This is a genomic window from Clavibacter capsici, assembly GCF_001280205.1.
Classification (GTDB): domain Bacteria; phylum Actinomycetota; class Actinomycetes; order Actinomycetales; family Microbacteriaceae; genus Clavibacter; species Clavibacter capsici.
The window spans coordinates 2,606,308-2,663,978 of record NZ_CP012573.1; the positions used below are offsets into that span (position 1 = coordinate 2,606,308).

Genomic DNA, 57,671 nt, shown 5'->3' on the forward strand with positions numbered 1-57,671 from the left:
CGGGCTCGCTGGTCGCGGTGCCCGTCGGGCCCTCGGCCGGCTTCGCCGTCACGACGACGGTGATCGACTTGCCCGAGGCCGACGGCGAGACCCGGTAGGTCGCGCGCGTCTGGCCGGGGAGCGCCTTGCCGTCCGCGTACCACTGGTACGAGAACGTGAGGCCCTCCTGGTCCCACGTGCCGGGCGTCGCCGTGAGCGTCTGGCCGGCGACGGGGGTGCCGGTGACCACGGGCGGCGCGGTCGCGACCGGGGCGGGGATCGCCCCGGACTCGACGCGGACGTACGTGGTGAAGGGGGATCCCGAGTACGCGACGCGACCGAGGTACGCGGTCTCGGGAGCGAGGTCGCTCCACGACGCCGTGTAGGTGGCCGGCCGGCTCTGCACCGCGTCGATCGGGTTCGGGGACACCGTGAAGGCGCCCTCGTCCGTCGTCGTGGACAGGTCGAACTGCGTGACCGTGTAGTCGGCGGTCGTCGAGCCCGTCGGGATCGAGAACACGTCGACCTTCACCACGTAGGCGCCGGCCTCCGGCGTCTCGATGGTGACCGACTCGTCGGCGGACGCGGTGGCCGACGTGTACGTCGCGACGACCTTCCCGTCGACGACCCGGGTGACCGTGAGGTCGAGGTCGGCGGCTTCGTCCGCGGAGTCGAGGTCGATCCGCGTCGCCAGCTGGCCCGCCGGCACCGTGATCGGGTAGGTGGCCGACGCCTTCGCGGGGCCGGAGCCGGTGAAGGGCGACGAGGCGTCCTTCGGGTCCGGGATCACGACGCCGCGGGCGAGGCCCTCGGCCGTGAGCGTGATCGGCCCGGTGGCGCCGGGGGTGACCGTGACGTCGACGGACCCGTCGATCCCGGTGCCCGCCACCTCGGCCGGGGCCGCGATGGAGACGGGGTTCACGGCGACGGGGCTGCGCACGACGTGGTCGGCGCTCGTCCAGGTGAGCGAGCCGGTGGCGTACCGGTCGACGGTCGCCGTGGTGCGCGTGAACGACACCTCGAACGACTTCGTCTGGCCCGCCTCGGTGAACTCGAGCGTGGACGGCGTGACGTCCGCCCGGACGCCGGCGAGGCCCTGCACGCTGGCCGTGTAGGTGCCGGGGCCGGTGGAGGTGACCTCGCGCGTCACGGTCTCGGCGCCCGTGAGGGTGCCGATCGCGATGCTCGCCAGGTTGAGCTCCGACGGGTCGACGGGCTCGATGCCCGTCGCGTACCCGGTGGCCGCGAGGTACGCGAGCCAGTCGCTGCGGTCGTTGAGGTACAGCAGGCCCGCGTCGAGGTAGCGGGTCGGGTCGACGTGCCCGGCGCCCTGGGCGAAGGGATCCGTGACCGTGCCGCCGTCGGCGTCCTTCGTGTCGTAGGCGGTCGTCATGAGCGCCGACTTGATCTCCGAGACGGGCGCGTTCGGGCGCTCGCCCAGGTACAGCAGCGCGAGGCCGGCCACGTGCGGGGCCGCCATCGACGTGCCGGACAGGAGCGCGAAGGTCGGCTCGGCGCCCTCCGCGTTGTTCGTCGCCGCGATGATCGAGACGCCGGGCGCCGTGACGTCGGGCTTCAGGATGTCGCTGCCGTCCGCGAGGACCGGGCCGCGCGAGCTGAATCCGGCGACCTGCGGGGTCGGGGCGGAGACGCCCGTCGTGTTGTCCGGAACCAGGGTGACGGTCGCGCCGGGCGTGGCCGCGTACGCGGAGACGGCGGCGTAGACGTCGGCGTCGAGGTGGACGGTCGGCACGGAGTGCGTGTCGGCGTCGATCGAGTTGGGCGTCGGGTTGACGAGCACCATGCCGATGCCGCCCGCGCGCTCGACCTCGGCCGACTTGGCGACCCGGTCGAACGTGCCGCGCTCGCACAGGACGATCTTCCCGGCCGTCTTCGCCGGGTCGAGGGATCCGGGTCCGCAGAGGTTCGGCGTGGTCGCGCCGGCCGCGGCGACGGAGGCCGCCGTGACGAAGGCGCCGGAGACCGGCTCGGTCACCGTGATGGACGAGCCCGCGAACTGCTGCCCGTCGCCGAGCTTCGCGGTGGCCTCGAAGTTGCCCGCGACCGTGCTCGCGGCGACCGTGGTGATCCACGGCGACGCGTTGTCGAGGGTGGACGCGTCCGGGCCGGAGTTGCCCGCGGAGGCGGAGACGAAGATGCCCGCGCTGGCGGCGCCCAGGAACGCGGCGTCGGTCGCGGAGAACGTGGTCTCCGCGGATCCGCCGCCGATGGAGTAGTTGATGACGTCGACGCCGTCCTTCGTCGCCTGCTCGATGGCGGCGACCAGATCGGCTCCCGCGCAGCCGTCGTCGTCCTGCGTGGAGTTGTCGGGGCCCGACCAGCAGACCTTGTACGCGGCGATCTTCGACGCGGGCGCGACGCCCGAGATCTCGCCGAGCGGGTTGCCGTCGATGGTGGCCTCCACGCCGGCGTTGCCCGCGGCGGTGGATCCCGTGTGCGAGCCGTGGCCGTCGCCGTCGCGCGGGGAGACGTACTCGCCCGTCGACGCGTTGCCGATGTTCGCCTTGCCGAAGCCGTCGACGAAGTAGCGCGCGCCGACGATCTTGGTGCTGCAGTCGGCGGCCGTGAACTGCTCGCCGGTCTGGCAGACGCCGGTGAACTGCGTGCCGTCGCCCTTGTCGAAGCGGATCGTGGATCCGTCGAGGTACGGCTCGGAACCCGCGGCGGTGCCGAGGCGGGCGCCCGCGAAGGACGGGTTCTCCGGCGCGATGCCGGTGTCGATCACGCCGATGACGGCGCCCTCGCCCGCCTTCTCCTGGCCGCCCGTCTTCGCCCAGACGCCGTCGGCGCCGGTGAGGCCGAGGAAGTCGGCCGCAGGGGTGGAGGTGGGGTGGTAGATCCGGTCGCGCTCGACGCTCTGGACCTTCCGGTCGCTCGAGAGCTCCGCGGCCTGCTCGGCGGTGAGGTCGGCCGAGAAGCCGTTGACCGTGAGGGAGTACGAGTAGTCGATGTCGGCGCCGACGCTGGCGGCGACATCCTCCTGCTGCGCCTTCAGGTAGTCCGTGTACTCGGAGACGGGAGCGGATCCCGCGTCGAGCTGCGTGCCCGAGCGGGCCTGGGTGGCGGCGAGCCCGGAGACCCCGCCCTGGTAGGTCGCGGCGGCCTCGTCGGCGAGGGTCACGATGTAGCGGCCGTCCTCCAGGTCGGCCGCCTGCTTCGCGACGGTCGGTGCGGGGGCGGCCATGGCGCCTCCCGCTCCGAACGCGGCGAGGCCGGCGGCGACGAGGGCGGTGGCGGCGACGGAGGCCGTCGCCCTGCGCAGGGATGATGCGCGGTCGGACTCCGAGCGGAGCCGGATGGAGCGTGGGATCACGAACACGTCCTTCGAGTGGGGATGAGTGGTCCGCGCACGCCCCGAGACGCGCACGAAACCTCAACATACCCCGGGTATTCGCCCTGAGATAGGGCCCGTGTTACCGCCGTGTAACAGTTGCCGGAGGCGGTCGGATCCCCGTCACATCGGCGTTCTCGCCGCGCTCGGCCGAGCCTGCCGCCTCCGTGCGGATACCTCGCGCACACCAGGCGTCCAGGTGGGCGTCCGGTCGGATCCGGCACGGCGTCCGCCCGCGCACGACGGAGGGGCGGGTGCCACCGGCACCCGCCCCTCCGCCTCTCCCGCGGGTCAGCCCGCCACGTGCCACGTCCGCGCGGGGCTCGTGCCGGTGCCGACCATGTGGTCGCCGGGGTAGGACGCCTCGACGGAGTGGTCGCCCGGCTGGATGCCGGAGACGTCGACGCGCCCTGTGCCCGACCCGTCGAGCGGGACCCGGTACGTCCGCTCATCGACGGTCAGGCTCGCCGTCCCCGTGGCCGCCTGGGGCGCACCGCTCCGGACGGCGACCTCCACGCACGCGGTCCCGGCGGGCGCGCCGGGCGGCGTGGTGAGCGTCAGGCGGACGTCGGGCGCGTACCGCACGGTGACGGGCGCGCTCGTGGCGACCCCGGTCGCGCCGCCCGGCGCGGTGGCCGTCACGCGGGCGGTCAGCGCGGTGCCGGCGAGCGCCGACGTGACGCGGAGGGACGAGCCCGTCGCGCCGCCGATGGCCTTCCCGTCGGACAGCCACTGCGTGGCGAAGGTCGCGCCCGCGGGGGTCCACGTGCCGGTCGACGCGGTCAGCGTCTGCCCGACGTCGGGGGTGCCGCTGATGACCGGCGGCTCGCTCGCCACCGGCGCGACGGCGGCGGCCGGCGTCGTCACGTCCACCAGGGTGGTGGCGTCGGATCCCGTGTACGACACGAGCCCGACGTACCGGGACCCGGCGTCGAGGCCGGACCACGACGCGGCGTACGTCGCCTTCCGCCCCTGCGTCACGCGCAGCTGCGCCGGCGTCACCGCGAACGCGCCCTTGCCGCCGCTCGCGCCGACGTCGTAGCGGGTCAGGTCGAAGTCGGCCTTCTTCGCCGATCCCGCGACGGTCTCCGCCTCGACGGTCGCCACGTAGTCGCCGGCCTCCGGGGCGGGCACCACGATGCGCTCGGAGAGCGACGGCGTCAGCTGGATGTCCACCAGCGTGCGCTTCCCGTCGGCGCCGACCCGCTGCAGCAGCAGGGCCAGGTCGGAGGCCCCGTCGCGCGGCGTCGCGTCGAGCACGAGCGCCTTCTCGCCCGCGGCGACGGTGAGGGGCATCTCGAAGTCCTCGTCCTTCTCGAGCGATCCGGTCGGTCCCGACTTCGGTCCGGACGGGTCGTGGAGGAGCTGCCCCTGCGCGAGCCCGGAGGTCGTGAGCCCGATCCGGCCGGTGACGCCCGCGGTCACGGTGACGCCGACCTCGCCCGCCGTCCCGCTGCCCGAGACCGACGACGGCGCGTCGAGCTCCCTCGGCCGCACCGCGACGGGGCTGCGGACCGTGCCGCCCGCGCCCGACCACGTGAGGGATCCGGTCGTCCAGGCGTCCAGCGCGGCGCCCGCCTTCGTCGTGACGCGCACCTGGAAGGAGCGCGTCTGGCCGGGCCGGGTGAAGCTCAGCCTCGCGGGCGTCACCTTCACGTCCGCGCCCGTCACGCCCTGCACGGACGCGGTCCAGGTCCCCGCGGACTGCGAGGTGACGGTGCGCGTCACGGTCGCGCTGCCGACGAGCGAGCCGACCGCGATGCTCGGGAGGTTGAGGTCGGACACGGGCACGGGCGCCGCCGGATGCGGCAGCTCCAGTCCCGTCTGGGCGGCGTATCCCGCCCAGTCCCGCGGGCCGCTCGCGTAGACGAGGCCCGGGTGGAGGTACCGGCCGGGAGCGATCTCGCCCGCCCCCTGCGCGAACGGATCCGTGACGGGCTTCCCCTGCGCGTCCACCGTGTCCGTGGCGGTCGTCATCATCGCGGACTTGATCTCCGCGGGCGCCGCCTTCGGGTGCAGGCCGAGGTAGTCGAGCGCGAACCCGGCGATGTGCGGGGAGGACATCGACGTGCCGGAGAGCACGGCGAACCCGGGCTTCCCGTCCACGTCGGCGTAGGCCGCGGGGATGCCCGCGCCCGGCGCCGTGATGTCCGGCTTGATGATGTCGCCGTCGTCGATGGACTCCGGCCCGCGCGAGCTGAAGCCCGTGACCTGCGGGGCCGGGCGCTCGACGCCCGAGGTGTTGCCGGGGGTGAGCGTCGCCGTGGCGCCGGCCTTCGCGGCGTACGCCACGACGGCGTCCCGCGCGTCGACGTCGAGGTGGACGGTCGGGACCGTGTGGGTGTCGAGGTCCTCGGAGTCCGCCTTGACGTTGGTGAGCACCATGCCGATGCCGCCCGCGCGGCGCACCTCGGCGCTCTTCGCGATGCGGGCCGAGACCCCGCGGTCGCACTGCACGATGCGGCCCGTCACCTTGGCCGGGTCGAGCGTGCCCTTCCCGCAGAGCTCCGGGGACTTCGCGCCTGCGACGCCCGAGTCGGCCGCGCGCACGAGCGGGCCCGACACCGCGGAGGGCACCGTGATGGATCCGCCCGAGTACTTCCGACCGTCGCCGAGCGTCACGGTCGCGGAGTAGTTGTCGGGGACGCTGCTGGCCGCGACCGTGGTGATCCACGGCTCCATGTTCGCGACCGTCCCGGCGTCGGGGCCGCTGTTGCCGGCGGATGCCGCGACGAAGACGCCGGCGCTCGCGGCACCCAGGAGGGCGCGCTGCTCCTCGTCCGACGCACGTCCGTCGCTGCCGAGCGACATGTTGATGACGTCCGCGCCGTCGGCCGTGGCCTGGTCGATGGCCGCGATGATGTCGGACAGCTGGCACCCGTCGTCCGTCTCGACGTCCGGGTCCGGTCCGTCCCAGCACACCTTGTAGGCGGCGATCTTGGCGGCCGGGGCGACGCCCGCGATGGTGTCGAGGGTGCGGCCCTGGATGACGGCTGTGACGTCGGCGTTCCCCGCGGCCGTGCTGGCCGTGTGCGTGCCGTGCCCGTCGGTGTCGCGCGGCGAGCGCTTCTCCTCCGGCCCGATCGGGTCCGTCTTCAGGTCGCGGCCGGCGATGTAGGAGCGCGCGCCGATGAGCTTCGTGGAGCAGTCGGCGGCCGTGAAGCCGTCGCCCGTCTCGCACGTGCCGTGGAAGACGCTGCCGTCGGCCTTGCGGAACGCGATGCCCTTCCCGTCGCGGTACGGCTCGGCACCCGGGGTCGTCCCGAGGGGCTTCCCCGCGAAGGACGGGTTGTCGGGGGCGATGCCGGAGTCGATGTCGGCGATCACCGTGCCGGCGCCCGCCTTCCCCACGCCGCCCGCTGCCGCCCACAGCCCGCGGTCGCCCTCGAGCCCGAGGGAGCGGGTCGCGGGCGTGGACTGCATGTGCAGCGTCTGGTCGGGCTCGACGCTCAGGACGTCGGCGGAGTGCCCGAGCGCGCGGACCTGCGCCGCGGTGAGGTCCGCGGAGAACCCGTTCGTCGTGAGCGAGTACTCGTGCGTGGGGGTGGCGCCGACCGAGTCGGCGATGCCGTGCTGGGTCCGGGAGAGGTGGTCGGAGTAGCGCTCCACGGCGTCCGACTGCGCGTCCAGGCGCGCGCCGGGGTCGACCTTCGTGCGCGCCAGCCCGTCGAGGGTCCCGTCGTAGGTGGCCGCCGGCTGGTCCTTGAGGGTGACGAGGTAGTGGCCGTCCCCCGCGTCCACGGGCACGGACGCCCGCGGCATCGTGGCGGCCCCGGCGGCGGAGCCCCCGGCGGCGACCAGCGCCACGGCGAGCGCGCAGGCCACGATGGGCCGGGCCTGGCGCAGGCGGCGCCTCCGCTCGGGCGGGATCGGGTCTCGGTGGATGGGCATGGCTGTTCCCTCCTGTCGCCGGCTGGCCGGCATCCGGATCCGCGGCGCACCGCGTGCGCTGCACGGCGGTCGCCGCCGTCGCGGACTCGCGTCGTCGACGCGTCGGGGAGAACCGTAGGGAGGAACCCGCGGCATCCGGGCGCCCTCTGCACACGCCGTCAGCGCCCGGGGACGCGAGAGGCCCCGCCCCCGGATCGGGGCGGGGCCTCTCGGCGTGCGGCGGCGTCGGCGCGCCGCCCCGGGGATCAGGCCAGGCGCGCCTGCAGGTTGTCCGCGAGCGACGCGAGGAACTCCTCGGTCGTCTGGTACGGCTGGTCCGGTCCGACGAGGAGCGCGAGGTCCTTCGTCATCTTGCCGCTCTCGACCGTCGTGATGACGACGTCCTCGAGGGTGTCCGCGAACGTCGCGAGCGCGTCGTTGCCGTCGAGCTTGGCGCGGTGCGCGAGGCCGCGCGTCCAGGCGTAGATCGACGCGATGGGGTTCGTCGACGTGGGCTTGCCCTGCTGGTGCTGGCGGTAGTGGCGCGTGACCGTGCCGTGCGCGGCCTCCGCCTCGACGACCTTGCCGTCGGGGGTGGTGAGCACGCTCGTCATGAGGCCGAGCGAGCCGAAGCCCTGGGCCACGGTGTCGGACTGCACGTCGCCGTCGTAGTTCTTGCAGGCCCAGACGTAGCCGCCCTCCCACTTGAGCGAGGCGGCGACCATGTCGTCGATGAGGCGGTGCTCGTAGGTGAGGCCCGCGGCGTCGAACTGCTCCTTGTACTCGGCCTCGAAGACCTCCTGGAACAGGTCCTTGAAGCGGCCGTCGTAGGCCTTGAGGATCGTGTTCTTCGTGGAGAGGTACACCGGGTAGTTCCGGGCGAGGCCGTAGGAGAGCGACGCGCGCGCGAAGTCGCGGATCGAGTCGTCGAGGTTGTACATGCCCATCGCGACGCCGGATCCGGGGCTCTGGAACACCTCGAACTGCTGCGGCTCCGAGCCGTCCTTCGGCGTGAAGGTCATCGTGAGCGTGCCCTCGCCCTCGAAGCGGAAGTCGGTGGCGCGGTACTGGTCGCCGAACGCGTGGCGGCCGACGATGATCGGCTTGTTCCAGCCGGGCACGAGGCGCGGGATGTTGCTGATGATGATGGGCTCGCGGAAGATCGTGCCGCCCAGGATGTTGCGGATGGTGCCGTTCGGCGAGCGCCACATCTTCTTCAGGCCGAACTCCTCGACGCGCGCCTCGTCGGGCGTGATCGTGGCGCACTTGACGCCGACGCCGTGCTTCTTGATGGCGTTGGCCGCGTCGACGGTGATCTGGTCGTCGGTCTCGTCGCGCTTCTCGATGCCCAGGTCGTAGTACTCGAGGTCGATGTCGAGGTACGGGTGGATGAGCGTGTCCTTGATGGACTGCCAGATGATGCGCGTCATCTCGTCGCCGTCGAGCTCGACGACGGTCCCCTCTACCTTGATCTTCTCCACGAAGTCCTCCTCATGCTCGTCGGTCGCCTCCGTGCGCGTCTCCGTCGGCGCGCGCCGGGTCCGGCTCGTCGCCGGTGGATCCGTCCGCCAGCCTACCCGCCGACCCCTGTCTCTCGACATCGAGACATCGGCGAGGCGGCCCTCGGCGAGGCGCGCGGCCACCTGGTCCGAGGGGGATCCGCCCGATACCCTGTGCCCATGAGCGACATGAGACTCGAAGAGCTGAGCGCCCGCACGATCGTGGCGGCCAACACGCTGACGCTCAAGCCGGGGCAGGAGAACTACGTCGCCCCCGTGTCGCACTCCATCGCCGAGGCGTACGTCAACCCCACCACCGCCTGGCCCCGCGTCGTGATCGAGGACGAGGAGGTCGTCGGCTTCATCATGGGCAACTTCGATCCCGAGGCCCACGAGGAGATCTTCCGCAGCTGCATCTGGCGCATCAACGTCGACGCGGACGCGCAGGGCCACGGCGTCGGCCGCTTCGCCGTGCTCTCCCTCGCCGACGAGGCCCGCTCGCGCGGCTTCGACCGCCTCACCGTGGTGTGGGAGCCGGGCGAGGACGGCCCGGAGGAGTTCTTCACGCACGTGGGCTTCGAGGTCATCGGCGAGACGCAGTACGGCGAGGCCATCGGCGCGCTGGCGCTCTAGCGCGTGGCCGTCTTCGCGACGCCCGGCGAGTTCACCGACCGCGTCCTCGAGGTCGTGGCCGAGATCCCGTCGGGTCGCGTCATGACCTACGGCGACGTCGCGGCCGTCTTCGGCCGCCGCGGCGCCCGCGCCGTCGGCATGGTGATGCGCTACCACGGCTCCGGCCTCCCCTGGTGGCGCGTCCTCCGGGCGGGCGGGCACCCCCCGACCGGCTTGGCCGACGAGGCGCGGCCCCGCTACGAGGCGGAGGGGACGCCGCTCGTCGCGGCGCCGACCGACGCGGGGTACCGGGTCGACCTCGAGGCGGCGCGCTGGTTCCCGTGATCCGCTGACGACCGGCGGCCGCCACCCGTCCGCCGGTCGACCGAGCGCGGATCATGCTCCGGGACCACGGTCGGGGCCTCGCGGCCGACGCGCGGCGCGCCCCGCTCGGCTGGACTGGGAGCATGCCCCGTCCCCGGTCCGCCCACCCGCTCGCCGCCCTCCCGCTCGCCGCTGTCCTCGTGCTCGCCCTCGGCGGCTGCGGCGCGGCGAGCGCCGTCGGCAGCATGACCACCCCGGCGGACGCGCGCGTCTACGCGACGGCGGCGGACGCCGACGGACGCATCCCGCGTGGATCCCCGCCGACGCGACGGACATCCGGATCAAGACGTCGCTCCGCGGGGAGGGCGCCATCCTCGGCTTCCGCTCCGCGACGCCGGCCGACCGGCTGGGCTGCGACGCCGCGCCCGCCGACCCGGCCACGCCCGCCCTGCAGGACACCTGGTGGCCGGATCCGTCGCCCGCCGCCACCATGACGTGCGGCGACGGCTGGCTGGCCGCGGCCGACGGGGACGCCGTGCACGCGTGGCTGCCGAAGGGCTCCCCGGCGCTCGACCTCTGATCGGGCCGGCGCCGGGGCCCGTCAGACCAGCGACTCCCGCCAGGCCGCGTGCAGCTGCGAGAACCGGCCGGTCCCCGCGATGAGGGACTCCGGCGTGCCGTCCTCGACGATGCGGCCCTGCTCCATCACGAGCACCCGGTCGGCGATGGCGACGGTCGACAGCCGGTGCGCGATGATGATCGCCGTCCGGTCCGCGAGCAGCGTGGTGAGCCCCTGCTGCACGAGCCGCTCGCTCGGGATGTCGAGCGAGCTCGTCGCCTCGTCGAGGATCAGCACGGCCGGGTCCGCGAGGAAGGCCCGCGCGAACGAGATCAGCTGGCGCTGCCCCGCCGACACCCGGCCGCCGCGCTTGTTCACGTCGGTGTCGTAGCCGTCCGGCAGCGACTCGATGAAGGTGTGCGCCCCCACCGCCTCCGCCGCCTCCTGGATCTCGCGCCGCGTCGCGTCGGGCTTGCCGATCGCGATGTTGTCGGCCACGGAGCCGGAGAAGAGATACGCCTCCTGCGTCACCATGACGATGGCGCGGCGGAGGTCCTTCGGGTGCAGGTCGCGGAGGTCGATCCCGTCGAGCGCCACGCGGCCGTCGGACGGGTCGTAGAACCGCGAGATGAGCTTCGCCAGGGTGGTCTTGCCCGCACCGGTGGATCCGACGAGCGCGATGGTCTGCCCCGCCGGCAGGTCGAGGTCGAACCGCGGCAGGATCGTCTTGCCCTTCCCGTAGCCGAACTCGACGCCCTCGAAGGAGACGTGGCCCGTGGACTCCCACAGGTCGACCGGCTCCACGGGATCCGGCACGCTCGGCTCCTCCTCGAGCACGCCCGAGATCTTCTCGAGCGCGGCCGACGCCGACTGGTAGCTGTTGTAGAACATCGCCATGTCCTGCGCCGGCCCGAAGAACTGGCGCGTGTAGAGCACGACCGCGAGCAGCGCGCCGATGCCGAGCTGCCCGTCCGCGACGCGGAGGCCGCCGACCAGCAGCACGACCGCCACCGTGACGTTGCCGATGAGGATGAGCCCCGGGTCGAAGACGCCGAACACCTGGATCACCCGCATGTTGGTGTCGCGGTACCCCTCGACGTGCTCGGAGAACTCGTCCGCGTTGCGCTTCTCCTTGCGGAACGCCTTCACCGCGCGGATGCCCGTCATCGTCTCGACGAAGTGCACGATCAGCCGCGCGGACTTCACGCGCGTCTGCCGGAACAGCGCCTGCGACTTCACGGCGAACCACAGGCTCAGGAAGAACAGCGGCACGAGCGCGGCGAGCAGCACGAGGCCGGACACCCAGTCGAACGAGAACAGCGCGATCGCGGTGAACGCCATGTAGAGCGCGCCCTGCACGAGCTGGTTGATGCCGCCGTTGAGGAGCTCGCGGATCGAGTCGAGGTCGCTCGTCTGGCGGGAGATGATCCGGCCGGACGTGTACGTCTCGTGGAACTCCAGGCTCAGCTTCTGCGTGTGCAGGAACATGCGCTTGCGGAGGTCGATGAGGATCTCCTGCGCGATGCGCGCCGACATCACCTGGTACTTCGCGACGAGCACGGCCCCCGTGATCGCCACCAGGACGTAGGCGCCGATCACGAGCGCGAGGCCCGTGAAGTCGCCGGTGTCCAGGAGCGCCGGGAGCGCGCGGTCGAGGCCGATGCCGATGAGGGCGGGCCCGGCGACGTTCGCCGCGGTCGCGACGAGGATCGTCACGGCCGTGAGGATCAGCGTCTGCTTGACGGGCTGGACGGTGCTGACGAGCAGCCGCGTCGACCGCCGGCGGATCTGCTTGCTCTCGGCGCGGGAGAAGTCGTCCCTCTCCTCGCCGGTGACCCCGGTGACGCTCATGCTGAGGCCTCCTCGCGCACGGTGTTCCCTTCCACGTCCAGGCTCGAGATGACGAACCGGTAGTGCTCGCTCGTGGCGAGCAGGTCGGTGTGCCGGCCGACCGCCGTGATGCGGCCGTCCTGCATGAGCGCCACCCGATCCGCGAGCATCACGGTCGAGGGGCGGTGCGCCACGATCAGCGCGGTGGTGGACGCGAGCACGCGGCGCAGCGCCGCCTCGACGAGCGCCTCCGTGTCGACGTCGAGCGCCGACAGCGGGTCGTCGAGGACGAGCACGTCCGGCGCCGCGGCGACGGCGCGCGCCAGGGCGAGCCGCTGGCGCTGGCCGCCGGAGAGGCTGAGCCCCTCCTCGCCCACGGTCGTCTCGACGGCGTCGGGCAGGTCGCGCACGAAGCCGGCCTGCGCGATGTCGAGCGCCTCCTGCAGCACGCGCTCCGCCTCCGGCCCGCCGTCGGCGAGGTCCGGCCGGCCGAGCAGCACGTTGTCGCGGACGCTCGAGGAGAACAGCGTCGCGTCCTCGAAGGCCATGGCGATCCGGCTGCGCAGCTCGTCCAGCCGCAGGTCGCGGATGTCCACGCCGTCGAGCTCGATGCTGCCGCCGGTCACGTCGTACAGCCGGGTCGTGAGCGCGGTGAGGGTGGACTTGCCGCAGCCGGTGACGCCGACGAGCGCCATGGTCTCCCCCGGCTGCAGGTCGAGGTCCACGCCGTCGACGAGGTCGGCCTGGTCGCCGGCCGCGTCCTGGTACCGGAAGCGGGCGCCCCGGAAGACGAGGTGGCCCCGGGGCTCGGCGATGCGCGCGGGCTCGTCCGGATCCGTGATGTCGTCCTCCTCGTCCATCACCTCGAAGTAGCGGTCGATGGCCGTGCGCGCGTCGAAGGTCATCGAGAGCAGGAAGCCGATCGACTCGATCGGCCAGCGCAGCACCGCCGCGGTCGCGAAGAACGCGACGAGGTCGCCCACCGAGATCTCCCCGGCCGACGCGAGCAGCACGCCGCCGAGCAGCGCGAGCGCGAAGGTCAGGTCGGGCACGAGCAGCAGCCACAGCCAGATGCCCGCGATGGCCTTCGCCTTCTTGATCTCGGTGCCGCGCAGCTCCTCCGCCTGCTCGGCGAAGGCGTCGTGCATGTGCTTGCCGCGCCCGAAGGCCTTGAGCACGCGGATCCCGTGCACCGACTGCTCGACGCTGGTCGCGAGGTCGCCCGACTGGTCCTGGCTGAGCCGCGCGACCGAGGAGTACTTCTGCTCGAAGAGGTAGCCGTACACCCACAGCGGGATGGAGCAGACGAGGAAGCCGAGCCCGAGCCGCCAGTCGATGGAGACGAGGAAGCCGATGCCCACGAGGATCGTGAGGATGTTGACCACGAACAGCACCAGGCCGAACGCCATCCACCGGCGGATGAGGTTCAGGTCGCTTACCATGCGCGACAGCAGCTGCCCGCTCTGCCACCGGTCGTGGAACGCCACCGGGAGCCGCTGCAGCTTCCGGTAGAACGAGTTCCGCATGTCCGCCTCCATGAGCGTGCCGGGCTTCAGCACGAACCAGCGGCGGAGGGCGATCATCGCGGCCTCGAGGATCCCGAGGCCGAGGATGAGGAGCACGGCGGGTACGACGGCGGCGGAGTCGCCGTCGCCGAGGGGGCCGTCGACGAGGCCGCGGAGCACCTGCGGGATCACGAGCGAGAGCAGCGATCCGACGAGCGCGACCACCATCCCCGCGATGATGCTCGGCATGGCCGGGCGCGCGAACGGCAGGAGCCGCATGAGCACGGCGACGGTCCCGGGGCGGGGACCGTGCCGGTCGGAGGCCGCCGGGTCAGGCGATGCGGGCGGGGAGGTGGACACGTGTGATTCCTTCGGTAGACCCGGCCGATGCGCGGCCGGGCGTGCGGTGAGGCCGCGCGCGTCGGGACGCGGGCGGCGGAGGTTCGTGGGCGGGAGGTGCCGACGCAGGCGGGGGACGCCAGCGCCGATCGACGGCGGACGCCTGAGCTCCTGCGCTCGTGGGGTGGGAGTGGACGGGGCGACGGCATCGTCGGATGCCGCGCCCGGAAGGGCGGCCCGCTCGCCGGGACGACGGGCGTGGAACGGACGCCGGAGCGCCGGCTGGGCCCGTCTAGCGGGCGCGGCCGGGGAACGCGGGAGCGAGGCGCGGGGACGCGGCGCCGATGATCGAGGTCGTGCGTGCGTCTGTCGTCGATGTCGTGGTCATGACACCCTCCCTGGCTGCGTATGCGATTCACGTCTGGGCCGCACCGTTGGACCACCGGGGTGGCCGCGCCAGGCAGCCTTTCAGGATAGGGAGCGGAGGAGGGCACGCACAAGGGCCCGGCCCGCATCCGAGGATGCGAGCCGGGCCCAGGTCGATCGTGGACGCGTCAGCCGATGCGCACCGACAGGCACGTGACGCAGCCCTCGAGCTTCTCGAACTCGCTGACGTCCACCTGCACGATCTCGTAGCCGAGACCCCGGAGCAGCTCGGCGGTGCGCGGCGCCGCGGCGGAGATGAGGAGCGTGTCCTCGTCGAGCGCGACGACCGCGGCGCCCTCCGCCTCCGGCACCGCGAGGAAGGACGGGAACAGACTCGGCTCGTCGACGTGCGGCTCGTAGCCGATCACCGTGCCGTCGGGCAGAGCCGTCACCTGCGACTTGAGGTGCAGCGTCCGGCTCACCGGCACGCCGACGACGCGGTACCCGAGCGGACGGGCGATCTCCCGCAGCCGCCGGATGCCCGCGGCGTTGGTCCGGGTGCTGGCACCCACGTAGATCGTGCGGCCCACCTCGAGGACGTCACCGCCGTCGATGGTGGCGGGCAGGTCGATGGAGGCCACCGTCAGGTCCAGCTCCTCGAGGGCCCGCTCGACGCCGGTGCGCTCCCCGCGCCGGGAGTCGGCACCGGAGGTGAGCAGCACGGCGGTGTCACCGAGGACGAGGACCGCGTCCTCGACGAAGACGGAATCGGGGTGGTCGTCGGCCGGCGGCACCTCTCTCGTGGACCACCCGTGCTCCTCGAGGGCGAGCACGTACCGCTCCCACTGCTGATCCGCGAGCTCGGCGTCGACGGCCTGGCACTCCCGGTGCGTCAGCTCCCCCTCGACCAGCCGCGAGGACGGGATGCGCACGAGGGCGACGCGCTCGCGCGGCGAGGCGTCCGGGCTCCCCGCCAACCGGATCCACAGGCGCCGGCCCAGGAGGACCGAAGCGAGGGACACCCCGAGGACGAACATGAGGTTGAGGCCGAGCAGCGTCTCCAGCAGCGGGCCCACGATGTCGCCTGTCACGGTCGCACCCTGTCCGAGCGCGCCGATCAGGCTGCCCACGAGCGCGCCGATGACGGCCGCTGCCACGGACCCGACGATGGTCGTCCACAGGCGCCGGTAGAACCCCGCGCCGGCGAGGGCCGCGAGGAGGACGAACGCGACGAGGGTGTGCACCGTCCAGTAGTCGAGGAGCGTCACGAGGACGGCCGCCCCCGGCTGGTTCGCGCTGAAGAGCGTCAGGACGCTGAAGAGGAGACCCAGGATCGCCGAGACCCCAGCGGCGACGAGGGCGGCCGAGAGCGCCCGGGCGAACGGCGTGCCGGTGGCACCGGAGCGCGAGGAGCGGACCGGGTTCCCGGGGGAGCTCACCGGTCGCGTCACTCGCGTCCCGCTCTCGGAGTGCTCCGTGCGCCCGTCGATGACGTCGGGCTGGTCGGACAGGTCGGATGTGCGGTCGTTCTCACGGGGATCGGTCACGACCCACGACCATAACGGCCACCTCGATGAACGCCATGTGAGGGGGCTGAGTGGAGCGGCACAGCGGCGGGGACCCGCGTCGATGGACCTCCGCGGAGATGCCTGCGCGCCATGCGGGGACGGACGGCGAGAATGTGACGCCAGCCGCAGTGGACACCAGCAACACCGGCACGAAGGACGGGGGCCATGTGATGGACCATCAGCGCTGTGGGCCTCTGTTCCGGGTCGAGGACCCGGATCGACCACGCACCAGGCACGATGAACGTCAATCCAGGCAAAAGCAGGACGCGCCGGCTCTGGCGCCTCAGCAGCATGCCGTCTTCGCAGCTGGACCCGGGCATGGGCGTTAACGCAGAAAGGCCCGCCGCACGAAGTGCGACGGGCCTCCCCAATCAATCAAGTTAAGTCCGGCGGTGTCCTACTCTCCCACAGGGTCCCCCCTGCAGTACCATCGGCGCTGAGAGTCTTAGCTTCCGGGTTCGGAATGTAACCGGGCGTTTCCCTCTCGCTATGGCCGCCGAAACACCTCATACACACCCCGCAGGGCATGAAATCTGTGATGAATCGACCAGTCAAGCTGGTTGTTCAATTGATGCCCGACCGTATATCGGGAACCACATAGTGGACGCAAGCAAAGTGTTTTCAAGATATCGGCTTATTAGTACAGGTCAGCTCCACGAGTCTTTAGTCCTCGCTTCCACATCCTGCCTATCAACCCGGTAGTCTAGCCGGGAGCCTTCACCCTGAAAGGGATGGAAATCTCATCTCGAAGCCGGCTTCCCGCTTAGATGCTTTCAGCGGTTATCCGTTCCGAACGTAGCTAATCAGCGGTGCTCCTGGCGGAACAACTGACACACCAGAGGTTCGTCCATCCCGGTCCTCTCGTACTAGGGATAGATCTTCTCAAATTTCCTACGCGCGCAGCGGATAGGGACCGAACTGTCTCACGACGTTCTAAACCCAGCTCGCGTACCGCTTTAATGGGCGAACAGCCCAACCCTTGGGACCTACTCCAGCCCCAGGATGCGACGAGCCGACATCGAGGTGCCAAACCATGCCGTCGATATGGACTCTTGGGCAAGATCAGCCTGTTATCCCCGAGGTACCTTTTATCCGTTGAGCGACAGCGCTTCCACAAGCCACTGCCGGATCACTAGTCCCGACTTTCGTCCCTGCTCGACTTGTCAGTCTCACAGTCAAGCTCCCTTGTGCACTTACACTCGACACCTGATTACCAACCAGGTTGAGGGAACCTTTGGGCGCCTCCGTTACTCTTTAGGAGGCAACCGCCCCAGTTAAACTACCCACCAGGCACTGTCCCTGAACCGGATTACGGTTCGAAGTTAGATATCCAGAGTGACCAGAGTGGTATTTCAACAATGACTCCACCCGAACTAGCGTCCGAGCTTCACAGTCTCCCACCTATCCTACACAAGCCACACCGAACACCAATACCAAGCTGTAGTAAAGGTCACGGGGTCTTTCCGTCCTGCTGCGCGTAACGAGCATCTTTACTCGTAGTGCAATTTCGCCGAGTTCGCGGTTGAGACAGCTGGGAAGTCGTTACGCCATTCGTGCAGGTCGGAACTTACCCGACAAGGAATTTCGCTACCTTAGGATGGTTATAGTTACCACCGCCGTTTACTGGGGCTTAAATTCTCAGCTTCGCACTTGCGTACTAACCGTTCCTCTTAACCTTCCAGCACCGGGCAGGCGTCAGTCCGTATACATCGTCTTGCGACTTAGCACGGACCTGTGTTTTTAGTAAACAGTCGCTTCCCACTGGTCTCTGCGGCCTTCAAACGCTTCAGGAGTAAATCCCTACACGCCTCAGGCCCCCCTTCTCCCGAAGTTACGGGGGCATTTTGCCGAGTTCCTTAACCACGATTCTCTCGATCTCCTTAGTATTCTCTACCTGACCACCTGAGTCGGTTTGGGGTACGGGCGATTGGAACCTCGCGTCGATGCTTTTCTTGGCAGCATAGGATCACTGATTTCGTCCGTGAGGACTACCCATCGGGTCTCAGGCTACATAGAAGACGGATTTGCCTATCTTCTGCCCTACATCCTTAGACCGGGACAACCATCGCCCGGCTCAGCTACCTTCCTGCGTCACACCTGTTAATACGCTAAACGCCCCAGCGTAGGGTCGTGTGCTAGGCCAAGACCGTCACCCCGAAGGGATCGAATCAAGGATTCAGACACTTAGCATTACTGGATTGTCTTGGGCGGTTCTTCATCGGTACGGGAATATCAACCCGTTGTCCATCGACTACGCCTGTCGGCCTCGCCTTAGGTCCCGACTTACCCAGGGCGGATTAGCCTGGCCCTGGAACCCTTGGTCTTTCGGAGGACGGGTTTCTCACCCGTCTTTCGCTACTCATGCCTGCATTCTCACTCGTGTGGCCTCCACGGCTGGTTCACACCGCCGCTTCGCTGGCCACACGACGCTCTCCTACCCATCCATACGGCTGGACCACGAAGGCCTGCCTATAATATAAATGCCACAACTTCGGTGGCGTGCTTGAGCCCCGTTACATTGTCGGCGCGGAATCACTTGACCAGTGAGCTATTACGCACTCTTTCAAGGGTGGCTGCTTCTAAGCCAACCTCCTGGTTGTCTATGCAACTCCACATCCTTTCCCACTTAGCACGCGCTTAGGGACCTTAGATGGTGGTCTGGGTTGTTTCCCTCTCGACGATGAAGCTTATCCCCCACCGTCTCACTGCTGCGCTCTCACTTACCGGCATTCGGAGTTTGGCTGAAGTCAGTAACCTTTTGGGGCCCATCGTCCATCCAGTAGCTCTACCTCCGGCAAGAAACACGCAACGCTGCACCTAAATGCATTTCGGAGAGAACCAGCTATCACGAAGTTTGATTGGCCTTTCACCCCTATCCACAGCTCATCCCCTCCATTTTCAACTGAAGTGGGTTCGGTCCTCCACGACGTCTTACCGTCGCTTCAACCTGGCCATGGATAGATCACTTCGCTTCGGGTCTAGAACATGCGACTCATACGCCCTATTAAGACTCGCTTTCGCTACGGCTGCCCCTCACGGGTTAACCTCGCCACATATCACTAACTCGCAGGCTCATTCTTCAAAAGGCACGCTGTCACACCAACAAGGGTGCTCCAACGGTTTGTAAGCAAACGGTTTCAGGTACTATTTCACTCCCCTCCCGGGGTACTTTTCACCTTTCCCTCACGGTACTTGTCCGCTATCGGTCATCTGGGAGTATTTAGGCTTATCAGGTGGTCCTGACAGATTCACACGGGATTTCTCGGGCCCCGTGCTACTTGGGATACTCTCCGGACAGGCGACGACATTTCGACTACGGGGTTCGCACCCTCTATGACTGGCCTTTCAAGACCATTCGTCTATATCGCGCTCATTGCCCTCACAGCTCGGTAGAACTGTACGGAAAGTCCCGCAACCCCGACCATGCAACTCCTACCGGATATCACACATGATCGGTTTGGCCTCTTCCGGTTTCGCTCGCCACTACTAACGGAATCGCTTTTGCTTTCTCTTCCTGTGGGTACTGAGATGTTTCACTTCCCCACGTTCCCTCTACCCGCCCTATATATTCAGGCGGGAGTCACCAGGTCACCCAAAGGGCCTGGCGGGGTTTCCCCATTCGGAAATCCTCGGATCAAAGCTCTATTATCAGCTCCCCGAGGCTTATCGCAGATTTATACGTCCTTCTTCGGCTCCAGATGCCAAGGCATCCACCGTTTGCTCTTAGAATCTTGAAATCACATGAGATTGAATCGTTTCGCCTCCCCTAGAGGAGACAGAAATGACCAATGATCTATAAATAGATCTTTGTGATCCACCGGAAAACCGGTGAATCTAAGATGCTCGCGTCCACTGTGTAGTTCTCAATATACGGGCGGTACCCCACCACCATCCACAACAGGACGACGGAAAGGGTCCGACAAGAAACCAGACACACCAAACGGTGCGGCCCGGTCCCTCAGGACCCAACAGCGTGCAACATGCCCTCGACACACACGCACCACGTTCCCACCCCACAAGGAGGCGTACTAGCAGCACGGCACATCAGCCGGCATCAATGTCAATGTTCCACCCATGAGCGCCACCATCAGGACGAACGCCTGACGCGTGACTTGGCACCATTGATCTCCCTGTATACAGAGGAGAGGTGCACATGCTCCTTAGAAAGGAGGTGATCCAGCCGCACCTTCCGGTACGGCTACCTTGTTACGACTTAGTCCTAATCACCGATCCCACCTTCGACAGCTCCTCCCTTGCGGTTAGGCCACTGGCTTCGGGTGTTACCGACTTTCATGACTTGACGGGCGGTGTGTACAAGGCCCGGGAACGTATTCACCGCAGCGTTGCTGATCTGCGATTACTAGCGACTCCGACTTCATGAGGTCGAGTTGCAGACCTCAATCCGAACTGAGACCGGCTTTTTGGGATTCGCTCCACCTTACGGTATCGCAGCCCTTTGTACCGGCCATTGTAGCATGCGTGAAGCCCAAGACATAAGGGGCATGATGATTTGACGTCATCCCCACCTTCCTCCGAGTTGACCCCGGCAGTCTCCTATGAGTTCCCACCATTACGTGCTGGCAACATAGAACGAGGGTTGCGCTCGTTGCGGGACTTAACCCAACATCTCACGACACGAGCTGACGACAACCATGCACCACCTGTATACCGACCTTGCGGGGCGCACATCTCTGCACGTTTCCGGTATATGTCAAGCCTTGGTAAGGTTCTTCGCGTTGCATCGAATTAATCCGCATGCTCCGCCGCTTGTGCGGGCCCCCGTCAATTCCTTTGAGTTTTAGCCTTGCGGCCGTACTCCCCAGGCGGGGAACTTAATGCGTTAGCTGCGACACGGAGACCGTGGAATGGTCCCCACATCTAGTTCCCAACGTTTACGGCATGGACTACCAGGGTATCTAATCCTGTTCGCTCCCCATGCTTTCGCTCCTCAGCGTCAGTTACGGCCCAGAGATCTGCCTTCGCCATCGGTGTTCCTCCTGATATCTGCGCATTCCACCGCTACACCAGGAATTCCAATCTCCCCTACCGCACTCTAGTCTGCCCGTACCCACTGCAGACCCGAGGTTGAGCCTCGGGATTTCACAGCAGACGCGACAAACCGCCTACGAGCTCTTTACGCCCAATAATTCCGGACAACGCTTGCACCCTACGTATTACCGCGGCTGCTGGCACGTAGTTAGCCGGTGCTTTTTCTGCAGGTACCGTCACTTTCGCTTCTTCCCTACTAAAAGAGGTTTACAACCCGAAGGCCGTCATCCCTCACGCGGCGTTGCTGCATCAGGCTTGCGCCCATTGTGCAATATTCCCCACTGCTGCCTCCCGTAGGAGTCTGGGCCGTGTCTCAGTCCCAGTGTGGCCGGTCACCCTCTCAGGCCGGCTACCCGTCGTAGGCTTGGTGAGCCATTACCTCACCAACAACCTGATAGGCCGCGAGTCCATCCCCAACCGAAATTCTTTCCACGACCAGACCATGCGGCCAGTCGTCATATCCGGTATTAGCTACCATTTCTAGCAGTTATCCCAGAGTCGGGGGCAGGTTACTCACGTGTTACTCACCCGTTCGCCACTGATCCGCCAGAGCAAGCTCTGACATCACCGTTCGACTTGCATGTGTTAAGCACGCCGCCAGCGTTCGTCCTGAGCCAGGATCAAACTCTCCATAAATGCTTAAACGCACGACCACCCGAAAGCAGTCGGCACATCTAAAGCCAGACGTGAACGGGAATCGAACACGAACCAGCAAGTTTGAAACCGACAGAACAAATCATTACTGACTTGCTTGTTTGTTTAAATGTTTTCCAAAGGAATCCGGACACCATCCCAAAAGGGACGATGCCACGGGTATTTGGCATTTGACATTGTGCACGCTGTTGAGTTCTCAAGGAACGGACGCTCCCGACACCGACCATCACAGCCAGCCATCGGAGCTCACACTCCACCGCTCCCCGTGGGAGTGATCCAGACCCAGAAGGCCCGGCACTCTCGTCGGAAGCAGAATCAGACCCTAGCTCAGTTGGTGGTACACACGCAACCCGTAGGCCGCGGCAACTTCTGTTTCACCAGGATCATCACCCACCAGAACAGCTCCGGAAGCTTTTCCGCTTCCCGCCCGTTCCGGCGACAAGAGGAGACATTACGCGGACCACCCCACCCCCGCAAAACAACCCGCATCCCGGGCGTGTCGCGACAGCCTCCCGGGGCGGCGCGGCGGCGGCCCCGGAGGACCGCCGCCACGTGCATCAGTGGAAGAAGTGGCGCTCGCCCGTGAAGTACATGGCGACGCCGGCGGCGCGGGCGGCCTCGACGACCTCCTCGTCGCGGACCGATCCCCCGGGCTGGACGACGGCGCGGACGCCGGCGTCGAGGAGGACCCGGAGCCCGTCGGCGAACGGGAAGAACGCGTCGGAGGCGGCGACGGAGCCGGATGCCCGGTCACCTGCGCGCGTCACGGCGAGCTGGCACGAGTCGACGCGGTTGACCTGGCCCATGCCCACGCCCACGGACGCACCGTGGTGCGCGAGCAGGATCGCGTTCGACTTCACCGCGCGGCACGCCTTCCACGCGAACTCGAGGTCGGCGAGGGTCTGGTCGTCCACCGGATCGCCGGCGGCGAGGGTCCACGAGGACGACACCCGGGTGCCGTCGGTCGGGAACGCGTCCCCCGACTGCACCAGGTAGCCGCCCGAGATCTGCCGGGCCTCGAGGTCCTCGCGACGGTAGCCCTCCGGGAGGGTGAGCAGCCGCAGGTTCTTCTTGGTCTTCAGCAGCTTCAGCGCGTCGTCGTCGAACCCGGGTGCCACGAGCACCTCGGTGAAGATCTCCTTCACGGTCTCGGCCATCCCGAGCGTCACGGTGCGGTTCGCGGCGATGACCCCGCCGAACGCGGAGACCGGATCGCAGTCGTGCGCGCTCCGGTGCGCCGACGCGATGGCGTCGACCGCCCGCGGCGCCGCTATCGCGATGCCGCAGGGGTTCGCGTGCTTGATGATGGCGACGGCCGGCTCCGCGAAGTCGTAGGCCGCCCGCACGGCCGCGTCCGCGTCGACGAAGTTGTTGTACGACATCTCCTTGCCGTGGAGCTGGATCGCCTGCGCGATGCCCGCGCCGTCCGCCCGCCGGTAGAGCGCCGCGTCCTGGTGGGAGTTCTCGCCGTACCGGAGCACCTGCGCGAGCTCGCCCGCCACGGCCCATTCCTCGGGCCACGCGGCGACCGCGGGCGACGCCGTCTCCGTGCCGACGACCGTCGAGCGGAAGTAGTCCGCGACGGCGCGGTCGTAGTCCGCCGTGTGCGCGAAGGCCGCGGCGGCGAGCCGGCGACGCTGGTCGAGGGTCGTGCCCCCGGACCGGACGGCCGCGATCACCTCGTCGTAGCTGGAGGGCGACACGACGATGGCCACGTTCGCGTGGTTCTTGGCGGATGCGCGCACCATCGCGGGGCCGCCGATGTCGATCTGCTCGATCACGTCCGAGGCCGGGGCGCCCGACGCGACCGTCTCCACGAACGGGTACAGGTTCACGACCACCAGCTGGAACGGCGAGATGCCGAGCTCCGCGAGCTGCAGCTCGTGCGACTCGAGCCGGAGGTCGGCGAGGAGGCCGGCGTGCACGGCGGGGTGCAGCGTCTTGACCCGGCCGTCGAGCGACTCCGGGAAGCCGGTCACGTCCTGCACCTGCGTGACGGGGAAGCCCGCGTCGGCGATGGTGCTCGCGGTGGATCCCGTCGAGACGATCTCGACGCCCGCCTCCGCGAGCGCGGCCGCCAGCTCCAGGAGCCCGGTCTTGTCGCTGACGGAGACGAGGGCGCGTGCCACCTCGATGCCGTCTCGATCGCGGAACAGGGACGGGTCGTGACGGGGTCCGCTCATGCCGGGGACAGCTCCTTGAGGTCGATGGTGCCGAGGGAGATGGCGCGCACCGTGTCGACGAGGAGCCTGCGCTCCACGACCTTGATGCGCTCGTGCAGGGTGTGCTCGGTGTCGCCCGGTTCCACGGGCACGCGCTCCTGCGCGAGCACCGGACCGGTGTCGACCCCGGTGTCGACGACGATGATGGATGCACCGGAGCTCGTGGCCCCGGCCGCGATGGCGTCGCGCACGGCGTGGGCGCCCGGGAACTCGGGCAGGTACGCCGGATGCGTGTTGATGATGCGCGGCGCGAAGGCCTCGACGGCGCGCGGCGGCAGGAGGCGCATGAACCCGCTGAGGACGACGAGGTCCGGCTCCCAGCCCGCGATGGCGGCGGAGAGCTCATCCCCCCACGCCGCGCGGTCGGGGAAGCTCCCGAAGGGGACGGTGAAGGTGGGGATCCCGCGCTCCTCGGCGAAGCGGAGGCCGTCGGCGTCGCGGTCGGCCCCGACGGCGATCACGCGCGCCGGGTAGTCCGCGTGCTCGGCCGCCTGGAGGAGGGCGTGGAGGTTGGTCCCGCTGCCGGAGATGAGGACGACCACGTTGAGCACGCGCACAGCCTATCCGCGTCTCTCGGGGCTGCGCCGGACCAGCGGGGCCATGAGGCCGGACACGAACATGCCGGCGACGGAGGCGACGCCGACCTCGAGGAACGCGGCCAGGAGGATCCAGCCGGCTGCGGGACCCACGTCGGCCAGGCGGCCCGGGCCCGCGGCGCCGCCGGAGAGCACCGCGAGCAGGGCGAGGACGACGGCCGCGACGGCGCCCATGCCGAGACCGGCCACCAGGAACCACGGCCAGCGCCGGGCCTCGGGCTCCGGGATGCGCGACACCCGCGGGGAGAGCGCGACCGCCGCGACGAAGGAGACGACCACCGGCACGAGGATCCCGAGGAAGCCGAGGTCGAGGGCGCCCTGCGGCAGGACGCCCAGGACGGGGAGCGACGGGAGCGGGCCGACGGAGGTGCCGAGCGGCGAGACGGACGAGCCGGTGCCGAGCGCGAAGCCCGGGCCGATGAGCCACGACGCCGTCCAGACGACCAGGTTCGGCAGGAGCGCGAGCTGTCCGAGCGTGAGCGCGACGCCGCCGACGATGCCGGTCTGCAGGGTCTCGTAGAGCGTGATGACGGTGGCGTACTGCAGGCCGAGGAGGACCGCGACCACGACCGCGGAGATCGCGACGACGGCGAACGCGGCAGCCGCGCCCCCGCGGACGGCGGTCGCCGCCACCGAGAGGGCGCCCTGCGGGAGACGGTCGAGCGCGTCACGGACCGAGCGGACGGATCCCGCGGCGCGGCCGGATGAGAGGGACGACCACCAGCGGCCGGCGCGGGCTCGGTCGACGCGTGCGATGCCGCCGACGAGGAGGCCGAGCGCGAGGACCAGCGTCGGGAGGGTCGCCCCGCGCACGACGGCCGGTGCGACGCCCTCGTGCTGCGCGGCCAGCGCGAGGCCGAGGGACAGGACGGCGGTCGTGCCGATCGCGGCGACGGCTCCGATGCCCGGGTGGTCGGTCTCCACGATGCGGCGGCCGGCGCGGATCCCGAGGAGGAGCGTGAGGAGGGCGAAGCCGAGCGGGGCGAGGGACAACGCGAACGGGGCGTCCACGGCGGGGAGCCCGAGGGCGGCCGCGAGCGCGGGATCCAGCGAGGCCGTGAGCGGCACCCCGTGCCCGAGCAGCCACAGGTCGACGGCCGTGCGCGCGAAGACGCCCCAGTCGATCTGCAGGTCGTACTGGCCCGCCCACAGCGCGGTGAGCGGCACGAGGGGCAGGGCGACGCCGACCCCCACCACCAGGAGCGCCTCGAGTGCCGCGAACAGGGCGGTTGCGTGTCGGTTCATGCCTCGACGACCCTACCGGCCGGGCCCTCCGCGATCCGTCCCGCCGTGGGCGCGCCGGGGCATCGGGCGCGGGATCCGCCTGGGGAGGGGCGGGCACGACGACGGCCCGCATCCATGGAGGATGCGGGCCGTCTGTGCGCTGGGTGGGCGTCGGCGCTACAGTGCGGCGAAGACCTCGCGGAGGAGGTTGGCCGTCTCGGTCGGCGTCTTGCCGACCTTGACGCCGGAGGCCTCGAGGGCCTCCTTCTTGCCCTGAGCCGTGCCGCTGCCGCCGGATACGATGGCGCCGGCATGACCCATGGTCTTGCCCTCGGGGGCGGTGAAGCCCGCGACGTACGCGACGACCGGCTTCGTGACGTGCGCCTTGATGTACTCGGCCGCGCGCTCCTCTGCGTCGCCGCCGATCTCGCCGATCATGACGATGGCACGCGTCTCGGGGTCCGCCTCGAACGCCTCGAGGGCGTCGATGTGCGTGGTGCCGATGATCGGGTCGCCGCCGATGCCGATGGCGGTCGAGATGCCGAGGTCGCGCAGCTCGAACATCATCTGGTACGTGAGCGTGCCCGACTTCGACACGAGTCCGATGGGGCCGGCCTCGGTGATGGTGGCGGGGATGATGCCGGCGTTCGACTTGCCGGGGCTGATGATGCCGGGGCAGTTCGGGCCGACGATGCGGGTCCTGCCGCCCGTGCTCTTGGCGTGCGACCAGAACTCCGCGGAGTCCTTGACGGGGATGCCCTCGGTGATGACGACCGCCAGCGGGATGGCCGCGTCGATCGCCTCCACCACCGCGCTCTTGGCGAAGGCCGGCGGGACGAAGATGACCGACACGTCGGCGCCCGTCTCGGCCATGGCCTCGGCGACCGATCCGAAGATCGGGAGCTCGACGCCCTCGATGGTGACCGAGCTGCCGGCCTTGCGCGGGTTGACGCCGCCGACGACCTTGCTGCCGGACGCGAGCATGCGGCCCGCGTGCTTGGTGCCCTCGGAGCCCGTGAGGCCCTGGACGATGATCCTGCTGTTCTCGTCGAGAAGAATCGACATGTACCTGTTCCTGTTCTCTCGGGAGTTAGGCGGCGGCCAGCTCGGCGGCCTTGTCGGCGGCCTCGTCCATGGTGCCGACGACGGTGACGAGGGGGTGCGCGCGCTCCTCGAGGATGCGTCGCCCCTCCTCGACGTTGTTGCCGTCGAGGCGGACGACGAGCGGCTTGGTGGCGGCGTCGCCCAGCTTGTCGAGCGCGCCGACGATGCCGTTGGCGACGGCGTCGCACGATGTGATGCCGCCGAAGACGTTGACGAAGACGCTCGTGACCTGCTCGTCGCCGAGGATGACGTCGAGACCCGCGGCCATGACCTCGGCCGACGCTCCGCCGCCGATGTCGAGGAAGTTCGCGGGGCGCACGCCGCCGTGCTTCTCACCCGCGTAGCTGACGACGTCGAGCGTGGACATGACGAGGCCCGCGCCGTTGCCGATGATGCCGACCTGGCCGTCGAGCTTCACGTAGTTGAGGTCCGACTCCTTGGCCTTGGCCTCGAGCGGGTCGGCGGCGGCCGCGTCCTCCAGGGCCGCGTGGGCCTCGTGGCGGAAGCCGGCGTTCTCGTCGAGCGTGACCTTGCCGTCGAGCGCGATGACGTCGCCCGACTCGGTGAGCACCAGCGGGTTGACCTCGACGAGCGTCGCGTCCTCGTCGCGGTAGACCCACCAGAGGCGCTCGAAGACGGGCGCGACCTTGGCGATGAGCTCCTCGGGGAACGACGCGGCGCGCGCGATCTCCTCGGCCTTGGCGGCGTCGATGCCGGTGACCGGGTCGATCTCGATGCGGGCGAGGGCCTCGGGTCGCGTGACGGCGAGCTCCTCGATCTCCATGCCGCCCTCGTAGCTCGTGAGCGAGAGGTAGGAGCGCTCGGCGCGGTCGAGCAGGATGGAGAAGTAGAACTCCTGCTTGATGCGCGCGCCGGCCGCGACCATCACGCGGTGCACGGTGTGGCCCTTGATGTCGAGCCCGAGGATGGACTGCGCCGCCTCGTACGCCGCGTCGGCGCTCTGGGCGACCTTGACGCCGCCGGCCTTGCCGCGGCCGCCGGTCTTCACCTGCGCCTTCACGACCACGGTGCCGCCCAGCTTCTCGGCCGCGGCGCGCACCTCCTCGGCGGTGTCGGCGACGATCCCCGGGAGGACCGGGACGCCGTAGGACTCGAAGAGGTCCCTGGCCTGGTATTCGAAAAGATCCACGCGTGTCATCCCATCCGCACCCGCGCCAGGCGGTTACGTGCGTCGTTCGAGGCTGCGGTGCCGCGACCGTCTGGTGGCGGCACCCGGTGTGTAGCGGCTGGTCGACGCCCGCACCGCGCCACCGGGGTGGTCCGGCCCGCCGCGTCGACGACCGTGGAGAGCCTATCGGGTCGCGCGTCGGGCGGCCCGGGCATGCCGCGGCCGTGCGCTCCCGGGCGACGGCCCGCCCTGGGGAGGGAGACTGGGCGGATGAGGCCGAGGACGCATCCCGTGACGCGGCGCGACGCGAGCATCCGCGACATCGCGGGCGAGGCGATCCTCCTGGCCGCGGGCGGCCGCGCGATCCTGCTGCAGATCGCCGACCCGTCCGTCGCCCGGGGCGTCGCCGAGCACAGCGACTTCGCGTCGCGCCCCCTCGACCGCCTGGAGGGCACGCTCGGCTACATCTACGCGGTGGTCTTCGGCTCACCCGCGGACGTCGCGCGAGCGCGGCGGATCGTGGGGCGCGCGCATGCCCCCGTTCGGGCCCGGGTGCCTGCGGCCGACGGATCCGCACCCGCCTACTCCGCCTACGACGTCGACCTGCAGCTCTGGGTGGCGGCGACCATCTACGACAGCGCGATCCGGATGGCCGAGCTCGCCTACGGCCCGCTCCCGGAGGAGGCCGCCGACCGCATCTACCGGGGGTACGCGGTGCTCGGGACGGCGCTGCAGGTGCCGGAGGCGCGGTGGCCCGCGGATCGCGCTGCCTTCCGCGCCTACTGGGACGAGCGGATCGCCGCGCTCGAGCCGACCGCCGACGCCCGACGCGTGGCGCGGGCCCTGCTGGGCGGCGGCGCCTGGCCGCGTCCCCTGCTCCCGGTGACGGGGGTCGTCGCGCTCGTGACGGCCGGGCTCCTGCCGCCGCGGCTCCGGGCGGGATTCGGCATGCACTGGGACGCCCGGCTGCAGCGCCGCTTCGACAGGGTTCTGCGCGCGATGCTCGCGGTGAACCGGGTGCTGCCGCAGGTGGTCCGCGACGCGCCGCGGGCGGTCGTCACCCGACGGTACCTGCGCCGCGACGCCGGGTAGGGGCGCAGCGGCACTCCTGCACAGGGGCCGGATCCCGCCGTCCGTCCCCGTGTCGCCGGCCCGCGCGCGCCCGCCGCCCGTCGGCGGCGGATGGTGCGGCCATGACACGGACCGCCTCCCACCCGACCACCCCTCCCCCACGATGCGACGGACGACCCCGCCGCCGGCCCCGCGCCGGACGCCTCGTCTCGGCGCTCGTCGGCATCGGCCTCGCCACCGGCCTCGCGGCGAGCGCCGTCCCTCCGGCGCAGGCGCTCAGCGCCGTCTCCCCCGGCGTCGGCTACGCGTCGGGACCTGACGGCCGCTGGCTCGGCTCCTACCGCATGGACGACGGGCGGCTCGGCTTCTGCATCGACGTCGGGCTCGCCGCGCCGCCCGGCCACGAGTACGCGCCGGTGGACGACGCCGGCCGCTCCCCCGACGACCGCGCTCGGCTCGCGTACATCTCGAGGACGTGGGCGGGTTCCGCGGATCCCGACACGGCGGCCGCCGGTCAGCTCGCCACGTGGAGGATCACGGGCCTCGGGGGCCACGACCTCGCCTGGTACGCGGCACGCGCGGGTGACCGGGCCGGCGTCGTCGAGTCGCGCGCCCGCGACATGCTCGCGGAGGCCGGATCGGCGTCCGGCGCCTCGCGCGCCGTCGCCGCCGCCGTGTCCGTCGCGCTCGGGGACGACGGCCACGGCACCGTGCGCGTCGACCTCCGGGCGGACTTCCTCGCCACCGGTCCCGCGGACGTCCCCGCCGGGTCCCGCACGGGCACCGTCACGCTCGAGGGCGCCGTGTTCGACGGCGGGGGCACGAGCGCGCAGGTCCCGGACGGCGTCGCGACGCCCATCACGGCGACGGGAGCGACCGCCGCGCTGCACGTGACGGCGAGCGCCGCCTTCCGCGACCTGCCCTACGGCGACGCGCTCGACGTCGTCGGGGACGGCGGCGCCTCGCAGGGCATGATCCTGGCCCGCCCTGCCGACGCGCACGCCGAGGCGCACGCCGATGCCCGCGCTCCGAGCCCGCTCCCCTTCGCGCCCCGGGTGGTCACGCGCACCTCGAGCTCGGTCGCCGCGGCGGGCGACGAGCTCTCGGACTCCCTCGAGGTGTCGGCGGATCCGGCCGCTCCGGCGTCCGGCGGTCGACCGGCCACCTCCGACGGATGGGGGCTCCTGCGGCACGCGGACGGGACCCTCCTGCCGGTGCCGGTCACCGTCCGCAGCCGACTCCTCGGCCCGTTCCCCGAGCAGGTCGGACCCGAGCGCGACGAGGTGCCCGTCGACGCGCCGCAGGTCTGCGAGGTGACCACGCGCGTCGACCACGGGCCCGGCGACTACACGACGCCCGCCTGCCGCCTGCCCGCAGGGGGCTTCTACACCTGGGTCGAGTCCATCTCGCCGTCGGACACCGCCGTGGCGGACGGCCGGGACCGCGTGCTGCCGTGGCGGTCCACCTTCGGCGCGGCGACCGAGACGACGCAGGTGCCGCACCCGCCTGCCATCACGACGAGCATCGGGGCGCGGGAGATCACCGCGGGCGACTGCGAGACCGACACCCTGCACGTGGGCAGCTTCGTGGGCACGGGTCCCGTCCCCGTCCGCGTGCGGCTCGCGGGCCCCTTCGCCGCCGCACCCGCCGAGGGGGAGGCCATGGCCGTGGCCGCAGACGCCGGCGAGGGCCCGGCGTCCGACGTCATGGTCGCGGACGACGGCGACGTGACGACCCCCTGCATGCGCGTCGTCGCGCCCGGGTGGTACGTGGCGGTGCTCGACAGCTCCGGCCGACCCGCCGGTGACGCCGACGGCGCCGCCATCGCCCCGTTCGCGGATCACGCGGCGCACGCATCCGAGACCTTCCACGCGGGACCGCCCCCGGTCGAGGCGCCGCCGTCGACCGGCGGCCGACCTCAGCTCGCGATGACGGGAGGGGCGCCCGGCATCGACGCACCGGGCATCGTGGGCGCGTCCGCTCGGCTCGGTGCCGCGCAGCTGGCCGGGGCGGGCACCGCGCTGGGCGCCATCGGATCGCTCGGCATCGGAGCACGCCGCGCCGGCCGTCGACGTTCCCGGACGACCGCTAGAGCTTCTCGATGGGCGCGATCTTGATGAGCAGTCGCTTCCTGCCCGCCGGTCCGTCGAACTGCACCTCGGCGATGCGCTTCCGCCCCTCACCCGTGACGGCGGTGACGCGGCCGTCGCCGAAGTCGGTGTGGCGGATCCGATCGCCGAACGCGAGCTCCAGGTCGCCGTTGTCGCGTACCTGCCCGGTGACCGTGTTGGCCCACTGGGTCTTCGGACGCGGGGGCGGCGGCAGTGCCGGGTCCTCGAATCCGCTCGTGGATCGCGACCGGCCGCCGTATCCGCCGCCTTCCCGCCGAGCGTTGAGGGCGCGCGGTTGAGTGCCTCCGCGGGAGGTCGCCATGCCGGGCGACTGCTTCCAGTCGATGAGCTCGGCGGGGATCTCCTGCAGGTACCGGCTGGGCATGGCCACGTTCACCTCGCCGAACTGCGCACGCGTCATCGCGAGGGAGATGAAGAGGCGCCGTCGTGCGCGAGTGATCCCGACGTAGAACAGCCGGCGCTCCTCGGCCGGGCCGCCCGGCTCGTTGGCGGACATGCGGTGCGGGAGGAGGTCCTCCTCCACTCCCGTGAGGAACACCGAGTCGTACTCGAGCCCCTTCGCCGTGTGCAGCGTCATCAAGGAGACCGTGCCGCTCGAGTCGTCGAGCTCGTCCGCTGCGGCGACGAGGGACACCTCGGTGAGGAAGTCGACCAGCTGACCCTCGGGGTTGTTCCGCGAGAACTCCTTCGTCACGGCGACGAGCTCCTCGACGTTCTCCGCGCGTGCCTCGTCCTGCGCGTCCTTGCTCGCCCGCAGCGCCTGGACGAGGCCGCTCCTCTCCAGCAGCGTGGTCACGAGGTCGCCCACGGAGGTGCGCCCCTCCGGCCGGTCGGGGTCGAGCAGCAGCGCCACCTCGTCGAGCATGCGGGACAGCGTGAGGATCGCCTGGGTCACCTTGGGCCCGAGCCCGAGCTCCGATGCGCGGCGCATGGCCTCGCGGAAGGTGACGCCATGCGCCTCGGCGAAGTTCGCCAGGGCCGTCTCCGTGGCCGGGCCGATGCCGCGCTTCGGGGTGTTGAGGATGCGGCGGAGCGCGAGCACGTCGGCGGGGTTCGCCACGGCGATCAGGTACGCCATCGCGTCCTTGATCTCAGCCCGCTCGTAGAACTTGGTGCCGCCCATGATCCGGTACGGCACGGCCGAGCGGATGAGGATCTCCTCGAGCGCGCGCGTCTGCGCGTTCGTGCGGTAGAAGACGGCGATCTCGGAGTAGGCGGTGCCCTCCTCGTGCAGCTTCTGGATCTCGTCGGCCACGAACTGCGCCTCGTCGTGACCCGAGTACCCCGTGAAGCCGACGATCTTGTCGCCGTCCCCGATCGAGGTCCACAGCTTCTTGTCCTTGCGGTCGAAGTTGTTCGAGATCACGGCGTTGGCGGCGGTGAGGATGTTCTGCGTCGACCGGTAGTTCTGCTCGAGGAGCACGACCTTCGACTGCGGGAAGTCGCGCTCGAACTCGGTGATGTTGCGGATGTCGGCGCCCCGGAAGGCGTAGATCGACTGGTCGCTGTCGCCGACCACCGTGAGCGAGGCGCCGTCGATACCGCCCATGCCGTTCGTGGACATGCGCGTGTCGACGGGCACGTCGTCCGGGGCGACCGCACGGGTCAGCTCGCGGATGAGCGAGTACTGCGCGTGGTTGGTGTCCTGGTACTCGTCCACGAGCACGTGGCGGAAGCGCCGCTGGTAGAGCGCCGCCACCTTCGGGAACGCGCGGAAGAGGAAGACGGTCTGGCCGATGAGGTCGTCGAAGTCGAACGCGTTCGCCGCCGCGAGCGACCGGGTGTACTGCCGGAATATCTCCACGAACATCGCCTCGGCGGGGTCGTTGAAGTTGGCCGTGCGCGCGAACGTGTCCGCGTCGGAGAGCTCGTTCTTGAGCTTGGAGATGCGGCCGGAGACGGAGGAGACCGTGAAGCCGAGCGTGTCGGCGTCGAGCTGCTTGATGATCCGCTTGATGAGCACGCGGCTGTCGGCCGAGTCGTAGATGGTGAAGTTCTGCGTGAAGCCGAATGCCTCGGCCTCGCGGCGCAGGATGCGCACGCACGCGGAGTGGAAGGTCGAGATCCACATGCCCTCGGATGCCTGCCCGAGGAGGGACTCGACGCGCTCCCGCATCTCCGCCGCGGCCTTGTTCGTGAAGGTGATGGCGAGGATCTGGCTCGGCCATGCCTCCCGGGACTCGATGAGGCTCGCGATGCGGTGGGTGAGCACGCGCGTCTTGCCGGACCCGGCGCCGGCGACGATGAGGAGGGCGGGCCCGCGGTAGACGACGGCCTCGCGCTGCTCCGGGTTGAGGCCCTCGAGCAGCGGATCCGCCGGGGTCCCGGTCCCTCCCCCGGAGCCCCCGTGCCCGTCGAGGATGATCGGCGTGCTGGAGGGGGGAACGGCGGCGGGGTCGGCACTCATGTCGGCATCGATCCTAGGCGCTGCGGGACGGGACGGGACGGGACGGGACGGGACGGGACTGCCCGAGCCGGGGTCCGGTCAGGCGCAGGCCGTGGACCGCCTACCGCCTGCCCCAGCGCACCTGCCGCCTACCGCCTGCCGCGGACCACCTCCTGCCGGGGCGTCAGCTCCCCGACACCTCCGCCCGCTCCCCCACGAGCGCCACCGCGAGATCCGGCTGGTCGGCGAAGACGCCGTCGACGCCCGCGTCGAGGAACCGGCGCCAGTGCGCGCGGAAGTCGCCGTGGGCCGTCTTCGCTCCGGAGCTGCGGAGGGGCCGGGGCAGGAACGCGTTCTCGGGGCGCAGCGTCCACGTGAAGACGGAGAGGCCGGCCTCGTGGGCGCGCGCGACGAGGTCGGACACGGGGGCTGCCTCGGCGTCGGCGCCGAAGCCCGCTGCGGGGCAGATGCGCTCGAGGCCCACGCTGATGCCGTCGACCTCCGCGGCGAGCGCCGCCAGCCCCGCGTCGGTCAGCTGCTCGTCGAACGTGACGGCGGAGGAGCCGTGCCGGGCGAGCTCGTCCACCGCGGCCCCGCGCCCCTCGAGGAGGTACACCAGCCGCGCCTCGACGCCGTGCGCGCGCACCCGCAGGAGCACGTCGCGCTCGAAGGACTCGATCGTGAGGCGGGACGCGTCCGACGCCCATCCGCGCTCGCGCAGGTCGCGGGCGAGCAGCTCGTCGAGGGGCATGCCGAGCGCGGCGAAGTGCGTGGCGTGCTTGATCTCCGCGACCATGCCGAGCGGGCGGCCGTGCCGGGCGGACTCCTGGTCGATGATGCGGAGCAGGTCCGGCAGCGAGAGCACCGTCTCCTCGTCGTCGTGCGCGGCGCTCTCCGGCCGGATCGCGGGGATGCGCTCGCGGCACCGCAGCGTGCGGATCTCGGCCCACGTCATGTCCTCCGTGAACCAGCCGGTGCGCTCGATGCCGTCGACGAGGCGGGTGGCGCGCCGGTCGGCGAACTCGGGTCGGTCCGCGACGTCGGTCGTGCCCGACAGCTCGTTCTCGTGCCGGATGACGAGCACGCCGTCCGAGGAGGCGACGAGGTCGGGCTCGACGGCGTCGGCGCCCTGGGCGAAGCCGAGCCGGACGGCGGCGGCGGAGTGCTCGGGGCGGTAGCCGCTGGCTCCGCGATGGGCGATGACGAGGGGACGAGGGCGAGGGGCGTGATCCACGCGGCGCACGCTACAGGCGCCGGGTGGACGGCGTGCGCGTACTCATCTGGGGAAATGCACGGCTCACGCGAGTGGTCTCCCAGACTGGCCAGCTAAATTGACGACGATCACGTTCATCCACCATCGAGAGTAGAAGGATCATGGCCAACCCCACGTTCTCCAACAACCCGGTCTTCAACGGCCGAGGTGCGACGCCCACGAGGGATGTGACCCCGGAGAGCCTCGACGAGCTGTACAACCGCCCGTCGGCCACCGCCTCCGAGACCGACCGCATGACCTTCGAGGACACGACCGTCAAGACGGTCAGCCTGCTCGCCATCGTCGTCGTGCTCGGCGCGGTCGCGTGGCTGTCAGGTCCCCTCGCGCTCCCCCTCGCCATGCTCGGCGCCATCGGCGGCCTCGTGCTCGGCCTCGTCAACTCCTTCAAAAAGGAGCCGTCCGTCCCGCTGATCGTCGCGTACGCGGCGTTCGAGGGGCTGCTGGTGGGCGGCATCTCGCGCGTCTTCGAGGGCATCGCCCCCGGCGTCGCCACGCAGGCGCTGCTCGGCACGGCCGCGGTCTTCGCCACCGTGCTGATCCTGTTCCGCAGCGGCAAGATCCGGGCCTCCGCCAAGGCGACCAAGATCTTCATGATCGCGATCATCTCCTACGCGGCGTTCTCGCTCGTGAACTTCGCCCTCATCGCCTTCGGCGCCATCCAGAGCCCCTGGGGTGTGAGGGGCATCGAGATCTTCGGCATCCCGCTCGGCGTGGTGTTCGGTCTCCTCGCCGTCGTGCTCGGCGCCTACTCGCTGGTCCTCGACTTCGACTTCATCCAGCGCGGCGTCCGCTCGGGCGCCCCGCGCCGCTACGGCTGGACCGCGGCGTTCGGCCTCGTGGTCACGATCGTGTGGCTGTACGTCGAGCTGCTCCGCATCTTCGCGATCCTGCGCGGGAACAACTAGCGCCACCGCCGGTCCCTGGCACAGCACCGCGGACCGGCAGCACGACGAAGGCCGCTCCCCTCGGGGAGCGGCCTTCGTCGTTCACGGCGTGCGCGGGAGGATCACTCCCACTCGATGGTGCCCGGCGGCTTCGACGTCACGTCGAGCACGACGCGGTTCACGCCGTCGACCTCGTTCGTGATGCGGTTGGAGATGCGCGCGAGCACGTCGTACGGGAGGCGGGTCCAGTCGGCGGTCATCGCGTCCTCGCTGGAGACGGGGCGCAGCACGATGGGGTGGCCGTAGGTGCGGCCGTCGCCCTGCACGCCGACCGAGCGGACGTCCGCGAGGAGCACGACGGGGCACTGCCAGATCTCCTGGTCGAGGCCCGCGGCGGTGAGCTCGGCGCGCGCGATGGCGTCGGCCTTGCGGAGCAGCTCGAGGCGCTCGGCCGTGACCTCGCCGACGATGCGGATCCCGAGGCCGGGGCCGGGGAACGGCTGGCGCCCCACGATGACCTCGGGGAGGCCGAGCTCGCGGCCGATGGCGCGCACCTCGTCCTTGAACAGGGTGCGGAGCGGCTCGACGAGCTCGAACTTGAGGTCCTCCGGGAGGCCGCCCACGTTGTGGTGGCTCTTGATGTTCGCGGTGCCCGTGCCGCCGCCCGACTCCACCACGTCCGGGTAGAGCGTGCCCTGCACGAGGAAGCGGATCGGCTCGCCGTCGGCCTTCGCCTCGAGCACGAGCGCCTCCGCGGCGCCCTCGAACGACCGGATGAACTCGCGGCCGATGATCTTGCGCTTGGCCTCGGGATCCGTGACGCCCGCGAGCCCGTCGAGGAACTGCTCGGCCGCGTCGACCGTGACGAGCCGGACACCCGTGGCGGCCACGTAGTCCTCCTCCACCTGACGGCGCTCGTCGTGCCGGAGGAGCCCGTGGTCGACGAAGACGCAGGTGAGCTGGTCGCCGACCGCGCGGTGCACGAGCGCCGCGGCGACCGCGGAGTCGACGCCGCCGGACAGGCCGCAGATGACCTTCGCGTCGCCGACCTGGGCGCGGATCCGCTCGACCTGCTCGGCGATGACGTTGCCGCTGTTCCAGTCGCCGGGGATGCCGGCCGCGCGGTGCAGGAAGTTCTCGAGGACGGCCTGGCCGTGCGCGGAGTGCTTGACCTCGGGGTGCCACTGCACGCCGTAGAGACGACGCTCGTCGCTCGCGAACGCGGCGACGGGCGTGGACGCGCTGGACGCGAGCACCTCGAAGCCCTCGGGCGCCTTCGACACGGAGTCGCCGTGGCTCATCCACACGGTCTGGTCGTCGGGCTGACCGTCGAGCAGCGTGCTGCCGGGCGTGAGCGTGACCGCGGTGGATCCGTACTCGCGCGCTCCCGTGTGCGCGACCTCGCCGCCGAGCGCGCGGGCCATGACCTGGAAGCCGTAGCAGATGCCGAGCACGGGGACGCCGAGGTCGAGGATCCCCTCGTCGAGGCCGGGCGAGCCCTCCTCGTAGACGCTGGACGGGCCGCCGCTCAGGACGATGCCGGACGGGTCCTTTGCGCGGATCTCCTCGGCCGTGATCGTGGACGGCACGATCTCCGAGTAGACGTTGGCCTCGCGGACGCGGCGGGCGATCAGCTGCGCGTACTGGGCGCCGAAGTCGACGACGAGGACGGGGCGCTGGTTCGTGGGGTTGTCGACGCTCAAGTGGTGGCCTCCGTGGTGGTGGTCGGGTCGATGGGTCGGGGATCCTGGTCGTCGCCGGGCGAGCTCGCGCGCCGCGGCGCCTCGAGCTTCGCGATGACCTCCCGCACCTGGCGGGCGATGCGCGACTCCACGACGAAGGAGAGGAACGGCACGACGCCGCCCGCCGCGATGAGGATGAAGCGCGTGAACGACCAGCGCATCTTCTGCCAGAGCAGGAAGTCGCTGATGAGGTAGACCACGTAGATGTTGCCGTGGACGATCTGGATGATGAGGCTGAGGTTCGTGCCCGTGAGGGTGTCGGCCGGCGACAGCGCCAGGAAGCCCGAGGGGCCGTTCAGCTCGAGCTCGTAGCCGGCGCCCGCGAGGTACTGCAGGGACCCGTCGACGAACTGGAAGCCCGGCAGGTACTTGAAGCCCATCTCCACCACGAGCAGGAGGAGGAACGCGCCGGTGATGAACGCCATGACGCGGTAGAAGCCGAGGACCCTCCGGATCTGCGGGACGTCGGAGCGCTTGAGTCCGTAGGCCATGGGTGGATCCTACCGGTCGGCGTCTGCGCGGCTCCCGCGGCGGGGAGCGCCGGAGGCGTCGTCGCGGGCGCCCTCGGGGAGCGGGTCGTCGTCGTCCTCGTCGTCGTCGTCCTCGCGGTAGCCGGGCTGCTCGCGGGTCCAGGTGTCGCGGACGGTGCGGTACCAGATCACGATCGCGAAGATCGCGAAGACCGCCCACTCGGCCGCGTAGAAGATGTTGAGCCAGTTGAGCTGCACGGCCTCGCTCGGTGGGGGCGAGTCGATGGCCGCGAGGCCGGGGACGGGCGTGGACGCGACGACGAAGCCGTTGTAGACGTCGCCGACGTCGCCCGTCCAGAGGTTGACGAGCGCCGCCGTGCTGAGCCGGGTCATGCGCTGGGGGTCCTGGCCTTCGCCGGAGGGCTCGGGCTGCTCGCTCGGGAGGAAGCGGCCGACGATGTCCTGGACTCCCGCGGCGGATCCGCCGTCCGCGTCCAGCGACGCCGCGACCGCGGCCGCCTCGTCGTCGGTCGCGGCCCAGCCGAGCGCGACCGGGACGCTGGCGGGGACCTCGTCGGGCGAGGGATCCGCGGCGGACCCGTCGTCCGTGATCGACAGGTGCCCCACCACCCACGCGCCGGTGCGGCCGTCGTTCACGCGGTCGGAGACGACGAGGAAGTCGCCGGGGACCATGGACCCGGTGACGGTGACCATGTGGCCCGCCGACCGATCCGTCACGTAGCCCTGCGGCTCGGCGAGCGTGCCGAGCGGCAGCGCCGTCTCGGTGTCCCGCTCGATGACGACGCCCGACTCGACCGCGCGCGCCAGCTGCCACTGGCCGAGCGCCGCGAAGCCCGCGGCGATGACGAGGGCGAGCGCGAGCAGGGCGATCGAGCGCGGACGGCGGGCGACCTGGCCGATGGTGGGGCCGGGGGCGTCGGGCGCGGCCGGATCCGCGCCGGCGGGCCTGGATCCGGGGCGCGCGTCGGCGTCGGCGTCGGTGCGGTGGTCGGGTGCGTGCGTCATCAGTAGTCGGGTTCCCGTTCGCGGGTGGGCGGTGTCCAGGTGTCGTGGTCGGACTGCTGGCCGGCCTGCTCGGCGCGGCGCCGGTCGGGGGCGGGATGCGCGTCGCCGCCGTCGGCGGGGCCACCCGCGGCCGCGTCGGCCCGGACGGCGGCGCCCGTGGTCTCGGCCTCGGGACCCGTGCCCGGAGTCGTGCCGCGGGCGGCGGTTCCCTGCCGGGATCCGGCGACCGCGAGGCCGTCGTCGTAGGCGGCGACGACCGCCTGGTCGCCGCGCTCCGCCGCCTCGAACAGCGCCAGCGCCCCGGCCCGCTCAGCGTCGCGCGCCGCCTTCTCCGCCGCGCGCCTCGTCGCGGAGCGGTACCGCGTGGGCAGCACCGCCGTGCCGATGCGCACCGAGTTGGCCGCGAGCAGCGGCCCCATGATCGCCATCACGAGCACGTAGAGGCCGGCGAACGGCTGGATCCGCTCGTCGAGCCCCGCCGACAGGGACAGCGTCGCGAGGATGAGCGCGAACTCGCCCCGGTTCTGCAGGATGAAGGCCGTGTTGATCCCCGCCTGCGCGCCGTGCCCGTTGAGCCACGCGACGAACTGACCGGCGATGAGGTTGAGCGTGAAGGTCATGACGACGGCCACGAGCACCGGGATCACGACGGTCGGGAACTCGCGCGGGTCGAGCGCGAGCCCGAAGTTGAGGAAGAAGAACGCGCCGAAGACGTCGCGGAGCGGGATCGCGATCTGCTCGATGCGGTTGCGCACGCGCGTGGCGCCGAGCAGCAGGCCGATGAGGAACGCGCCGATCGCGTCGGTGACGCCGAGGACCTCGCCGATGCCGCCGAAGAGGATCGCGAGGCCGAAGAACAGGACCGTGAACAGCTCGACGTCGCGCGTGCGCAGGAAGCGCGACAGGAAGGCGCCGCCCTTCCGGGCCACCGTGAACATCACGATGAGGAAGGCGAACGAGATCGCGAGCTGCCCGACGACCGCCCACGGCTCGGTCTCGCCGCTCAGCACGACCGACACGATGGCGAGGTAGACGGCGATGAAGATGTCCTCGACCACGGTGACGCCGAGGATCATGGGCGTCTCGTCGTTCGCCAGCCGGTTCAGCTCGATGAGGAGCTTCGTGACGATGGCGCTCGAGGAGGTCGCCGTCATCCCGGCGATGACGAGCGCCTCGCGCGTGCCCCAGCCGAGGGCGAAGCCGAACGCGAACCCGACGCCCATGTTGATGAGGACGTAGGAGCCGCCCGAGACGATGAGCTTGCCGGCGTTGCCGAAGAACTCGTCCTGGTCGAACTCGAGGCCGAGGTTGAAGAGCAGGAGGATCAGGCCGAAGACGGCGATGAGCTCGATGTCACCCGAGGCGAAGTCGAGCGGGAACCAGTCGACGTTCGGGCTCGCGAGGAGCCCGACGAGCATGTAGATGGGGATCGCGGGCAGGCCGATGCGCTTGCCGAGCTGGCCGAACGCGTAGGCGAGGACGAACAGCAGGCCGAGGACGATGAGGTCGTGGCCGTGGTGCACCCGCTACCCTCCGTCCGGCGCGGAGCCGGATGCGGGGCGGTGCGGGAACTCGCCCGTCCGGTAGAACGCGAAGGCCTTGGCGACCTTCTCGGGCGAGCCCGCGACCACGAGCGTGTCGCCCGGGTAGACGGTGAAGTCGTCGGAGGGCGCCGGGTTCGCGGACTCGCCGCGGACGACCGCGACGACCGTGAGGCCGACGACGCCGCGGGACGCGAGGTTGCCGAGCGCCTGGCCGGCGATGTGGTCGTCGTAGTCGACCGTGAACCAGTCGATGCTGAGCCCGGGGATCTGGTCGAGCTTGTCGAGCGACTCCGTGATGCGCGTGCCGCCGAGCAGCTCCGCGAGCGTGTGCGCCTCGTCCTCGCTGAGGCGGAGGGAGACCTTCTGCGTGTCGGGCCCGTCCTGCTCCTCGGAGAAGGTGATCAGGTCGCTGTGGCCGGAGCGGTGGGCGATGACGCCGACCTTGCCCCCGTCGTCGGTGATGAAGGTGTGCAGCACGCCGACACCCGGCAGCTTGACGCGTCGGACCTCCGCCATGCGCGCACCTCCCTCTTCCTCTGGTTCACAACGCGGGCCGCTCCCCGCATGTTCCCGGACCGCGCCGGGGCCGGGCGGCCGGGCGGACTACTTGCCGTACGGCGCGACGACGACCTCGACGCGCTGGAACTCCTTCAGGTCGGAGTAGCCGGTGGTGGCCATGGCCCGACGCAGGGCGCCGACCAGGTTGGCGCTGCCGTCGGCCGTGGTGGACGGGCCGTAGAGGATCTGCTCGAGCGGCGCCACCTGGTCGACCCGCACGCGGTGGCCGCGCGGCAGCTCGGGGTGGTGCGCCTCGGCGCCCCAGTGGTAGCCCTGGCCGGGCGCGTCCGTGGCGCGCGCGAGCGTGGAGCCGAGCATGACCGCGTCGGCGCCGACCGCGATGGCCTTGACGATGTCGCCCGAGCTGCCGAGGCCGCCGTCGGCGATGACGTGCACGTAGCGGCCGCCGGACTCGTCCATGTAGTCGCGGCGGGCGCCGGCGACGTCGGAGAGGGCCGTTGCCATGGGCGCGTGGATCCCGAGGGCCGAGCGGGTCGTGGACGCCGCTCCCCCGCCGAACCCGACGAGCACGCCGGCCGCGCCCGTGCGCATGAGGTGCAGGGCCGCCGTGTAGGTGGCCGCGCCGCCGACGATGACGGGCACGTCGAGCTCGTAGATGAACTTCTTGAGGTTGAGGGGCGCCGCGCCCTTGGAGACGTGCTCGGCGGAGACGGTGGTGCCGCGGATGACGAAGAGGTCGACACCGGCCGCGACCACGGTCTCGTAGTGGTCGGCGGTGCGCTGCGGCGAGAGGGCGGCCGCGACGACGACGCCCGCCGCGCGGATCTCGGCGATGCGCGCGGTGATGAGCTCCGGCTTGATCGGCTCGGCGTAGATCTGCTGCATGCGCGCGGTCGCCGACTCGGGCGGCAGCGAGCGGATCTCCTCGAGCAGGCGCTCGGGGTTCTCGTACCGGGTCCAGAGGCCCTCGAGGTCGAGCACGCCGACGCCGCCGAAGCGGCCCATCGCGATGGCCGTGGCCGGGGAGACCACGGAGTCCATGGGCGCCGCGAGGAACGGGATCTCGAACTGGTACGCGTCGATCGACCACGAGACCGAGACGTCCTGCGGGTCGCGCGTGCGCCTCGACGGGACGATGGCGATGTCGTCGAACGCGTACACACGGCGGGCCCGCTTGGCGCGGCCGATCTCTACATCACTCACCCGCACAGCCTAGCGGCGGGCTCCTGCGCGACCGGCCGCCGGCGGGATCCGCGCCCGCCCCCACCGCCCCGGGGGCCGCGCGCCGCTCGGGCTCGAGCCCCGCGTGCAGGAGGAGCGCCCGCAGCCGCCCGGCGCCGAGGACGTCCCGCTCCCCCGCCACCACGACGCGCCAGCGGTCGACCTCCCGCGGATCCGCCGCGCGGGCATCGACATCCAGCGTGCCCCGGTCCCCCGGCGCCGACCCGACGATCCGCAGCCCCACCCGCTCGCGCGCCCACGCCAGCGCGAGCCGCCCGTGACCGCCGACGGCGACGCCCACGCCGGGCGGCGCGAGCCCCGCCTCGTGCGCGACGCCCCGGGCGATCGACTCCACCGGGGACGCCGCGGCGCCGTCGGCCGCCGCCACGAGGAGCGCCGCGCGGCGGCTCCACGGGCCGGGGCCGCGCAGCTCCCTCTCCCCCTCGAGGTCCGCGCGGGTGACGGGGGACGACCGCCCCGGCGCGAGCGCGTCGTCGAGCGCGACCAGGCCGTGCGCGAACCACCCCGGGCCCCGCGGCGCGGCATCCCGCACCGCCGTCATCGCCGCCTCGTGCGAGGCGGCGAGCGCCGCCGCCGCGATCCCCGGCACCCGCACGCCGTCCGCCGCCGCCACGAGGCGGGACCGCCCGTGCGCGGGATCGCGGACGATGCGCGTGCCGGCCGGACGACCGGGCGGGATCCCCGGCACGTCGAGGAGCGTCACGAGCGCGGGCCACGGCGCGAGGCGCGGCAGCGCGTGCACGGCCGCCGCCGACGCCCCGCCCAGCACGAGCGGACCTGGCGACACCCGGGCGAGCGCGCGGATCCGCAGGAGGTGCCGTCCACGCGCCGACACCGCCTCCCACTCGGCCCGCCGCACGTGCACGCCGGCGCGCAGCCGCACGAGCTCCCCGCGCGCCTCGGCCCGTGCGACGGATGCCGCGTCCGCGCGCTCCTCCTCGCCGGATCCCCGCCCCCGCCCGGCCGCCGCCCCCGAGAGGATCAGGACCGCGTCGGGAGAGGGGCCGCAGGCGAGGAGCGGACGGGGGACGGGCGGCAGGGGCGACGGCATGCGGGCAGTGTCGCGGCGGCGCCCCTCCGGGCCGGCCCCGCGCCGCCGATCGCCGGACACGGGCGGATCCGCATGCCCTGTGAGGGAGCGCCCCGACGCGCGAGGGGCCGGTGCGATCCGCACCGGCCCCTCGTCCTCACCGCGCATCGCGCGCGGCTCACCGCATCAGCGCCGGTAGTTGGGCGCCTCGACCACCATCTGCACGTCGTGCGGGTGCGACTCCTTGAGCCCGGCCGCCGTGATGCGCACGAAGCGCCCGCGGTCCTTCAGCTCGCCGACCGTGCGCGCGCCGACGTAGAACATCGACTGCCGGAGGCCGCCCGTGAGCTGGTACACGACGTTGGCGAGGGATCCGCGGTAGGGCACCTGGCCCTCGATGCCCTCGGGGATGAGCTTGTCGTCGCTCGGCACGTCGGCCTGGTAGTAGCGGTCCTTCGAGTACGAGGTCTTCGTGCCGCGCGTCTGCAGGGCGCCGAGCGATCCCATCCCGCGGTAGCTCTTGAACTGCTTGCCGCCCACGAACATGAGGTCGCCGGGGCTCTCGTCGCAGCCGGCGAGGAGGCTGCCGAGCATGACGGTGTCGGCGCCGGCGACGAGCGCCTTCGCGATGTCGCCCGAGTACTGGAGGCCGCCGTCCGCGATGACGGGGATGCCGGCCGCCCGCGCCGCGAGCGACGCCTCGTAGACGGCGGTGACCTGCGGCACGCCGACGCCCGCGACGACGCGCGTGGTGCAGATCGACCCGGGGCCGACGCCGACCTTGATCGCGTCCGCGCCGGCGTCGATGAGCGCCTGCGCGCCCGAGCGGGTCGCGACGTTGCCGCCGATGACGTCGACGTGCGAGGTGGCCGGGTCGGTCTTCAGCCGACGGATGATGTCGAGCACGCCCTTGCTGTCGCCGTTGGCGGTGTCGACCACGAGCACGTCCACGCCCGCCTCGACGAGCGCGAGCGCCCGCTCCCAGGCGTCGCCGAAGAAGCCGATGGCCGCGCCGACGCGCAGGCGCCCCTCGGCGTCCTTCGTCGCGTCCGGGTACTGCTCGGACTTGTCGAAGTCCTTGACGGTGATGAGGCCGCGCAGCTTGCCGTCGTCGTCCACGAGCGGCAGCTTCTCGATCTTGTGCTCCGCGAAGATCGCGATGGCGTGGTCCGGGTCGATGCCGACGCGTCCGGTGATGAGCGGGGTGCGGGTCATGACGTCGCGGACGAGCGCGGTCGCCGCCTGCACGGGCGAGACGAAGCGCATGTCGCGGTTCGTGATGATGCCGACGAGCGTGCCGTCCGCCTCGACGACCGGGAGGCCGGAGACGCGGAACTGGCCGCACAGCGCGTCCACCTCGGCGACCGTCGCGTCGGGGCGCGTGGTGACCGGGTTCGTGATCATGCCGGACTCGCTGCGCTTCACCTTGTCGACGAAGGCGGCCTGGTCCGCGATGGAGAGGTTGCGGTGGATGACGCCGAGCCCGCCCTGCCGCGCCATGGCGATGGCCATGCGCGCCTCGGTGACGGTGTCCATCGCGGAGGAGAGGAGGGGCGCGGCGACGCTGATGTTGCGCGTGAGGCGGGACGTGGTGTCGGCCTCGCTCGGGATGACGTCGGTGTGCCCCGGGAGGAGCATGACGTCGTCGTAGGTGAGGCCGATGACGCCGAACGGGTCGGACTGGTCCAATGTTCCTCCAGGGGGACGGGAGAGGCGGATGGGATGGCCGGGGGACCGCGTCGGCAACCGGTGTCCCAATGTTAACGGGACGCGCCAGCCGGCATTCCCGGGATATCACGCCTCCACGCCGTACGCGCCCGAAACATCCAGGACATAATCAGCACGTACTGTCAACCAACGTCGTCCTGACGGTAGTCGCGGCGCCTGCGCGGAACCCACCATCCGCCGGCTCCCCCTATGGAGGTCTAGTGATAGCCACTGGTTCGGCCGGAGCACGCGCACAGCGCATGTGGGCCCTGATTCTCGCGGTGGCCTTCGCCTGCACCGCACTTCTCCTCTCGGCCCCGTCGGGCGCCCACGCGGATCCACGCGCGGCGCCGCAGGCGGTCGACCCGGCGTCCGCCGAGCAGTCGCTGCTCGTGTGGGTCCGGGCGGACGCCGACAAGACCGGCGTCGCCGGCGTGACCGTGAAGGTCTCGGGCGGCGGCGTGGAGACCACCGGCACGACGGGTCCCGACGGCAAGGCCGAGGTCGGCCTGAGCGCGCCGGGCTCGTTCACGGTCGAGGTGGACACGTCGACCGTCCCCGAGGGCGCCGGCGTCCCCCGCGCGGGATCCAGCCCCCGCGAGATCGACGTGGCCGCGGGCAACAAGAACGTCCCCGCGTTCTTCTTCCTCTCCCCCGACGGTGCGGCGGCCGGATCCGGCGGCGCGAGCCCCGCGCCCAGCGCGAGCACCGGGGCCGGCACCTCCACCTCCACGGGAGGCGAGACGGCGGCGCCCGACACCGAGACGGGCACCGTCACCGCCACCGCCGAGCCCGTGACCCAGAACAACTTCTGGAAGATCTTCTGGCCCAAGGTGGTGACGGGCCTCATCTTCGGCCTGCTCCTCGCCCTCGCGGCCATCGGCCTCTCCCTCATCTACGGCACCACGGGCCTCAACAACTTCGCCCACGGCGAGCTCGTCACCTTCGGCGCGCTCATGGCCTACCTCTTCAGCAACGTGCTGGGCCTCAACCCGGTGCTGGCCATCGCCATCACGGTGGTCCTCGGCGGGGCCTTCGGGTTCGTGCAGGACGCGGCGATCTGGAAGCCGCTCCGCAAGCGCAGCCTCGGCCTGGTGCCGCTCATGATCGTCACGATCGGCCTGTCGCTCGCGCTGCGCTACCTCTTCCAGTTCATCTTCGGCGCCGACCGCCTGACGCTCCCCAACAGCCCGGCGCCGTTCCTCGTCGTCGGCCCGGTGAGCCTCAAGTTCACCGACGTCGCGGGCGCGGTCGTCTCGATCGTGCTGCTGCTGGCCGTCGCGTACGTGCTGCTCTACACGAAGATCGGCAAGGCCACCCGCGCGGTCTCGGACAACCGCTCGCTCGCGGCCGCGTCCGGCATCGACGTGGAGGGCGTGATCCGCGTGGTCTGGGTCGGCGGCGCCGCCCTGGCCGCGCTCTCCGGCGTCTTCATCGCCTACTACCAGTCGCTGCGCTGGGACACGGGCGCGTCCATCCTGCTGCTCGTCTTCTCGGCCGTCGTGCTCGGCGGACTCGGCACGGCGTTCGGCGCGCTCATCGGCTCGATCGTGATCGGCGTCTTCATCAACGTCAGCACCATGGTCCTGCCCGAGAACATGAAGTACGTGGCCGCTCTCGTGGTCATGATCGTCATCCTGCTCGTCAGGCCCCAGGGCATCCTGGGTCGGAAAGATCGGATCGGTTAGCCGCGCATGAACACCAACTTCATCTTCCTGGCGATCGGCGAGATCTTCTCGCCCACCACCGCGGCGTACGCGCTCGCGACCGTCGGCCTCGTCATCCACTTCGGCTTCACGGGCCTGCTGAACTTCGGCCAGGCCGGCTTCATGGCCATCGGCGGATACGCGTTCGCCATCACGGCGGTCATGTACGAGTGGCCCGTCTGGGCGTCCCTCCTCGCGGCGATCGTCGCGTCCACCGTGTTCGCGCTCATCCTCGGCATCCCGACGCTGCGGCTCAGGGCGGACTACCTGAGCATCGTCACGATCGCGGCGGCCGAGATCATCCGGCTGAGCGTCAAGACACCCGAGTTCTCCGACGTCACGGGCGGCTCCGAGGGCATCAACGGCGCGGCCGTCGGCTTCAACGAGCTGAACCCGCTGCCCGAGGGGCGCTTCGGCGCCGGAGTGCTCACGTACTCCGCCGACCAGTGGTGGATCCGCATCGTCGGCTGGGGCCTCGTCGGCATCGCGTGCCTCCTCGTCTTCCTCCTCATGCGCAGCCCCTGGGGCCGCGTGCTGAAGGGCGTGCGCGAGGACGAGGACGCGGTCCGCGCGCTCGGCAAGAACGTGTACTCCTACAAGATGCAGGCGCTCGTGCTGGGCGGCGTGTTCGGCGGGCTCGCGGGCGTGGTCTTCATCCTCCCGAGGTCGCTGCAGCCCGACAACTACGGCACGCAGCTCACGTTCTTCCTCTACACGATCATGCTGCTGGGCGGTGCGGCCACCATCTTCGGGCCGGTCATCGGCTCGATCATCTTCTGGGTCACGCTGTCGCTCTCGGACGGCCTGCTCAGCCTCGCGGTGTCGAACGACTGGCTGCCCATCTCGAGCACCCAGCAGGGCCCCATCCGCTTCATCATCGTGGGCGTCGCGCTCATGCTGCTCGTGATCTTCCGACCACAGGGCATCTTCGGGAAGAAGAAGGAGACGCACTTTGCCTGACAAGACCCCGGTCTCGGCCATCCTCGACGGCGACGCCGGTCCGGGCTGCGCCAAGAAGGACCCGATCATCGTCGCGCACGGCGTCAGCCGGCAGTTCGGCGGCCTGAAGGCGGTCGACGTCGACCACCTCGAGATCCCGCGCGGCTCCATCACCGCGCTCATCGGCCCGAACGGCGCCGGCAAGACGACGTTCTTCAACCTGCTGACCGGCTTCGACAAGCCGAACACCGGCAAGTGGGAGTTCTCGGGCCGGAACCTGGCCGGGATGAGCGCCTTCCGCGTCGCCCGCCTCGGCATGGTCCGCACCTTCCAGCTCACCAAGGCCCTCGGCGGCATGACGGTGCTGGAGAACATGCGCCTCGGCGCCACGGGCCAGGGCGGCGAGAACTTCTTCTCGGCGCTCGTCCGCCCGCTGTGGCGCAGGAAGGAGGACGAGATCACGGAGCGCGCCCGCGGGCTCCTGACGAAGTTCAAGCTCGACGCCAAGGAGGACGACTACGCGGCCAGCCTCTCGGGCGGCCAGCGCAAGCTCCTCGAGATGGCGCGTGCCCTCATGACCCGCCCGGAGCTCGTCATGCTCGACGAGCCCATGGCCGGCGTCAACCCGGCGCTCACGCAGTCGCTGCTGCACCACATCCTCGACCTCAAGACCGAGGGCATGACGGTGCTGTTCGTCGAGCACGACATGCACATGGTCAACGAGATCGCCGACTGGGTGGTCGTGATGGCCGAGGGCCGCATCGTCGCCGAGGGCCCGCCCTCGACCGTGATGAGCGACCCGGCCGTCATCGACGCCTACCTCGGCGCCCACCACGACACCGACCTCGGCACCCTCACGGGCCAGCGCGAGGTGGCGAAGGACATGGAGTCCGACCTCGTCAAGGACGAGATCGAGAAGGAAGCGGCAGAGAAGTGACGACAGAGCGGGTCCTCCAGACCACCGACCTCCACGCGGGCTACCTGCCGGGCGTCAACATCCTCAACGGGTGCAACGTGCACGTCGACAGGGGCGAGCTCGTCGGCATCATCGGTCCGAACGGCGCGGGCAAGTCCACGCTGCTGAAGGCGATCTTCGGGCAGGTGAACGTGCGCGGCGGCAGCATCGAGCTGAACGGCCAGGACATCACCGGGCTCAAGGCCGACAAGCTCGTCTCGCGCGGCGTGGGCATGGTGCCGCAGAACAACAACGTGTTCCCCACGCTCACCATCGACGAGAACCTCCAGATGGGCGTGTACCAGAAGCCCAAGATGTACAAGGAGCGGCTGGCGTTCGTCACCGACCTGTTCCCGGAGCTCGGCAAGCGGCTCAAGCAGCGCGCTGGATCCCTCTCCGGCGGCGAGCGGCAGATGGTCGCCATGTCCCGGGCGCTCATGATGGATCCCACGGTGCTGCTCCTCGACGAGCCGTCGGCGGGCCTCTCCCCCGTCCGCCAGGACGAGACGTTCATCAACGTCGCGCAGATCAACCGCGCCGGCGTCTCCGTGATGATCGTGGAGCAGAACGCCCGCCGCGCGCTGCAGATCTGCGACCGCGGCTACGTGCTCGACCAGGGCAAGGACGCGTACGAGGGCCGCGGGCGCGAGCTCATGAACGACCCGAAGGTCATCGAGCTGTACCTCGGCACGCTCGCGGCCGACCAGGAGAAGGCCAAGGCGGCGCCCCAGCCCTGATCCCCGCTCCTCGCACGCCACGACGCGGCATCCCTCCGGGGGTGCCGCGTCGTCGTGTGCGGGGGCGGGCGTCGTGCCGTGCCGCCCCTGCGGCATGACGGGTGCCGCGCATCCGGATCCGCCCGGGGACGCCGGAGGGCCCGGTCCATGCGGACCGGGCCCTCGGGCGTGCGTGGTGCGGGTGCTAGTCGAGCTTGCCGTAGACCTGCTCGGAGAAGGTGCGCGTGTTGCCCTCGCCGTACTTGTAGACGGAGACGTACGCCTCGGTCGGGTCGCCGTTCTCGTCGAACGTGATCGGGCCGGAGAGGCCGTCGTAGTCGATGTCGGTGCCGTCCGCGATCAGCTTCGCGCAGTCGGCGAAGGACTCGCACTTGGTGCCGCCCTCGGAGACCGACTGCAGGTTCTCCTTGATGGTGGCGCCGTCCGTCGCCTTGCCCTGGAGCGCGGCGAGCGCGAGCAGCACCGTGCCGTCGTACGACTCGGCCGAGTAGCTGAAGACCGTGAGGGCGGGGTCGCCGTCGGCCTTGACCATGGCCTGCAGGCGGTCCTGGAAGTCGGACTTGGCCTCGACGCCGGGGTTCGTGAACTGCGCGCCTGCGATGTCGACGTTGGTGTCCGTCTCGGTGATGACGCCGTAGTTGCCGTCCGTGCCGTAGAGGTTGGCGAAGTCGAAGCCCTTGGACGCCAGCTGGTCGGCGATCGTCTTGATCTCGTCGAACGAGATGACGACCAGCGCGTCGGGGTTCGGGGCGAGCACCGAGGTGATGGCGCTGTTGAAGTCGGTCGCGGAGGGCTCGAAGACCTCCTCGGCCGCGATGCTCGCGCCGCCGGCCTCGAGCGTCTTCTTGATGTTCTCCTCGAGGCCGGTGCCGTAGGCGTCGTTCATGTAGAGGATCGAGACGTTGGTCTTGCCGTCCTGGAGGATCTTGTTGCCGAGGATCCGGCCCTGGAGCACGTCCGACGGGGCGGTGCGCCAGTAGTAGCCGTCGTCGTTGTACGTCGTGAAGTCGGGCGAGGTGTTCGCCGGCGAGAGCTGCACGACGCCGGCCTGGGTGACCTGGTCGATGAAGGTCTTCGAGACGCCGGAGGACGCGGCGCCGATGATGGCGCTGTTGCCGTCCGCGATGAGCGACGTGGCCGACTGGCTCGCGATGTCGGTCGTGGTGTCGCCCGAGTCCTTGTCCGTCGCGGTCACCGTGATGCCGGCCTTGGCGTCGTTGATGTCCTGCTCGGCGAGGTGGACGCCCGCGAACTCGGGCGGCCCGAGGACCGCGAGGGTGCCCGTCTGGGGGAGGATCGTGCCGATCTTGAGGTCGAGGCCGCCGTCGGCCGTCGTGCCTCCGCCTCCGCCTCCGCCGCCGCCGGAGCAGCCGGCCAGGACGAGGGCGCCGGCCACCGCGATGGTGACGGCGCTGAGGGCGGTGCGGGCGGATCGTGAGCGGGAGGCCGAAGCCCTGCCGAATGCGCTCATGGTGCTCCTTATGGATGTGTGTGGTGATGCTCGGGAATGTGATGCATGAGGCACGCGAATGCGCGCCTCGCCTGGTGCGACCCTAGGGCGCGGATGAGACGGGCACAATGCATCGGCATTTCCGACGTGTAACGCGACCTGATCGTTACCATTCGGGGAAAGCGCGACGGGATCCGCATCAGATGCGCTCGGCGACCGGCGTTTCCCTCTGCGCGCGCTCGGCGTCCGGGATGCCCCGGCGGGACGCGCGCAGCATGTCGATCGTGAGCAGCACGAGGGCGGCCCACACGATCGCGAATCCCGCCCAGCGCTCCGGCGGCATGGCCTCGTGCATCACGAACACCCCGAAGGCGAACTGCAGGAGGGGCGCCAGGTACTGCGTCAGGCCGATGACGGACAGCGGCAGGCGCCCGGCGGCGAACCCGAAGAGGAGGAGCGGCCCCGCGGTCACGACGCCCGTGCTGACGAGCAGGAGGGTGTGCCCGAGCGAGACCTGGCCGATCGTCAGTCCGGCGCCGGCGCCCGTGATCACCAGCATGGTCGTGGATGCGGGCACGAGCCACGCGGTCTCGAGCGCCAGCCCGGAGAGCGCGTCCGCTCCCCCGCTGACGCGCTTCTTCACGAGCCCGTAGAGCCCGAAGGAGCCGGCGAGCGCGAGCGAGACCCAGGGCAGCTGCCCGTAGCCGATCGCGATGACCGCCACGGCGACCGCGGACAGCGCCACCGCCGTCCACTGGAGCGGGCGCAGGCGCTCGCGCAGGAGGATCACGCCGAGGAGCACCGTGACGATCGGGTTGATGAAGTAGCCGAGCGCGGTCTCCACGACGTGGCCGGAGAGCGTGCCGTAGACGTAGACGGTCCAGTTCACGAGGATCAGGTGCCCGGCGAGTGCCAGGCCGAACAGGAGCCGAGGTCGGCGCACGATGGCGATCACGCGCGACCAGCGCCGGGCCGCGGTGATGACGAGGGCGCAGACCACGAGCGAGAAGAGGATCCGCCAGGCGACGATCTCGAACGCCCCGGCCGGCGCGAGCAGCAGGAAGTAGACGGGGAGGACGCCCCAGAGGCCGTAGGCGCCCACGGCGGCGAGGAGGCCGGAGCGGGTGGAGGGCTCGGGGGCGGGGCGCGTCACCTCATGAGGCTAGCGCCGCCGGGACCCGCGACCGCGGGTCGATCGCCGGGACGCCCCCGGACGCACGAGAGCCCGGCCGAACGGATCGGCCGGGCTCCCGGATGGTGCTGTCGTGCTGGTGCGGAGCGTCAGCGCTCGATGACGGCGAGCACGTCGCGCGCGGAGAGGACGAGGAGGTCCTGGCCGTCGTACTTGACCTCGGTTCCGCCGTACTTGGAGTAGATGACCTTGTCGCCCACGGCGACGTCGAGGGGGACGCGGTTGCCGTTGTCGTCGATGCGGCCGGGGCCCACGGCCACGACCTCGCCCTCCTGGGGCTTCTCCTTGGCGGTGTCGGGGATGACCAGACCAGACGCGGTGGTCTGCTCGGCTTCGACCTGCTGGATGACGATGCGATCCTCGAGCGGCTTGATGGAGACCGGCACGGTTGACCTCTTCCTTCGTGACTAAGGGACAAGACTTCATTGGCAATCCCCGGGGGAGAGTGCCAGATGAGATTCTACGGGCCGTGCTTGCACTCGCGCAACGCGAGTGCCAATCGGTGGGGAGCCGCCCCGGTACGGTGGGCGGATGGATCAGTCCGACCTCCGCGAGGTCCTCTCCCTCGAGGGGCTGCGGCTGCTCGACTCCCTTCCCGAGCCGCGACCGGGCGACGACATGGTGCGGATCGTGACCGCGCTGCGCGGCGAGGGCCACTCGGCCGAGCGCGTGAGCGCGGTGCTCACTCAGGTCCGCCTGCGCGCCCGGGCGCGGGCCAAGTTCGGCGACTTCGCCGAGCGCATGCTCTTCACGGAGGCCGGGCTCGAGCAGGCGACGCGGCTCCCGGTCGCCGCGCAGCACGCCGGCCGCTTCCAGCAGGCGGGCGTCGCGCACGTGGCCGACCTCGGCTGCGGGATCGGCGGCGACGCGATGGCGATGGCGGCCATCGGGATCCGCGTCACGGCCGTCGAGCGCGACGAGGTGACCGCGGCGGTCGCCGGCTGGAACCTCGCGCCGTTCCCCGAGGCGGTCGTCGAGCAGGGCACGGCCGAGGCGTTCGACGCCGGACGCGTCGACGGCGTGTACCTCGACCCCGCGCGGCGCACCGACGGGCACTCCTCCACCCGGCGCATCTCGGATCCGGACGCCTACTCCCCCACGCTCTCCGCGGCGTTCGCGCTGGCCTCGGGTCGGGCCGCCGGGATCAAGCTCGGACCGGGCCTCGACCGCGACCTCATCCCCGAGGAGGCGGAGGCGCAGTGGGTCTCCGTGGACGGCCAGGCCGTGGAGATGGGCCTGTGGTTCGGTCCGACGCGGCGCGACGGCGTGCGGCGGGCCGCGCTCGTGATCAGCGGCGGGTCGCAGGCGGAGCTGACGTCGGCGGCCGACAGCGAGGACGCGGAGCTCGGCGAGCTCGGCGAGCACCTCTACGAGCCGGACGGCGCGGTCATCCGCGCGCGTCTCATCGGCGACGTGGCCCGGTCGCTCGACGGGCGCATGGTGGGCGAGGGCATCGCGTGGATCACGTCGGAGACGGAGCGGGCGACGCCGTTCGCGCGCGGGTTCCGCGTGCGCGAGGTGCTGCCGCTCGACGAGAGCCGGCTGCGGCGCGAGCTGCGGGCCCGCGGGATCGGGACGCTCGAGATCAAGAAGCGCGGGGTCGACGTGGACCCGGCGCGGCTGCGGACGCGGCTGCAGCTGAAGGGCGATGGCTCCGCGACGCTCATCGCGACGCGCGTGGGCGGCCGGCGGGTGGCGATCCTCGCGGACCGGCACGGGGTCGACGCGGGCTGAGGCCGGCGCGGGGTCCGGCCCCGGACGCGACGACGCGGCCGTCCCCGAGGGGACGGCCGCGTCGTGGCGGTGCGGTGCGGGTGCGGCGTTACGGAGCCGTGTAGCCCTGCTCCTGCAGCGCGGCCAGGGCGATGAAGCCGAGGATCGCGAGGCCGACGGCGAGCACGAGACCGACGATGCCGGTGATGATGCCGGTGAGCCAGAAGCCCTTGGCGTCCGGGTTGCGCTTCCTGCCGAGCACGCCCGTGACGATCGCCGCGATGCCGAGGGGCGCGGAGAGGAACCAGAAGAGGACCGTGACCACGGACACGATGCCGAGGACCATGGACGTGATGCTGAGGCCCTTGGATGCCGGAGCACCGCCCTGGCCGGGCTGGTAGGGCGCCGCGTAGGGCGAGCCGGATCCCGCAGCGGGGGCCGCCGGGTAGGACGGCTGGGCCGGAGCGGGCGGGAAGTCGTCGGAGGAGCGGTCCGGGTTCTGCGGATCGGTCATTGTCGTTCCTTTCGTCCCTGGGAACATACCGTGATGCGTGCCCCGGGATTCTCTCGTCCGGGAAATAAGCGCGAAAGGACCCCGATCGGGGGGCGCCGGACGGTCAGCCGACCTGGACGACGGTGACGGGCAGCGTCGAGTCCGCGCCGAACGCGAGGCCCGACGGCGCGCGGCCCGACTCGATCAGGCGGGCGCCGAGGGCGGCGATCATCGCGCCGTTGTCGGTGCAGAGCGACAGGGGCGGGATCCGCAGCTCGATGCCCGCCGCCCGGCACCGCTCGGCCGCGAGCTCCCGCACGCGCGCGTTCGCGACGACGCCGCCGCCCAGCAGCAGGCGCGGGATCCCGTGGTCGATGCACGCGGCCACGGCCTTGGTGAGCAGCACGTCGACGACGGCCTCGCGGAAGCTCGCCGCGACGTCCGCCACGGGCACGGGCTCGCCGGCGTCCTGGCGCTTCTCGACCCAGCGGGCGACCGCGGTCTTGAGGCCGGAGAAGGAGAAGTCGTAGCGGTGGCGCTCCATGTCCTTCGGGAGGGACAGGCCGCGCGGGAAGCGGATCGCCCTCGGGTCGCCGTCGGCCGCGACCCGGTCGATGTGCGGACCGCCCGGGTAGGGCAGGCCGAGGACGCGGGCGACCTTGTCGAAGGCCTCGCCCGCGGCGTCGTCGATGGTCTCGCCGAGGAGCTCGACGTCGTCCACGAGGTCGCGCACGAGCAGGAGCGAGGTGTGCCCGCCGGAGACGAGCAGGGCGATGCTCGGCGTCTCGAGCGGGCGGCCGGGACCGCCGTCGGTGCTGAGGAGGTCCGCCCCCACGTGGCCCACGAGGTGGTTCACGCCGTGCAGCGGGATGTCGAGGGCCACGGCGAGCGCCTTCGCCGCGCCGACGCCGACCATGAGCGCGCCGGAGAGCCCGGGGCCCGCGGTGACGGCGATCGCGTCGAGCTCCCGGAGGGCGACGCCCGCCTCGGCGAGCGCCGCGTCGATCGCGGGGGTGAGCGCCTCGAGGTGGGCGCGGGCCGCGACCTCGGGCACGACCCCGCCGTAGCGCGCGTGCTCCTCCATGGAGCTGGAGATGACGTTGGCGAGGAGGGTCTGGCCGCGGACGATGCCGATGCCGGTCTCGTCGCACGAGGTCTCGATCCCGAGGACGAGGGGGCCGGCGTCGTCGGCGCCGGCGTCCTCGGCCGGCTCCTGCGGGGCCTCGGCGGCGCGCGTCCGCAGCGCGTCCCGGGGCTCCGCCACCTCGGGCGGCGTCTCGCTCAGCACCGCGCGCATCACCACGGCATCGACGTCGTCCGGCTGGTAGTAGTGCGGCCGCACCGCGATGGGCTCGAAGCCGAGCGAGGCGTAGAGCGCCTGCGCGACGGGGTTGTCGGCGCGCACCTCGAGGAGCACCTCGCGGGCGCCGCGTGCGTGCGCCTCCGCGACGAGGCGCGTGAGGAGGGCCCGGCCGATGCCCCGGCCGCGGCTGCCCTCGGCGACCGCGATGGTCTGGACGTCCGCGGCGTGCACGCCGCGCGGGCAGGAGAGGCCGGCGTAGCCGAGGATCCGGTCGTCGGCCCCGTCGACCGCGACGACGTACCAGCCGTGCCGGGTCGTGAGCTCGCCGCGCATCGCGTCGGCCGACCAGGCGTCGGAGACGAACGTGCTCGTCTCGAGGCGCATGAGGGCGGGCAGGTCGGCCAGCTCGGCCGGGCGGAACCGGACGCTCACGAGGTGACCCGCTTGGGCCCCGCGGAGACGGTGACGTCGGGCGAGCGGAGGTACAGCGCCTCGTCGGCCGCGAACGGGAGGTCGAGCGCGTCCATGCGGCGGGCGACCTGCGCGAGGGACGCGGCGCGCACCGCGGTGGCGTCGAGGCGGTGGTCGGCGGTCGGCACGTCGTCCGGCTTGCTGAGTCCGGGGCCCGCCGTGCGCTCGGCCACGCCGTCGGCGACGGGCTCGCGGTAGACGGACCAGTAGAGCTCGCGGCGGCGGGCGTCGGTGACGACCACGAGGGATCCCGTGCCGCCGGCCGCGTAGTGGTCGTGGGCGAGGGCGTCGTGGCTCACCACGGGGATCACGCGCACGTCGAGGCCGGTGGCGAGGACGCGGGCCGCGGCGATGCCGACGCGGAGGCCGGTGAACGGCCCCGGGCCCATGCCCGCGACGACCGCGCGGATGTCGCAGCGGTCGACGCCGGACGCGGTGAGGCACTCGTCGAGCAGCGTGCCGATGACCTCGGCGTGCCGCATGGTGTCGGCCTCCTGCCGTTCGGCGAGCACGCGGCCGTCCGGGTCGATGACGGCGACGCCCGTGCCGGCGGAGGTGTCGATCGCGAGGAGCACTGGACGAGTCTAGGCGCGGGGGCGGGCGCGGAGCCGTCGGACGCGGACGGTGCGCGGCTCCTCGGGGGCGGCGTCGGGATCCGCGGCGTCGTCCTCCTGGGCCGGATCCGCGTCGCCCGCGCCCGTGGGCCGCGCGATCGCGAGGTCCCACCACTCCTCCGCGACGCCGTCGAGCTTGCCCTGGCCCCACTCGACCACCACGACGGAGCGCGCGAAGTCGACGTCGAGATCGTCGAGCTCGCGGGCGTCGGCCAGGCGGTAGGCGTCGACGTGCACGAGCGGCGGGCCGTCGACGAGGCTCGGGTGGGTGCGCGCGAGCACGAAGGTGGGGCTCGTGACGGGGCCGCGGACGCCGAGGCCCTCGCCGAGCCCGCGCGTGAAGGTGGTCTTGCCCGCGCCGAGCGGGCCGGAGAGGACGACGAGGTCGCCCGCGCCGAGCTCTCGCGCGAAGGCGCGGCCGAGCTCCTCCATGTCGTCCGTGGTCGCGACGGGGACGAGCTCGTCGGAGAGGACCTCGTCGGCGGGCGTGGCGGCCGCGTCGTCGTGCTCGTGCAGGTGGATCCGGTCCACCCGGGGCCCCACGCGCGTGACGATCTCGTCGCCGATGGTCTCGGCCCAGCCCGCCCACTCCTCGGCGGTGGGCTCGCCCCGGTCGCCCGGGCCGAGGACCACGGCGGTGTCGCCGACCTCGACGGGCAGGTCGCCGACGTCGAGCACGAGCTGGTCCATCGCGATGCGGCCGGCGACCGGGAAGCGGCGGCCGTTCAGCAGCACGGAGGCGCGGGGGCCGGCGATGCGCGGGATCCCGTCGGCGTACCCCAGCGGCACGAGCGCGAGCGTGGAGGGGCCGGCGGTGCGGTGGTCGAGGCCGTACGAGACGCCGTGCCCCGCCTCGACGCGCTTGACGGAGACGACGTCGGCCTCGAGCGTCATCGCGGGGACGAGGCCGAGGTCGCGGCCCGAGCGGTCGTCGAACGGCGAGATGCCGTAGACGGCGATGCCGAACCGCACCATGTCGAAGCGGGCGGCGGGCAGGCGGATCCCGGCGGAGCTCGCCGCCAGGTGCTTCTCGACGGGGCGCGCGCCGAGCTCCTCGGCCACGCGGACGGCCTCGTGGAAGCGGGCGAGCGCGGCGTCGTCGTCCTCGGGCGACGCGTCGGCGAGGTGCGACCAGAGCGCATGCAGGGCCAGCTCGCCCGCCGCGTCGGCGGCGACGGCCGCGCGCACGAGGTCCGGCCAGAGCTCGGGGGTCGCGCCGTTGCGGCTGAGCCCGGTGTCGGCCTTGAGGTGCACGCGCGCGCGGATCCCCGTGGCGCGTCCCGCGGCGGCG

The 57,671-nt window shown here is 71.0% G+C and carries 38 protein-coding genes and 3 rRNA genes (2 of these 41 only partly in view); 10 read left to right on the top strand and 31 right to left on the bottom strand.

Annotated features, from left to right (window positions below):
• The 3 genes from AES38_RS12200 to AES38_RS12210 all read right to left on the bottom strand — a co-directional run.
• A protein-coding gene (locus AES38_RS12200; protein ID WP_053775210.1) for a S8 family serine peptidase crosses the window boundary here: on the bottom strand, positions 1 to 3,319 show its 5' portion. 299 nt of this gene lie to the left of the window's left edge; the window shows 3,319 of its 3,618 coding nt (coding positions 1-3,319); the start codon lies at positions 3,317 to 3,319; its stop codon lies off the left edge, out of view.
• A gap of 303 nt (positions 3,320 to 3,622) precedes the next feature.
• Positions 3,623 to 7,222, bottom strand: coding sequence for a S8 family serine peptidase (locus AES38_RS12205; protein ID WP_053775211.1), 3,600 nt, complete (start codon positions 7,220 to 7,222; stop codon positions 3,623 to 3,625).
• 245 nt (positions 7,223 to 7,467) lie between these two features.
• Positions 7,468 to 8,682: an NADP-dependent isocitrate dehydrogenase gene (locus AES38_RS12210; RefSeq protein WP_053775212.1), complete on the bottom strand. Its 1,215-nt coding sequence runs from the start codon at positions 8,680 to 8,682 to the stop codon at positions 7,468 to 7,470.
• Between the two features lie 198 nt (positions 8,683 to 8,880).
• Here AES38_RS12210 and AES38_RS12215 point away from each other — a divergent pair, with 198 nt between their 5' ends.
• Both AES38_RS12215 and AES38_RS12220 read left to right on the top strand, forming a co-directional pair.
• On the top strand, positions 8,881 to 9,333 hold the full coding sequence (locus AES38_RS12215) for a GNAT family N-acetyltransferase (RefSeq protein WP_053775213.1): 453 nt from the start codon (positions 8,881 to 8,883) through the stop codon (positions 9,331 to 9,333).
• Between the two features lie 3 nt (positions 9,334 to 9,336).
• Positions 9,337 to 9,657 (top strand): MGMT family protein, encoded by a 321-nt coding sequence (locus AES38_RS12220; RefSeq protein WP_053775214.1) that lies wholly within the window; start codon positions 9,337 to 9,339, stop codon positions 9,655 to 9,657.
• A 580-nt stretch (positions 9,658 to 10,237) separates the two neighbouring features.
• Here AES38_RS12220 and AES38_RS12230 read toward each other — a convergent pair.
• The 11 genes from AES38_RS12230 to sucC form a co-directional block, all read right to left on the bottom strand.
• Complete coding sequence (locus AES38_RS12230) at positions 10,238 to 12,046, bottom strand: ABC transporter ATP-binding protein (RefSeq protein WP_053775215.1); 1,809 nt, start codon at positions 12,044 to 12,046, stop codon at positions 10,238 to 10,240.
• Complete coding sequence (locus AES38_RS12235; protein WP_053775216.1) at positions 12,043 to 13,890, bottom strand: ABC transporter ATP-binding protein; 1,848 nt, start codon at positions 13,888 to 13,890, stop codon at positions 12,043 to 12,045. Before AES38_RS12235 ends, AES38_RS12230 begins: the two co-directional genes overlap by 4 nt.
• Before the next feature lie 533 nt (positions 13,891 to 14,423).
• The gene (ddaH, locus tag AES38_RS16500; RefSeq protein ID WP_280513957.1) at positions 14,424 to 15,782 is read right to left on the bottom strand and encodes a dimethylargininase; all 1,359 of its coding nucleotides are present in this window, start codon (positions 15,780 to 15,782) and stop codon (positions 14,424 to 14,426) included.
• A 405-nt stretch (positions 15,783 to 16,187) separates the two neighbouring features.
• Positions 16,188 to 16,304, bottom strand: a 5S ribosomal RNA gene (rrf, locus tag AES38_RS12245).
• A 116-nt stretch (positions 16,305 to 16,420) separates the two neighbouring features.
• A 23S ribosomal RNA gene (locus tag AES38_RS12250) occupies positions 16,421 to 19,540 on the bottom strand.
• A gap of 427 nt (positions 19,541 to 19,967) precedes the next feature.
• Positions 19,968 to 21,488: ribosomal RNA gene (locus AES38_RS12255) — 16S ribosomal RNA — on the bottom strand.
• The 16S, 23S and 5S rRNA genes sit together here, the layout of an rRNA operon.
• A 575-nt stretch (positions 21,489 to 22,063) precedes the next feature.
• Positions 22,064 to 23,689: a bifunctional phosphoribosylaminoimidazolecarboxamide formyltransferase/IMP cyclohydrolase gene (gene purH, locus AES38_RS12260; protein ID WP_053775217.1), complete on the bottom strand. Its 1,626-nt coding sequence runs from the start codon at positions 23,687 to 23,689 to the stop codon at positions 22,064 to 22,066.
• Positions 23,686 to 24,279 carry a phosphoribosylglycinamide formyltransferase gene (gene purN, locus AES38_RS12265; RefSeq protein ID WP_053775805.1) on the bottom strand — a complete coding sequence of 198 codons (594 nt, stop codon included), beginning with the start codon at positions 24,277 to 24,279 and terminating at the stop codon, positions 23,686 to 23,688. Before purN ends, purH begins: the two co-directional genes overlap by 4 nt.
• Before the next feature lie 9 nt (positions 24,280 to 24,288).
• Positions 24,289 to 25,569: a cell division protein PerM gene (locus tag AES38_RS12270; RefSeq protein ID WP_053775218.1), complete on the bottom strand. Its 1,281-nt coding sequence runs from the start codon at positions 25,567 to 25,569 to the stop codon at positions 24,289 to 24,291.
• A gap of 156 nt (positions 25,570 to 25,725) precedes the next feature.
• Entirely contained in the window at positions 25,726 to 26,613 is an 888-nt protein-coding gene (gene sucD / locus AES38_RS12275; RefSeq protein WP_053775219.1) for a succinate--CoA ligase subunit alpha, read from the bottom strand.
• A gap of 25 nt (positions 26,614 to 26,638) precedes the next feature.
• Complete coding sequence (gene sucC / locus AES38_RS12280) at positions 26,639 to 27,802, bottom strand: ADP-forming succinate--CoA ligase subunit beta (protein WP_053775806.1); 1,164 nt, start codon at positions 27,800 to 27,802, stop codon at positions 26,639 to 26,641.
• Between the two features lie 270 nt (positions 27,803 to 28,072).
• Here sucC and AES38_RS12285 point away from each other — a divergent pair, with 270 nt between their 5' ends.
• A complete protein-coding gene (locus AES38_RS12285; RefSeq protein ID WP_244629174.1) occupies positions 28,073 to 28,873 on the top strand; it encodes an oxygenase MpaB family protein in 801 nt (266 codons plus the stop codon).
• 101 nt (positions 28,874 to 28,974) lie between these two features.
• Positions 28,975 to 30,969: a hypothetical protein gene (locus AES38_RS12290; RefSeq protein WP_053775221.1), complete on the top strand. Its 1,995-nt coding sequence runs from the start codon at positions 28,975 to 28,977 to the stop codon at positions 30,967 to 30,969.
• Here the strand turns inward: AES38_RS12290 and AES38_RS12295 are convergent.
• Together AES38_RS12295 and AES38_RS12300 are read right to left on the bottom strand one after the other, a co-directional pair.
• On the bottom strand, positions 30,941 to 33,391 hold the full coding sequence (locus tag AES38_RS12295; protein ID WP_053775222.1) for an ATP-dependent helicase: 2,451 nt from the start codon (positions 33,389 to 33,391) through the stop codon (positions 30,941 to 30,943). The two genes, AES38_RS12290 and AES38_RS12295, sit on opposite strands and share 29 nt — an antisense overlap.
• Before the next feature lie 163 nt (positions 33,392 to 33,554).
• Positions 33,555 to 34,613, bottom strand: a complete 1,059-nt coding sequence (locus tag AES38_RS12300) for a glycerophosphodiester phosphodiesterase family protein (RefSeq protein ID WP_081001898.1) — start codon at positions 34,611 to 34,613, stop codon at positions 33,555 to 33,557.
• Positions 34,614 to 34,744: 131 nt separating this feature from the next.
• Between AES38_RS12300 and AES38_RS12305 the strand changes: the two genes are divergently transcribed.
• A complete protein-coding gene (locus AES38_RS12305) occupies positions 34,745 to 35,548 on the top strand; it encodes a Bax inhibitor-1/YccA family protein (RefSeq protein ID WP_053775223.1) in 804 nt (267 codons plus the stop codon).
• Positions 35,549 to 35,649: 101 nt separating this feature from the next.
• Here the strand turns inward: AES38_RS12305 and guaA are convergent, their stop codons facing one another.
• From guaA to guaB, 8 genes are all read right to left on the bottom strand, one after another.
• The gene (gene guaA, locus AES38_RS12310) at positions 35,650 to 37,230 is read right to left on the bottom strand and encodes a glutamine-hydrolyzing GMP synthase (protein ID WP_043668935.1); all 1,581 of its coding nucleotides are present in this window, start codon (positions 37,228 to 37,230) and stop codon (positions 35,650 to 35,652) included.
• Positions 37,227 to 37,760, bottom strand: a complete 534-nt coding sequence (locus tag AES38_RS12315; protein ID WP_053775224.1) for a DUF3817 domain-containing protein — start codon at positions 37,758 to 37,760, stop codon at positions 37,227 to 37,229. Before AES38_RS12315 ends, guaA begins: the two co-directional genes overlap by 4 nt.
• A gap of 9 nt (positions 37,761 to 37,769) precedes the next feature.
• Complete coding sequence (locus AES38_RS12320) at positions 37,770 to 38,765, bottom strand: SURF1 family cytochrome oxidase biogenesis protein (RefSeq protein WP_053775225.1); 996 nt, start codon at positions 38,763 to 38,765, stop codon at positions 37,770 to 37,772.
• Positions 38,765 to 40,288, bottom strand: a complete 1,524-nt coding sequence (locus AES38_RS12325; protein WP_053775226.1) for a cation:proton antiporter — start codon at positions 40,286 to 40,288, stop codon at positions 38,765 to 38,767. The genes AES38_RS12320 and AES38_RS12325 overlap by 1 nt, the downstream gene beginning before the upstream one ends.
• A 3-nt stretch (positions 40,289 to 40,291) precedes the next feature.
• Positions 40,292 to 40,825, bottom strand: coding sequence for a cation:proton antiporter regulatory subunit (locus AES38_RS12330; protein ID WP_043668926.1), 534 nt, complete (start codon positions 40,823 to 40,825; stop codon positions 40,292 to 40,294).
• A gap of 87 nt (positions 40,826 to 40,912) precedes the next feature.
• On the bottom strand, positions 40,913 to 42,031 hold the full coding sequence (locus AES38_RS12335; protein WP_053775808.1) for a GuaB3 family IMP dehydrogenase-related protein: 1,119 nt from the start codon (positions 42,029 to 42,031) through the stop codon (positions 40,913 to 40,915).
• Positions 42,024 to 43,121, bottom strand: coding sequence for a hypothetical protein (locus tag AES38_RS12340; protein ID WP_053775809.1), 1,098 nt, complete (start codon positions 43,119 to 43,121; stop codon positions 42,024 to 42,026). Before AES38_RS12340 ends, AES38_RS12335 begins: the two co-directional genes overlap by 8 nt.
• Positions 43,122 to 43,286: 165 nt before the next feature.
• Entirely contained in the window at positions 43,287 to 44,789 is a 1,503-nt protein-coding gene (gene guaB, locus AES38_RS12345; protein WP_053775227.1) for an IMP dehydrogenase, read from the bottom strand.
• 278 nt (positions 44,790 to 45,067) lie between these two features.
• Between guaB and AES38_RS12350 the strand changes: the two genes are divergently transcribed.
• Genes AES38_RS12350 through AES38_RS12365 form a run of 4 tightly spaced genes read left to right on the top strand, consistent with a single transcriptional unit; the run spans position 45,068 to position 49,144 of the window.
• The gene (locus AES38_RS12350) at positions 45,068 to 46,495 is read left to right on the top strand and encodes a branched-chain amino acid ABC transporter permease (protein ID WP_053775228.1); all 1,428 of its coding nucleotides are present in this window, start codon (positions 45,068 to 45,070) and stop codon (positions 46,493 to 46,495) included.
• A gap of 6 nt (positions 46,496 to 46,501) precedes the next feature.
• A complete protein-coding gene (locus AES38_RS12355) occupies positions 46,502 to 47,473 on the top strand; it encodes a branched-chain amino acid ABC transporter permease (RefSeq protein ID WP_053775229.1) in 972 nt (323 codons plus the stop codon).
• Positions 47,466 to 48,389 carry an ABC transporter ATP-binding protein gene (locus tag AES38_RS12360; protein WP_053775230.1) on the top strand — a complete coding sequence of 308 codons (924 nt, stop codon included), beginning with the start codon at positions 47,466 to 47,468 and terminating at the stop codon, positions 48,387 to 48,389. The genes AES38_RS12355 and AES38_RS12360 overlap by 8 nt, the downstream gene beginning before the upstream one ends.
• Complete coding sequence (locus AES38_RS12365) at positions 48,386 to 49,144, top strand: ABC transporter ATP-binding protein (protein WP_053775231.1); 759 nt, start codon at positions 48,386 to 48,388, stop codon at positions 49,142 to 49,144. Before AES38_RS12360 ends, AES38_RS12365 begins: the two co-directional genes overlap by 4 nt.
• Before the next feature lie 184 nt (positions 49,145 to 49,328).
• On the opposite strand, the gene AES38_RS12370 is transcribed toward AES38_RS12365, so the two are convergent.
• The 3 genes from AES38_RS12370 to groES form a co-directional block, all read right to left on the bottom strand.
• The gene (locus AES38_RS12370; RefSeq protein ID WP_053775232.1) at positions 49,329 to 50,615 is read right to left on the bottom strand and encodes an ABC transporter substrate-binding protein; all 1,287 of its coding nucleotides are present in this window, start codon (positions 50,613 to 50,615) and stop codon (positions 49,329 to 49,331) included.
• A 178-nt stretch (positions 50,616 to 50,793) separates the two neighbouring features.
• Complete coding sequence (gene rarD / locus AES38_RS12375; protein ID WP_053775233.1) at positions 50,794 to 51,747, bottom strand: EamA family transporter RarD; 954 nt, start codon at positions 51,745 to 51,747, stop codon at positions 50,794 to 50,796.
• Between the two features lie 128 nt (positions 51,748 to 51,875).
• Entirely contained in the window at positions 51,876 to 52,172 is a 297-nt protein-coding gene (gene groES / locus AES38_RS12380; protein ID WP_053775234.1) for a co-chaperone GroES, read from the bottom strand.
• A 145-nt stretch (positions 52,173 to 52,317) separates the two neighbouring features.
• Here groES and AES38_RS12385 point away from each other — a divergent pair, with 145 nt between their 5' ends.
• On the top strand, positions 52,318 to 53,520 hold the full coding sequence (locus AES38_RS12385; RefSeq protein WP_053775235.1) for a THUMP-like domain-containing protein: 1,203 nt from the start codon (positions 52,318 to 52,320) through the stop codon (positions 53,518 to 53,520).
• 88 nt (positions 53,521 to 53,608) lie between these two features.
• On the opposite strand, the gene AES38_RS15670 is transcribed toward AES38_RS12385, so the two are convergent.
• The 4 genes from AES38_RS15670 to alr all read right to left on the bottom strand — a co-directional run.
• Positions 53,609 to 54,013: a DUF4190 domain-containing protein gene (locus tag AES38_RS15670; protein WP_053775236.1), complete on the bottom strand. Its 405-nt coding sequence runs from the start codon at positions 54,011 to 54,013 to the stop codon at positions 53,609 to 53,611.
• Between the two features lie 103 nt (positions 54,014 to 54,116).
• Complete coding sequence (gene tsaD, locus AES38_RS12395; protein WP_053775237.1) at positions 54,117 to 55,727, bottom strand: tRNA (adenosine(37)-N6)-threonylcarbamoyltransferase complex transferase subunit TsaD; 1,611 nt, start codon at positions 55,725 to 55,727, stop codon at positions 54,117 to 54,119.
• A complete protein-coding gene (gene tsaB, locus AES38_RS12400; RefSeq protein WP_053775238.1) occupies positions 55,724 to 56,341 on the bottom strand; it encodes a tRNA (adenosine(37)-N6)-threonylcarbamoyltransferase complex dimerization subunit type 1 TsaB in 618 nt (205 codons plus the stop codon). Before tsaB ends, tsaD begins: the two co-directional genes overlap by 4 nt.
• Positions 56,342 to 56,350: 9 nt before the next feature.
• A protein-coding gene (gene alr, locus AES38_RS12405; protein ID WP_053775239.1) for an alanine racemase crosses the window boundary here: on the bottom strand, positions 56,351 to 57,671 show its 3' portion. The gene runs 368 nt beyond the window's last position; only the last 1,321 of its 1,689 coding nucleotides appear in the window; the start codon falls outside the window, past its right edge — the gene reads right to left on this strand; the stop codon is at positions 56,351 to 56,353.

Excerpts from the sequence above, each read along its gene's own strand:
- AES38_RS12305 (WP_053775223.1), top strand. The coding sequence starts at position 34,745 with ATGGCCAACCCCACGTTCTCCAACAACCCGGTCTTCAACGGCCGAGGT.
- sucD (WP_053775219.1), bottom strand. The coding sequence starts at position 26,613 with ATGTCGATTCTTCTCGACGAGAACAGCAGGATCATCGTCCAGGGCCTC.
- AES38_RS12350 (WP_053775228.1), top strand. The coding sequence starts at position 45,068 with ATGTGGGCCCTGATTCTCGCGGTGGCCTTCGCCTGCACCGCACTTCTC.
- AES38_RS12330 (WP_043668926.1), bottom strand. The coding sequence starts at position 40,825 with ATGGCGGAGGTCCGACGCGTCAAGCTGCCGGGTGTCGGCGTGCTGCAC.
- AES38_RS12340 (WP_053775809.1), bottom strand. The coding sequence starts at position 43,121 with ATGCCGTCGCCCCTGCCGCCCGTCCCCCGTCCGCTCCTCGCCTGCGGC.
- AES38_RS12290 (WP_053775221.1), top strand. The coding sequence starts at position 28,975 with ATGACACGGACCGCCTCCCACCCGACCACCCCTCCCCCACGATGCGAC.
- AES38_RS12270 (WP_053775218.1), bottom strand. The coding sequence starts at position 25,569 with ATGAACCGACACGCAACCGCCCTGTTCGCGGCACTCGAGGCGCTCCTG.
- AES38_RS12320 (WP_053775225.1), bottom strand. The coding sequence starts at position 38,765 with ATGACGCACGCACCCGACCACCGCACCGACGCCGACGCCGACGCGCGC.
- AES38_RS12370 (WP_053775232.1), bottom strand. The coding sequence starts at position 50,615 with ATGAGCGCATTCGGCAGGGCTTCGGCCTCCCGCTCACGATCCGCCCGC.
- AES38_RS12315 (WP_053775224.1), bottom strand. The coding sequence starts at position 37,760 with ATGGCCTACGGACTCAAGCGCTCCGACGTCCCGCAGATCCGGAGGGTC.
- AES38_RS12215 (WP_053775213.1), top strand. The coding sequence starts at position 8,881 with ATGAGCGACATGAGACTCGAAGAGCTGAGCGCCCGCACGATCGTGGCG.
- AES38_RS12205 (WP_053775211.1), bottom strand. The coding sequence starts at position 7,222 with ATGCCCATCCACCGAGACCCGATCCCGCCCGAGCGGAGGCGCCGCCTG.
- AES38_RS15670 (WP_053775236.1), bottom strand. The coding sequence starts at position 54,013 with ATGACCGATCCGCAGAACCCGGACCGCTCCTCCGACGACTTCCCGCCC.
- AES38_RS12385 (WP_053775235.1), top strand. The coding sequence starts at position 52,318 with ATGGATCAGTCCGACCTCCGCGAGGTCCTCTCCCTCGAGGGGCTGCGG.
- AES38_RS12230 (WP_053775215.1), bottom strand. The coding sequence starts at position 12,046 with ATGAGCGTCACCGGGGTCACCGGCGAGGAGAGGGACGACTTCTCCCGC.
- AES38_RS12295 (WP_053775222.1), bottom strand. The coding sequence starts at position 33,391 with ATGAGTGCCGACCCCGCCGCCGTTCCCCCCTCCAGCACGCCGATCATC.
- AES38_RS12355 (WP_053775229.1), top strand. The coding sequence starts at position 46,502 with ATGAACACCAACTTCATCTTCCTGGCGATCGGCGAGATCTTCTCGCCC.
- purH (WP_053775217.1), bottom strand. The coding sequence starts at position 23,689 with ATGAGCGGACCCCGTCACGACCCGTCCCTGTTCCGCGATCGAGACGGC.